Here is a 56,040-nt window from a genome sequence, read left to right as displayed (position 1 = left end):
CGCCGCTGATCATCACCCGCTCGCGGCGATCGAACACCGCCGTTTCGCCGGCCGTATCACCAAGCATGTCGCTGATTTCTTCGTCCACCTCGCCCTCTTCCAGCTTGCGCCCGCCCAGCAGGCGCATCACCGCATGCGCGGCACGCTCACGGCGCGGCAGGCTGCCATGCGCCGAGGCCTTGCGGCGTTTGCGCGCAATCTGGTTGAACAGCTCGATCAGGATCGAGAAGCCGATCGCCGCATACAGATAGCCCTTGGGAATATGGAAACCCAGGCCTTCGGCGGTCAGGCTGAAGCCGATCATCATCAAGAAGCCCAGGCACAGCATGATCACCGTCGGGTGGCTGTTGACGAACTTGGTCAACGGCTTGCTGGCGACAATCATCAGGCCGATGGAAATGATCACCGCGATCATCATCACCGACAGGTGCTCAACCATACCCACCGCAGTAATCACCGCGTCCAGCGAGAACACCGCATCGAGCACCACGATCTGCGCCACGATCGGCCAGAACTGCGCGTACACGCCGGTCGCAGCGCGCTGGCTGACCTGGCCTTCGAGACGCTCGTGCAGCTCCATGGTGGCCTTGAACAACAGGAACACACCACCGAACAGCATGATCAGGTCACGGCCCGAGAAGCTCTTGCCGAACACCTCGAACAACGGCTCGGTGAGGGTCACCATCCAGGAAATACTTGCCAGCAGGCCCAGGCGCATCAGCAATGCCAAGGTCAGGCCGATCACGCGGGCGCGGTCGCGCTGGTGCGGCGGCAGCTTGTCGGCAAGGATGGCGATAAACACCAGGTTGTCGATGCCCAGCACCAGTTCCAGCACGATAAGGGTCAGCAGGCCGAGCCATGCCGTGGGGTCAGCAATCCATTCCATGTGTCAGTTCTTCTTGTCGGTAAAAAGGGCGGCAGACGTCAGCGCACCGCCTGAAAAGGCGTGGCTTTGCTCAAGGCAAGAGACAGATGAGAGGCTGAGCGGATGGCATCGGGGCATGCCTGGATCGGAAGATTCGCTGGCGGTCGAGCGAAATACCGGCAAACGCAAAGGGGCGCGTTTGCAACGATTGGGGGGCTCCTGGAGGGTGTTCATAAGGTCCTGAAATCAATTACGGGATCAAATCCTACAATACGCGTTAACTTTTCTTAATCTGAAGAATTATTACAAGGATTGACGAAGATTCTCGGCAGCGCACGGCGACTCAGCCTGCAGCGTGGCGATTTGCCGCAGCCTGACAAGGGACCAGTTGTCCGACAACCATGGATTAGCACTGGCCTTTAGCGTTTTTTTTGTTCTAAAATGTTGCAACAGCGACAAGCGCAGGCGTCATGCCTTCAAGCGACTTGATCCACTTATAAAAAGAAAGCCCGTCCAAAAGACGGGCTTTTTTCGTTTTCGGCTTGTGCCTGACACCCTTTTTAACCACCTTGAGGCTATTCATCATGTTGCGGTACGTTGTAATCCACCTGTTCCAGTGGCTCAAACGCTTTTCCTCGGAACAGACCTCCCGCCGCCACGCCGAGCAAAAATATTCGCGCGATTTCACCCGCGAGCAAGAGCGTGCAAACAGCTGGAGCCTGACCACCATCATCCTGGTCAGCGCCCTGGTCTGCTACAGCCTTGGCGGGCTGGGCTACTACGCCAAGACCCAGATCTGGGACAGCATGACTGAAGTGCAGAAGGCACAAATGGCCCAGGCCATGATCGCCAGCTCGCAGAACCTCTGAGCGTCGATGTGTAACACCGGACGGGGAAGCCATTGGCTTCCCCGTTTTCGTTTGCGCCCGCCAACGCGGTATCGTCTGCCTTACCGAGACCTTGCCGAGAACCGTCGATGCCGTCCGAACCTGTAAATCCCATCCCGCGTTACCGTTTGCGGCAAAGAATCCGTGACCGCATCGGCCTGGCCCTGGTGGCTTGCCTGTCGATGCTGGCGGGCATGACCGATGCGATCGGCTTCATGGCCACCGGGGATTTCGTCTCGTTCATGAGCGGCAACACCACCCGCCTGGCGGTGGCGATCAGTGAAGGTGACATGAGCGCTATCGGACGACTGGCGCTGGCGATCGTCATCTTTATCATCGGCAATGCGCTGGGCATTCTGGTCGCCCGCCTGGGCGGCAGACGTGCCCTGCCGCTGCTGCTGAGCATTGGCGCCTTGCTGTGCGGCGCCGCGCTGATGCCTGCGCCAGCACATTTGACTGCGCTTATCTGCGCCATCGTGGCCATGGGCATGCTCAATGCCGCCGTCGAACAAGTCAGTGGCATGGCCGTGGGCCTGACCTATGTAACCGGCGCCCTGTCGCGCTTCGGCCGTGGCCTGGGTCGCTGGCTGCTGGGCGAGCGCCGCGCAGGCTGGGCCATGCAACTGGTGCCCTGGGCCGGCATGTTCGTCGGTGCGGTGTTCGGCGCCCTGCTCGAACATCGCCTGGGCATGGCGGCCTTGCTGGTCAGCGCGGCGCTGGCCGGTGTGCTGGGGCTGGTGACACTGGGTATTCCGGTGCGCTGGCAACGTTGCTATATGCCGCGCTGAAGGAAACATCCAATGCTTGCTGTTCTGAATGTGCTGCTCCCTGTCTTTGCCCTGATTCTCGCCGGCTTCCTGGCCCGGCGCAGCAATCGCCTCGGCCCGCAAGCGGCCAGTGAGATCAACCGCATGGTGGTGTGGATGTGCTTGCCAGCCTTGCTGTTCAGCGCCACAGCCAAGGCGACCTGGGAGCAAATCTGGCATCCGGGCTTTGTTCTCGCGTTTACCTTGAGCACGCTGGCGATCTTTGCCCTGACCCTGCTGCTGCGCTGGAAAAAGGCCGGCGGGCTGGCCGATGCCACCCTCGATGCGCTCAGTGCCTCTTATGCCAACACCGGCTATATCGGCATTCCGCTGTGCATTCTGGTGCTCGGTCAGGACAGCCTGGAGCCTGCGCTGATTGCCACGCTGCTGGTGGTCTGTGTGCTGTTTGCACTGGCGCTGGTGTGTGTCGAAGTGGCGCAGCAAAGCGAGCGCAATCTGCTGCGGGTGATCATCAAGGTGATCGGCGCCCTGGCGAAAAACCCCATGGTGATTTCACCGCTGCTGGGCGCCTTGTGGGCCTGGTATGGCGCACCGCTGCCGGTGGCGCTGGACAAGTTTCTCAGCCTGCTGGGCGCGGCGACCACGCCGTGCGCGCTGATTTCACTGGGCCTGTTTCTGGCGCACAAACAACCGGCGCCGCGTCAGGGCACACCGGTCTTGGTGCTGCTCAAGCTGGTCGGCCACCCGTTGCTGACCTGGTTTCTGGCCTTCCGGGTGTTTCATCTGCCGCCGTTGTGGGCCAACGCCGCGCTATTGCTCAGCGCCCTGCCCACCGGCACCGGGCCGTTCATGATGGCCGAGTACTACAAACGCGAGGCCTCGCTGGTGTCGAGCACCATTCTGGTCTCGACCCTGGGTTCGCTGGTGACGCTGTCCGTGCTGATCTATGTGATCAGCCATCCAGCCTGACGATGCAAATGCGTTTACCATACGCGCCCGATTATTTATGACCGCTGCCATGACCCCGCAATCGCTCGCCATTCTGCACCAGCACCTGCTCACCGCCCTGGACCCGGCGCCCGCCGAAACCCGTCGCCTGTTTCATGGCCGTGGCCGGGTGTGGCCGGGGCTTGAGCATATTACGGTGGACTGGATGCAAGGCGCGGTGCTGGTGGCGCTGTTTCGCCAGCCGACCGAAGCGGAACTGGCCGCCCTCAAGCACCTGTTGCTGCAACTGACAACCTCAGTGCAGTGGCAGAACAGCCAGGCGCAGGCCTTGCTGTTGCAGCACCGTTACCTACCGCAAAGCACCACTGAATGGCTGTTGGGCGAGCCCTTCGAACAGCGCGTCATCACCGAAAGCGGCCTGCGCTACAAGCTCGATTTTGGCCGCAACCAGAACACCGGGCTGTTTCTCGACATGCGCTATGGCCGCGACTGGGTGCGTGCCCAGGCTCGGGACAAGCGCGTGCTCAACCTGTTTGCCTACACCTGCGGCTTTTCCGTAGCCGCCGTGGCCGGTGGCGCCGAGCACGTGGTCAACCTCGACATGGCCAAGGCGGCATTGAATCGCGGCCGCGAGAACCACAAGCTCAACGAGCATGACCGCAACCGCGCCAGCTTTCTGGGCCATGACCTGTTCAATTCGTGGGGCAAGGTCACCCGCAGCGGCCCGTATGACCTGGTCATCATCGACCCGCCGTCGTTCCAGAAAGGCAGCTTCGTGCTGGACAAGGATTACCAGCGGGTACTGCGCCGCCTGCCGCAGCTGCTTGAGCCGGGCGGCAGTGTGCTGGCGTGCATGAACGACCCGGCGATCGGCCAGGATTTTCTGATCGAGCAGACCGCCCGTGAAGCGCCGCAGCTGCGGTTCGTCGAGCGCCTGCAGAACCCGCCGGAATTTCCCGATGCCAGCGCCGAAGGTGGCTTGAAGGCCCTGGTGTTTACCCTCGCCCCGTAAGCGCAGCGTTTGCCTCTCGACTGGCCAGATCAGAAAGCTGAAAACTGCTTCCAACTCTCACCGGCGCCCGCAGTCACACCTTCATGGCGAGGCTGACGAGGATCCAGGGATGAGTTTCATGCTGTGTATGGGTGTATTGGGCGTCTTGCTGATGTTGCTGGCGCTCACGTCGTCCTGGCTGCGCTGGCTGCCGGTCACGACGTCAGCGGTTTGCCTGCTGTTCGGTTTTGCCATTGGCCCGCTGGGTTTGCAGCTCTTGAGCCTGGACATCGAGCAGTCCAAGGAATGGCTGGAACGCCTGACCGAAGTCGCGGTGCTGTTTTCGTTGTTCAATACCGGCATCAAGCTGCGCCTGCCGCTGCGTGACAAAGCCTGGCATTCGGCCTATTGGCTGGCAGGACCGGTGATGCTGGCCAGTATTGTCGGCCTGGCGCTGGTCGCGCATTACCTGCTGACCTTGTCGTGGAGCCTGTCGATTCTGCTCGGTGCAGTGTTGTCGCCCACCGATCCGGTGCTGGCCAGCCTGGTGCAGGTCAATGATGCCCAGGATCAGGATCGCCTGCGTTTTGGCCTGTCCGGCGAGGCCGGGCTCAATGACGGCACCGCCTTTCCCTTTGTGCTGTTCGCGCTGATGCTGATCACGCAGGGCGGCCCGGTGCAGGACTGGTTCGGCGGCTGGGCGCTCAGGCATCTGCTGTGGGGCGTGCCGGCCGGCGTGCTGATCGGTTATTTCATGGGCCGCGGCGTCGGCCACCTGATGATTTACCTGCGGGTCCGGCATGCCGACAGCACCACCTCGCCCAATGATTTTCTGGCCCTGGCGCTGATTGCCCTGGCCTATGTCGTCGCCCAGAGCCTGGAAGCCTTTGGCTTTCTTGCGGTGTTTGCCGCCGGCGTCGGCCTGCGTCGGGCCGAGGCGCGTATTACCCATTCCGAGGTGCCCGCCGAACATGTCGCAAGACCGATACTGGCGCACAAGCACGTAGCGCCCGAGGAGGCGACGGTGGCCCGGCCCGAGGAGCTGAGCGACCCGCAACTGGCCGCCGGGGTGATGATGGGCGACATGCTGGTGTTCGGCAATCTGGTCGAGCGGGCCATGGAGGTGTTGTTGATTACCCTGCTCGGCGCCTCGCTGGCGCTGTATTGGGACTGGCGGGCAATTGCGCTGGGACTGGCGCTGTTTTTTGTCATTCGCCCGCTCAGCGTCTGGCTGCTGGTCAGCCGAAAACTGTTGGCGCCCAGGCAAAAGTTGCTGGTGGGCTGGTTCGGCATTCGTGGCATCGGCAGCCTTTATTACCTGTGTTATGCCCTGGCCCACGGGCTGGCGCCGCAGATGGCCCACAGCATCACCGGCTTGACGCTGTCAGTGGTGGGCATGAGCATCTTGCTGCACGGCATCAGTACCCAGCCGTTGCTCGACCGTTACGAGCGCAGCCTGCAATGAGCGCTGCCATTGGCCATCATCAATCCGCTCGATCATGCTATTGTCACAAGCGATTGGACTGTGACGGGGCCAGGACGCAAGCTGGCGACTGTCATGATTTGCGAGGGTTAAATGGCTGATTCTGTCCTGCTCGACCGCTTTGCGCGCAAGGTCGACTATGTGCGCCTGTCAGTGACTGATCGCTGTGATTTTCGCTGCGTGTACTGCATGGCCGAAGACATGACCTTCTTGCCGCGCCAGCAGATCCTGACCCTGGAAGAAATCCTTGCCGTGGCGCAAAGCTTCGTGGCGCTGGGCACGCGCAAGATCCGCCTGACCGGCGGCGAGCCTTTGGTGCGCTCCGGCATCGTCGGCCTGTGCGAGCGCATCGCCGCCCTGCCCGGCCTGCGCGAGCTGTGCATGACCACCAATGGCTCGCAACTGAACAAACTGGCCGTGCCGCTGTTCCAGGCCGGGGTCAAGCGCCTCAACATCAGCCTCGACAGCCTCGACCCGCAGCGTTTTCACGAGCTGACCCGTACCGGCGACCTGCAGCAGGTGATCGACGGTATCGATGCCGCCCGTGACGCAGGCTTTACCCACACCAAGCTCAATTGCGTGGTCATGCAAGGGCGCAACGACCATGAGATCAACGACCTGGTGGCCTTCGCCATCGAGCGTCAGCTGGACATCACCTTCATTGAAGAAATGCCGCTGGGGCTGATCAGCGAGCACAGTCGCAAAGAGTCGTTCTTTTCCAGTGACCAGGTGCGTGAGCGCATTGCCGAGCGCTATACCCTGTTGCCGTCTACCGATTCGACCCAGGGCCCGTCGCGTTACTGGCGCGTGGCTGAGGCGCCGCACAGCCGCATCGGCTTTATCTCGCCACACAGCCATAACTTCTGCGCCACCTGCAATCGGGTACGAATGACCGTCGAGGGCCGCCTGTTGCTGTGCCTGGGCAACGAGCATTCGGCCGACCTCAAAGCGGTGCTGCGCGCCAATTCGGGTCAACCTGAAGTGCTGGAAAACGCCATTATCAAGGCCATGCAGCTCAAGCCATGGAGCCATGACTTCCGCATCGATGATGAGGTGCAGGTGGTGCGGTTCATGAACATGACCGGCGGCTGACAGTACGCGCGCACCAGAAACGCTAAAAACACAAAGCCCGACGCCTAGGCACAGGCCTGGGCGTCGGGCTTTGTTGCGCTACTGGTCAGGCAACCCGTACGCCTGGGCGTGCGTTGTGCCATTCATGGCGCAGGGTGCGTAACTGGGTTTCCATGAACGCCCGGTCGGCCGCCGCCTTCTTGCCGACATAGCCCTGGCCACGACGAAACATCTTCAGCGCGACAAACAGCTGTGGCTGCGCGGCACGGAATTCGTCTTCCTGGGAGTACGGGGTGATGGGGTCCAGGCGAACTTCGCCAGCATGAGTGATCCAGAGGATGTGACTGTCCAGCGTGTCTTTGCGTGCGGCAAACAGACGAGCCAGTTCATCAATGGTCAGGTGGTTGATCGTCATGGTGATGCTCCTTCGCTCGTTCACTGTTCAATGGGCTTTATCGTCGACTTTTGCGGTGGATCACCGTCGAACGCAACGGTAAGTGGCGTTCATCAAGTGATATCCGGGTTCGAAGAAGATCAAGTAGCCTCAATGAGAAACCACTACACCCGCGTGTCGGTTCCAGAGAGGAAGGTAGCGAAGGCCAAAGACTCGGCTGGCGATCGGAAACAGATCAACCACAAGCGCGTCATGAGGTCGTTTCGCCAGCTGCCCGTCTGTAGTGACGTTGTGCCGGTTCATCTTCTTCAATCTGCCTTGTGGGCAGCCTACATCCTGGAACAACCCGACGGCTTGTCGGGTTGGTTATTACATCTTTTGCTGCGCTCCCGATCGGGGAGATGGCTGCATCATGCAAAATGAAAAGGCAGGCGTCAACCAATATGTAGTGATTATTTTTAATCACTACATAATTGACTGGCCTGCAAAAACGGCGGCGCCCAATGAGAGCGAAAGCGCCGCCGCAAGGACGCGGAGGTTATTTGGCGGTGAAGGTGGTGTAGCTGTTGATCAGGTTGCGGTAGTTCGGCAGGCGCTGCGACAGCAGGTTGGCCAGGCCTTCCATGTCGTTGCGCCAGTCGACCTGCAGCTCGCACGCCACGGAGAACCAGTTCAACAAATGCGCACCGGCGGCGCTCATGCGTGCCCAGGCGGCTTGCTGCACGGTGGTGTTGAAGGTGCCGGACGAGTCGGTGACCACAAACACTTCAAAGCCTTCAGCCAGCGCCGACAGGGTCGGGAACGCCACGCACACGTCAGTCACCACACCGGCAATGATCAACTGCTTGCGACCGGTGGCCTTGACTGCCTTGACGAAGTCTTCGTTGTCCCAGGCATTGATCTGGCCAGGACGGGCGATGTACGGCGCGTCCGGGAACTGCGCTTTCAGCTCCGGCACGATCGGACCGTTAGGGCCTTGTTCGAAGCTGGTGGTCAGGATGGTCGGCAGATTGAAGAACCTGGCGATGTCGCCCAGGGCCAGCACATTGTTCTTGAACTCGTTGGGCGAGAAATCCTGGACCAGCGAGATCAGGCCTGTCTGGTGATCGACCAGCAGCACGACGGCGTCATCTTTGTTCAGGCGTTTGTAGGGGGCAGCACTCATGATTGACTCCTGTGGATTTCAAGGGAGGCGCCGGCAACCCGGCGCCTTTATACGCGTGAAGCAAAATCAGAAGGCGAAGCACGAACACCCGAACGCGCCCCAGAAACCCTGGAAGTCGCTGACCGGCGCATTCGACAAGCGCGCTTTTTCATGGCTGTGCGAATGCACCTTGCACGGGCCGCTGCACTGGTGAACCTGGGCCAGTACCGGTGAAGCCGGGCGCCAGTGGCCCTGCACCTTGGCCACCGGCGACCAGTCCGGCAGCACCGGCACGCGCTTGGGTCCCAGCGGCTCGAAGTCGTCGGCGGCGTACACCACCTTGCCGTCGACGACGGTCAGCACCGACTCGATCCACTTGATGGCTTCGGGCTCGACACTGAAAAAGTCCGCCGACAGCGCGCTCAGGTCTGCCAGCTGGCCGACGCGAATCTGGCCTTTCTTGCCCTGCTCGGACGAGAACCAGGCGCTGCCGTGGGTGAACAGCTCCAGCGCGGTTTCACGCGGCAGGCCTTCGGGGTACAGCTCAAGGCCGCCCACGGTGCGGCCGCTGACCATCCAGTACAGCGAAGTCCAAGGGTTGTAGCTCGACACGCGGGTGGCGTCGGTGCCGGCGCCGACCGGCACGCCTTCGGCCAGCATGCGCTTGATCGGCGGCGTGGCCTGGGCGGCTTTGGCGCCGTAGCGCTCGACGAAATACTCGCCCTGAAAGGCCATGCGGTCCTGGATGGCGATACCGCCGCCCAGCGCCCGCACCCGTTCGATATTGCGCGGGGTGATGGTTTCGCAGTGGTCGAAGAACCACGGCAGACCGTTGAACGGGATATCGCGGTTAACCTTTTCGAACACATCGAGCATGCGGCTGATCGATTCGTCATAGGTGGCGTGCAGGCGGAACGGCCAGCGCTGCTCGACCAGGTGGCGCACCACCGGCTCCAGATCGTCCTCCATGCCCTGCACCAGGTCCGGGCGCGGCTCGCGGAAGTCCTCGAAGTCGGCGGCCGAGAAGGTCAGCATCTCCCCTGCCCCGTTGTGCCGCAGGAAATCGTCGCCCTGATGCAGCTTGACGCTGCTGGTCCAGTTCTTGAAGTCGCTCAGCTCTTCCTTGGGCTTTTGTGTAAACAGGTTGTAAGCGATGCGCACCGTCAGCTGCTTTTCGCGGTTCAGTTGCTCGATCACCGCGTAGTCGTCGGGGTAGTTCTGGAAACCACCACCGGCGTCGATGCAACTGGTGATGCCCAGACGGTTGAGCTCGCGCATGAACTGGCGGGTCGAGTTGACCTGGTACTCCAGCGGCAATTTCGGCCCCTTGGCCAGGGTCGCGTACAGAATCATCGCGTTGGGCTTGGCGACCAGCATGCCGGTCGGGTTGCCGTTGGCGTCACGCACAATCTCGCCACCCGGCGGATTCGGCGTGTCGCGGGTGTAACCGGCCACGCGCAGCGCTGCGCGGTTGAGCAAGGCGCGGTCGTACAGGTGCAGCAAAAATACCGGGGTATCGGGCGCGGCCTGGTTGATCTCTTCCAGGGTCGGCATGCGCTTTTCAGCGAACTGGAACTCGTTCCAGCCACCGACTACCCGCACCCACTGCGGGGTCGGCGTGCGGTCGGCCTGGTCCTTGAGCATGCGCAAGGCGTCGGCCAGCGACGGCACGCCTTCCCAGCGCAGTTCGAGGTTGTAGTTCAGGCCGCCACGAATCAGGTGCAAGTGTGAGTCATTGAGGCCCGGGATCACCGTGCGGCCTTTCAGGTCGATCACCTGGGTCGCACTACCACGCAAGGCCATCACTTCAGCTTCAGTACCCACGGCGACGAAGCGGCCGCCGCTGATGGCCACCGCACTGGCCTTGGGTTTTTCCCGGTCGACGGTGTGGAATTTTCCGTTGAACAGAATCAGCTCGACGTTATTCATCGCAGTTCCTTTGTCAGAAGATTGAGCCGCGCCCGCAGGGCTTGCGAACGTAAAGGCAGGCAGAAGCGCGGCGGCGGCACTCAGCAGAGAGCTGTTGGCGACAAAGCGCCGGCGCTGCAGGTCGGTCTTGTCATCACTCATCGATCAGTTACCCCGTTTGTCGTTTGCCGGCGCGTTCAGCCAGGTTGCAAACAAGCGTGTGGCGGCAGGCATCATCAGGTACACCACCAGCACGACGATGGTCAGGGTGATCAGCACGTTGCTCATCACATAGCCCGATAGCCATGGGTTCAGGTGCAGCAGCGGGCCCCACAACAAGGGCACCAGCAGGCTCAGCGGCAGGATCACCAGGTACGACACGACCGCCTGTTTCCAGCGCGGCGGCTGACGCGCCGGGTCAAGGTCGGGGCTGAACCAGAACTCGTTCTGGCTGGCCACCTGCGTCTGGTCACCATCGGCCAGCATAGGCGCGGCCTCGCGCAGCAGTTCGCGCCGTTGATCGGAGTCCAGCCACTGCTGCATGGCTCCCGTCGAGGAAAAACGCAGCACCGAGGTGAAGGCATGCAGGCCATCGGTGAGACCGCGCATCACATCGACGCCCAGATGCCCCGGTGTTTGGGCGGCAATCGCCACCACGCGCCGCAACCATTGCTCGTATTGCACTTCGAGCCCGGCCTTGGCGCGGTGGCGGATCACCAGCGTGACGACTTCATGGGCAGGCTCGCGCGCCGTGGCGGCAAGACTTGAGGGTTCGGACATGACCAACGGCTCCATCGCACAGAGAAAGGGTGCGTGGGCACCCGTGCTTCAAATCTGCACTGATGGTGCCGCTGATTGCCGCTTGAGAATTGGATGCATGTGCTGTGTTGGATAAACACCCGTTACGCGATGGGCAATGGTGCCGACATGTACTCGTGAATCATGCCGCGCAACCAGCGCTCGGCCGGGTCGTTGTCGTGGACGCCGCTCCAGACCATCGACAGTTCCGAGGGCACGATCGGGAACGGCGGGTCTTCGGCGCGCAACCGGCTGCCGTCCACCAGCGCACAGGCGGCGTAATCGGGGACTGTGGCGATCATTTCGCTGCCGGCCAGCAAGGCCCGCAAGCCATTGAACTGCGGCACCGCCAGCACCACCTTGCGGGTGCGCCCGACGCGGGCAAGATCCAGGTCGATATTGCCCGACAGGTCGCCGGAGAACGACACCATGGCATGCGGCCGCGCGCAGTATTCATCCAGGCTCAAAGGGCCTGCCCGGTCATCGCCACGAATCACCTTGCATGGAATGTCGCGCAGCTTCTTGCGCTTGGCATTGGCCGGCAACTCCACCGTCCAGCTGACCCCCACCGAGATTTCGCCGGAGGCCAACAGCGCTGGCAGCAAAAGATAATTGGCCCGGCGAATCACGATAATGATGCCCGGCGCCTCGGCTTGCAGGCGCGCCATCAACGGCGGCAGCAAGCCGAATTCGGCATCGTCCGACAAGCCGATGCGAAACACATCGGTACTGCACGCTGGATCGAAATCCTTGGCCCGGCTGACGGCGCCGGAAATGGTGTCCAGTGCCGGGCGAATCTCCTTGAGGATGTCCAGCGCCCGCGCCGTGGGCTCCATGACCCGGCCATTGCGCAGCAGCAGTTGATCGTCGAACAGATCGCGCAAACGCCCCAGCGCCGCACTGACGGCGGGCTGGCCGATAAACAGCTTCTCGGCCACCCGGGTCAGATTGCGCTCGAACATCAACGCTTCGAAAATCACCAACAGATTGAGGTCGACACGGCGCAGGTCATTACGGTTCATGGTTCGGGGGCTCTGAGGGTCAAAGACAGGACTTTGCCCTCAGTAGGCACGAAACCTCAGTGCAGCGCTTGTACCGATGTGCGCTGCAATTATGTGCTGACCCCTTCGCGAGCTAAGGGGGCGGCCATCCGCCTCACTGCTGCGATCGTTAGCGCAAGTTGGTCTTCGCCAGTTCCAGCACTTCGCTGCCGCGTCCGCTCATCACCGCCTTGAGCATGTACAGGCTGAAGCCCTTGGCCTGGGCCAGCTTGATCTTCGGCGGCATGGCCAGTTCCTGCTTGGCGACCACCACATCGAGCAGCACCGGCCCCGGATGATCGAAGGCCTTGCGCAACGCGCCCGGCAGGTCCTGGGCATTTTCAACGCGAATGCCCAGAATCCCCGCGCCCAGCGCAATACCGGCGTAGTGCGTGGGATTGAGATCCGTGCCGAATGGCACATACCCGCCCGCCTTCATTTCCATGTCGACAAAGCCCAGCGAGCTGTTGTTGAACACGATCATCTTGATCGGCATGTTCAACTGGCGGACGGTCAGCAAGTCGCCCAGCAGCATCGACAAACCACCATCGCCGCACAGCGCCACCACCTGGCGATCCGGGTGTTCGGCCTGGGCACCCAGCGACTGCGGCATGGCGTTGGCCATCGAGCCGTGGTTGAACGAGCCCAGCAGGCTGCGCTTGCCGTTCATGCTCAGGTAGCGCGCCGCCCACAGGGTCGGCGTACCGACGTCCACGGTAAACAGCGCATCGTCATCGGCCAGTTGATCGACCATGCGCGTCAGGTACTGCGGATGGATGGGTTCGCCGGCCGGGGTTGGCGTCGCCAGTTCATCCAGCTCGGCACGCGACTTGGCGTAATGCTTGAGCGCCTTGTCGAGAAAGCGCCGGTCGTTGTGCGGCTTGAGCCGCGGCAGCAAGGCATCGAGGGTTTCGCCTATGCCGCCGACCAGCCCCAGCTCTACCGGAACGCGGCGAGCGATCTGGGTCGGGTCCAGGTCGATCTGCACGATGCGCGCCTTGTCCGGGTAGAAATTGCGGTACGGAAAACTGCTGCCAAGGATCACCAGCGTGTCGCAGGCCATCATCGCGTGATAGCCGGAGCTGAAGCCGATCAGCCCGGTCATGCCGACATCGTAAGGATTGTCGTATTCGATGTACTGCTTGCCGCGCAACGCATGCACCACTGGCGCGTTAAGGCGCTCGGCCAGGGCGACAACCTGCTCATGCGCACCGGCACAACCGGCCCCGCACAGCAGGGTGACCGCTTTGCTGGAGTCGAGTAGTTCGCTCAACGCCTGCAGGTCGGACTCGGCCGGCAGCACGCTCGACTTCGATGGTTCGACCTTGTTTAACGGCGCATCGGGCGCCGGCTGCAACGCCACATCGCCGGGAATCACAATGACCGCCACGCCCTTCTTGTTGATGGCCGCGCGCATCGCACGCTCCAGCACGCGCGGGAACTGGTCGGGATGACTGACCAGCTCGACGAAGTGGCTGCACTCCTTGAACAACTCTTGCGGATGGGTTTCCTGAAAGTAATCCAGGCCAATCTCGGTCGACGGAATATGCGCGGCAATCGCCAGCACCGGCACGCGGCTGCGATGGCAATCGTACAAGCCATTGATCAAGTGCAGGTTGCCCGGCCCGCAACTGCCGGCGCACACCGCCAGCTTGCCGCTGGACGCTGCCTGGGCACCGGCGGCAAAGGCGGCGACTTCTTCATGGCGAGTGTGCATCCAGCGAATCTTGCCCATGCGTTGCAGGCTGTCGCTCAGGCCGTTGAGGCTGTCACCGGACACCCCCCAGATGTGGGAAACACCAGACGCTGCGAGGCTTTGCGCGAGATGGTCGGCAATGGTCTTGGACATGCAGGGTTCCTTCGAAGCTGTGAAATTCAGGGTCTACAGGCTGTGCCTGTTGTGGTCGACCCCTGAACGCCGCGATCAGTTCAGAAAAGCTGCCCTGTGCTGTGCAGTGGACACTGACAGCGTCTGTTTGAGGGCTTGGGTGAAAGATCGGTGGAATGATTTGCGCCAGCGCCGGTCCCAATAATCAGGCATGGCAGACAACCGCCATCTTGCAGACTGACAGGGAATCAATCATGAAAAAGACATCGATGTTCGCAGCCCTCCTCCTGGCCACCAGCCTGTGCGGCGCTACCTTGAGCGTGCAGGCCCAACAGGTCGAAACCGAACCCAAAGGCGGCTCGCTGCATCCTTCAGAAGTCAAGGTAGGCGAAAAGGCCCCTGACCAGTCCGACCGTAAAAGCGAAGCCATCGACTGGAAAAAGGCCGGCCTGCATGAGCCTGAAAAAGAAAGCCAATGGGTGAAACACGAGAACCAGTACCTGCGCGTGCAGATCACCAATGGCCGGATCATGGAAATCGTCCCGGTCAAAAAGTAAAACTCTCCCGTAGGAGCGCGCTTGCCCTGGGCGGCATTCCGACGACCGGCTGCGTTAGCAGTCGTAAATTTTCAGCGTTTCCACAATTTTGCGAGCGCTGGCGCACTCGGTCGCGGGCAAGCGCGCTCCTACGGGGCTAAGGTTTACAACAGTTTCCACGTATAGCTGAAGATCAGACGGTTCTCGTCGATATCGCTGCGGTAGTTCGAGCGGGCCGCCACGTTGCGGATTCGCACGCCCAGCCCTTGCAGCGTGCCGCTCTGCACCACATAGCCGATGTCCAGATCGCGCTCGCGGTCCTTGCCTTCGTAGCCGGCGCCGGTGGTGACGTTGTCGCCGGTGATATAGCGCACGGTGGTGGTCAGGCCCGGAATGCCCAGGGCGGTGAAGTCGTAGTCGTAGCGCGCCTGCCAGGAGCGTTCGTCGGTGTAGGCGAACTCGTAGGTCGGCACTTCGTTGCCCAGCGGCGTGACGTTGGCGAAGACCCGCGGGAACGGGCTGTCGCCGTACATGGCCTGGTAGCCGACATAAAAGGTGTGGCCGCCGTGCTTGGCCGACAGCAGTGAGAAGAATGCCTGGTTGTCGATCTTGCCCAGCAAGCGGTCGCCATCTTCTTGCGCGTTGTAGTAACCGAGGTTGGCGCCCAGCACCCAGCTGCCCACCGGCTGGCTGTGTTTCAGGCCGATGAAGCCCTGCTGGTAAATGTCTTCGAGCTGGCCGTAGAACACGCTGACCGAGGTGCGCTTGTCGTTGAAGCTGTAGTCGCCGCCCGCATAGTTGAACGCATCGCTCACCGCCTGGCGTTGCGGCACATGGCCGAGCATGGCGAGCATCTTGTCGTCGCCGGCCTCGTTGCGCAGGTGGGTGCTGTTCAGGTGCCCGGCTTGCAGGGTCAGCCCGGTGATTTCGCTGGAGCTGATGCCCACGCCCTGATAGCTGGGCGGCAGCAGGCGAATGTCACTGAATGTCAGCACCGGCAGGTTCGGCTGCAGCTCGCCGACTTTCAGCTCGGTTTTGGAAAAGCGTGCCTTGAAGGTGCCGGCCAGGCGGCTGTATTCATCGGCCGCGCGGCCATCGGCGTGGGTCGGCAGCAAGCCGCTGTTGACCCGGTCCGGGCTGCTGTCGAGCTTGATGCCGAGCACGCCGCTGACATCCAGGCCAAAGCCGACCACGCCCTGGGTGTAGCCGGATTTGACGTTGAGAATGAAGCCCTGCGCCCACTCTTCCTGTTTCGATTGGCGGTTGGCACCGACGATGTCGGAGAAGTCGCGGCTGAAGTAATAGTTACGCGCTTGCAGCGTGGCGCTGGCGCCTTCGATAAAGCCTTCCTTGGGCGGCTCCCCGGCGGCCAGGGCGGTCAACGGCAGGCTGAGGCCCACCGCACTGATGAAAGCGTGACGCTTGGCGATCTGATGCTGGCTCATGGTTGTTCTCTTGTTGTTATGTATTGTTATGGATGACGCTGAAAAACGCTTTAACGCGAAGGCTTGTCCCCCATCGCCGCTACCGCGTGCGGCGCACGCCGGGCCTTCATCGCGGCATGCACGATCAGCCCCGACAGCAATCCCCAGAAGGCTGCCGACAGGCCGAGAAACGACACCCCCGAAGCGGTGACCAGAAAGGTGAACAGCCCCGCATCACGTTCCTCGATGTGCAGCGTGCTGCGGCTCAGTGCTTCGCTGATGGCGCCGAACAGCGCAAGGCCCGCCAGGGCGGCGATCAGCTCTTTCGGAAAGGCGGCGAACAGCGACACCAGGGTTGCGCCGGCAATGCCGAAGATCAGGTACAGCAGGCTGCCGGACAACGCTGCGATATAGCGCCGCTTCGGGTTCTCATGCGCTTCGCGGCCGGTGCACAGGCTGGCGGTGACGGCCGCCAGGTTCAGGCCATGGCAACCGAACGGCGCCAGCAACGCGCCGCCCAGCGCACTGGCGCTGATTAGCGGGCTGGCCGGGGTCTGGTAACCGGCCCCGCGCAACACCGCCATGCCCGGCATGAACTGCCCGGTCAGCGCCACCAGCACCAGCGGCAAGGCCAGGTTCAGCGTGGCCTCCAGGCTGAACTGCGGCGCGATCAGGGCTGGCGTGGCCAGGCCGAACACCACCGCACTGGCGTTGAAGTCGCCGCCCAGCACGGTGATCAACGTGCCGACGATCAGCACCGCCATCACCGCATAACGCGGCAACAGGCGGCGCATCAGCACATAGGTGGCGAACATGGCGAGCACCAGCAACGGCCGGGCCGGCAGCGACTCGAACAACGCCACGCCAAAGCTGAACAGAATGCCCGCCTGCATGCCGGCCGCAATCGAGCCGGGCAAGCGCGCAATGATGCGGTCGAACGCTCCGCTGACGCCGATCAACAGCAGGATCAGGCTGGCCACCAGATAGGCGCCCACCGCCTGGTTGAGGCCGATCTGCGGCAGTTGCGACACCAGCAGCGCAGACCCCGGAATCGACCAGGCGATCACCACCGGCACCTTGTAACGCAGGCTCAGCAACGCGCCCAACAGCGCGCTGCCGATGGAGATGGCCCAGATCCAGGACGACAACTGCTCGTGCGACAAGCGAGCGGCATCGGCGGCCTGGAAGATGATCACCAGCGGGCCTGCGTAAGAAATCACGGTAGCGATGCACCCTGCCACCACCGCCGACAGAGAGACATCCTTGAACAGGTCTTTCATGGGACCTCGCATGCCAGAGGATTATTGGTGTAGAGACCTCAGGCCTTGCTGGCCACCAGCGGCGCAGCGGTCGTCTGGCTACGCTGCGCACTGATCGCAAACACGGTCATGGCCACGGCAGCAATCGCGCCGGGAATGGCGAAGGCCATGAAATTCAGTTGCAGCGGCAAGTTGATGCCCATCAGCGCACCGCCCAGCAGCGGGCCGACGATGGCGCCGTTGCGGCCGATACCCGAAGCCCAGCCGAGCCCGGTGGAACGCATCGACAGGCCATACAGCTGCGCGGCACCGGCGTACAGCAGGATCTGCGTGCCGATGGTGGTGGCGCCGGCCAGGAAGATCAGCAGGTACAGCACCGGCATCGGGCTCTTGAAGCCCAACAGGCTGATCGACACCGCGCCGACGATGAAGAACGCCACCGTGACCTTGGTCAGGTTCATGCGGTCGCCCAGCCAGCCGCCGAAGATCGCACCGAACATGCCGCCAAAGTTCAGCGCCAGCAAAAACGACAGGCTCGACCCCAGGCTGTAGCCGGCGTTGGCCATCAGCTTCGGCAGCCAGGAACTGAGGGCGTACACCATCAGCAGGCAGCAGAAGAACGCCACCCACAGTGCCAGAGTGCGTACCAGCCGGCCCTCGCTGAACAGGTCGAGCACCGGCACGCCCTTGCCCTTGGCTTCGCCGACGCTGAGCACGTCATCGGCGGTCAGGTTCTGGGTGCTGTCCATCTGGTTGAGCAGCTTGCGCGCTTCTTCGGAACGTCCCTGACGCACCAGAAAACCGATGGACTCTGGCAGGTAGTACAGAATCGCCGGCAGCAGCAACAACGGGATGGCGGCGGCAAAGAACATCGATTCCCAGCCAAAGCGCGGCAGCATGAAGATACCGACGCCGGCCGAGAGCATGCCGCCCACCGAGTAACCGCTGAACATCACCGCCACCAGGGTGCTGCGCATGCGCTTGGGTGCGTATTCGTTCATCAAGGCCACGGCATTGGGCATCAAGCCGCCGCAGCCTAAACCGGCGATAAAGCGGCAGATGCCGAACTCGGTCGGGCTGGAGGCAAAGCCGTTGATGATGGTCGCGCCGCTGAACAGCGCAAAGCAGATAGCGATGCCTTTCTTGCGCCCGATACGGTCGGCCAGGCTGCCGAACACCAGCGCGCCGAACATCATGCCAAACAGCGCATAACTGCCCAGGGCCCCGGCCTGCAGCGGTGTCAGGCCCCACTCTTTCATGATCACCGGCAGGACCACGCCGTAGATGAACAGGTCATAACCGTCGAAGATCAACAGCAGCGCACACCAGCTCATCACCATCCAGTGAAAGCGGCCGAAGCGCGCGTTATCGATAATTGCGTGTACGTCGATGTTTCGCATGGCATCAATCTCTTGTTTTTGTTGTAAGTGAAACTGCCGAATTGCTGTGTCCCCGATACCGCGCAGCTCATGGCCAATACGTTGTTGGTCAAGCAGCGCTGGCGGCGAATTTCTCGAAGTAGAAGTTGGCCGGCGTAATACCCTGTTCACGAATGAACTGGCTGACCGCCTCGACCATCGGCGGCGGGCCGCACAGGTAAACGTCGACATCGCCGTCATTGAGGTGCCGGGGTTCGATGTGATGGGTGACGAAGCCTTTGTGCGGGTAGCGGCTGTCCGGACTGGAAACGCAAGCGCTATAGGTGAAGTCGGGAATCCGCGCAGCAAAGGCTTCGAGTTTTTCCAGCTCCACCAGATCAGAATCGTGGGTCACGCCATAGATCAGGTGCACCGGATGTGCGCTGCCCTGCCCCTGCTCCACAAGGCCGGCGATTCTCTCCAGCATTGCCGTGAACGGCGCCAGGCCGGTGCCGCCGGCCAGCAGCAACAACGGCCGCTTGATGTCGCGCAGGTAAAAACTGCCCAACGGACCGGCCAAAGTCATGCTGTCGCCGGCCTTGGCCATGCCGAGCAGAAAGCTGCTCATCAGCCCGCCAGGCACGTTGCGAATCAGAAAGCTGACCTCGCCGTTCTTCTGCAACGAGCTGAAGGAATAGGCGCGGGTCTGCTCGCTGCCCGGCACCTGCAGGTTGACGTACTGGCCCGGCAAAAACGCCAGCTGGCTCAGCGACTCGCCCTTGATTTTCAGGGCGATGGTGCTGTCCGACAGTTGCTCGACCGCGCTGATCGCCGCCTGATAACTGGCCTGGCGGGTCTTGCACACCTCGGATGACGCCGGCACGCGCACCACGCAATCGCTGGCCGCACGCATCTGGCAGGTCAGCACATAGCCTTGTTCGGCCTCTTCCTCGGTCAGGGCATCTTCGATGTATTCATCACCCAGTTCGTACTGGCCGGCCTCGGCGAAACATTTGCAGGTACCGCAGGCGCCGTCGCGGCAGTCGAGCGGGATGTTGATGCCCTGGCGGTAGGCGGCGTCCGCGACGGTCTCGCTGGCAGCGGCATCAATGAAACGGGTGATCCCGTCTTCGAAATTCAAGGCGATCTTGTGCATGGGGACACCCTCAGATGTGATAGACGTCGATGACCTGGCGGACATAGTCGTTCTTGAGCACCACTTTCTTGGCCTTGATCAGCGGCTGTTCACCGCGAATATCCAGGGTGTAGAAACTGGTGCCGAAGTAGCTGTCGACGGTCTTGTAGCGAAAGCTCAGGGTGTGCCAGTTGAAGCGCACCTGCGCCACGCCATCGCCCTGCTCGACGATCTCGATGTTGCTGAGGTTGTGCGAGGTGCGGGTGTCGGGAATCGTCGCGCTGGAGCGCTCGGTCTTGATCCGGAACACGCGGTCTTCGAGGCCGCCACGGTTGCCGTACCAGATCAGCGAGATTTCGGTCTGCGGGTTTTCGGTGAGGGTGTCGTTGTCGTCCCAGGCCGGCATCCAGAAGCTCGCGTCGCTGGCGTACAGCTCCAGCCAGTTGTCCCAGTCGGCATCGTCGAGGTAGCGCGCTTCGCGGTAGAGAAAATCGCGCACGGTTTCGTAGGCAATGGTCATTGCACAGCCTCCACCGGAATCAGCTGCTGCTCGGCGGCAGCGGCCTTGAGCATGGTTTCCTGCCAGTACTTGTGTTGCAGCACGAACAGGCCTTCGTCCTCGGTGCGCACGCCGGACAGCAGCGGCTTGAGTTCGATTTCCTCGGCGGCCGCATCGGCGCCTTCGATCCAGTGCGCCGCGCCCCGCGACATGTCGTTCCAGCCGGTGCCGCCGCCATAGCCGGTCTGGCACGAGCGGAATTCTTCCAGGTCATCCGGTGTAGCCATGCCGCTGACGTTGAAGAAGTCTTCGTACTGACGAATGCGCTTGGCCCGTGCATCGCTGCTTTCGCCTTTGGGTGCGATGCAGTAGATGGTGATTTCGGTCTTGTTCACCGAGATCGGCCGCGCAATACGAATCTGCGAGCTGAACTGGTCCATCAGATAAACGTTCGGGTACAGGCACAGGTTGCGCGAGTTCTGGATCATCCAGTCGGCGCGGGCCTGGCCAAAATCACGGGCCAGTTCATCACGGCGCTCGTAGGCCGGACGATCTTCAGGGTTGGCCCAACGGGTCCACAGCAGCAAGTGACCCTTGTCAAAAGAGTAAAAACCGCCGCCGGTCTTGCCCCAACTGCCGGCGCTCATGGTCTTGATCTCTTCGCCGGCCTCGCGCAATTTGCGCTGGTTCTGGGTCGCGGCGTAGTTCCAGTGCACGGCACTGACGTGGTAGCCATCGGCGCCGTTTTCGGCGGTCAGCTTCCAGTTGCCTTCGTAGATATACGAGCTTGAGCCGCGCAGCACTTCCAGGCCTTCGGGCGACTGGTCGACGATCATGTCGATGATCTTTGCCGACTCGCCAAGGTGCTCGACCAGCGGCAATACGTCAGCGTTCAGGCTGCCAAACAGAAAACCGCGATAAGACTCGAACCGCGCGACCTTGGTCAGGTCATGCGAGCCTTCGCAGTTGAAGCTCGACGGGTAGCCAGCTTCGCTCGGGTCTTTGACCTTGAGCAGCTTGCCGCTGTTATTGAAGGTCCAGCCATGAAACGGGCAGGTATAGGAGGACTTGTTGCCGGTCTTGTGCCGGCACAGCATCGCGCCGCGGTGGCTGCAGGCGTTGAGAAAGGCGTTGAGAACCCCGTCTTTATTGCGCGCGATAAAGATCGGCTGACGACCGATCTGGGTAGTCAGGAAATCGTTCTTGTTGGGGATCTGGCTTTCATGCGCCAGATAGATCCAGTTGCCTTCGAAGATGTGTTTCATCTCCAGGTCGAACAGGCGTGGATCAGTGAACATCTCCCGCTTGCAGCGGTAGACGCCCTGCTCCTTGTCTTCCTGGAGCAGTGAATTCAGATAATCAGATCCAAGGGACATGACCTGGAGCCTCCATTGTTATTGTTCAGGCCAGGTCAGGTTATGGAGATGGGCGCGCGGGCAATATCCTCTTTGTGCAGATCACTATCCGTTTCTTGCAAACGGCAGCCTCGATCCCGAGGCCGCCGCCACTTACAGCTTCCAGCTGGTAGCCGCGTCTTAATAGCCGCGCTCGAAATCCACGACATCGCCCAGCGGTTCTTCCTTGTGGTGACGCAGCAAATTGGCCACGAAGTGCTCGACGATGTTGTGCCAGATCACGCTGCTGGCCGGTGAGACATGGGGCGACAGGCGCACCTTGGGGTGGGTATAGAACGGGTGATCGGCCGGCGTCGGTTCGACAGCGGTAACGTCCAGGGTTGCGCGGCTCAGGCGGCCTTCGTCCAGCGCCTGGACCAGCGCGGCTTCGTCGATCAGGCTGCCGCGCGCGATATTGACCAGGTGCAGGCCGGGCTTGGCGTGATCGAGCAGGGCCTTGTCGACCAGGTTGCGGGTGGTTTTGGTCGCCGGCGCCGCCAGCACCACATGGTCGGAAATGGCGAACAGGTTCTCCAGACTTTCGGCGCGTTCAACGCCCGGCACACCGAAGGGTTTGCCAGAGTGGTTGACCGCGATCACCTTGACGCCCAGCGCCTGGGCGCGCACGGCCAGGTCGCGGCCGATGGCGCCGAAGCCGACGATGCCCAGCGTGCTGCCGCTCAGTTGTTGCAGCGGGAAGCGCTTCCATTGCTCGGCGCTGTCGATCCACACGTCCGGGAACTGCTTGACCTGCGCCAGGATCGCCGCCAGGGCGAACTCGGCCACCGCCACCGAAGCGGTACCACGCGCCGACGACACCGGCAGGCTGTCGAACAGCCAGGCCGGGTAACCGTCGATGCCGGATGAGGTCAGTTGCACCCACTTGAGGTTGAACGGCCAGCCCGCTGGCTTCTCGGGCAGTTCCTGAGTCAGGAAATTGCCGAAGAACGGCCGGGTCAGCAGGATGGTCGCCTCAGGCGGCACATTCGGCGCGCCCTGGCCAATCGGCACGATGCTGTACTCGGGCAGGCGCTGGCGCAGCAAGGCATTGATTTCTTCATCGTGCTGGCTGGCAATCACGGTCTTGGACATGGATAAATTCCTGTTGGATCAAGTAATGGGCACCTCTAAAAACTACCTGCGTTGCCATCGCTGCGTTAAAAACAGGCTCACAATGCTCATTGACAACCAGTCAACTCCGCTTGCTCGCCTGTTTTTGCCTTGCGCTGCCTGCCTCGTCTACGTTTTTAGAGACGCCCGATGAAGGCATCCTAACAACCCGCATTAAATGCCGAAAATGAATTAAAAATCTAAGCTAATATGCATTTTTATAATTAAGCACCGGTTCATCCGCGACTGTTTGAGCCGACAAGTACAAACGCCCCGGTACATCGGCCAGCAACTGCGCGGTATACGCCGACGACGGTGAATCGAACACCTGGGCACAGGCGCCCTGCTCCACCACACGGCCATCGCGCATGACTACCACCTGATCGGAAATCTGCCGCACCACCGCCAGATCGTGGGAGATAAACAGGTAGCTCAGGCCCAGACGCTGTTGCAGCTCACTGAGCAGCTTGAGGATCTGCGCCTGCACCGAGGCGTCCAGCGCCGACAGCGCCTCATCGAGCACCAGCAACTCCGGCTCCAGCGCCAACGCGCGGGCAATGGCCACGCGCTGACGCTGGCCACCCGACAATTCCGTGGGTCGGCGCTGCAGCAGGTGCGCCGGCAGCTCCACGTGTTCCAGCAACTGCGCCGCGCGTTTGGCACGCGAGGCACGGTCGCCGATGGCAAAGGCATGCAAGGGCTCGCTGATGATCCGCTCCAGGGTCCAGCGCGGGTCCAGCGAGGCGTACGGGTTCTGGTAGACGATCTGGATGCGCTGGCGCAACGGCTGCCACTGCCGCGCCGACAGACCGGCGAGGTCCTGGCCGTCGAACAGCACCTGGCCGCTGTCGGCCTGCTCAAGCCCGAGAATCAAGCGCGCGGTGGTCGATTTGCCCGAGCCGGACTCGCCGACCAGGCTGGTGGTGCCATGGCGCACCACATTGAACGACACCGCCTCGACCGCCGGCTTGCCGGGGTTGCGCCAGTTGGAGAAGTCCTTGTGCAGTTGCCTGACCTGCAACAGTGGCGCCGCAGCCAAAGACCGCTCACGCGGCGGCGTACGTACCTGCTGCCGGGCCGCAGCCAGGCTGGGTGCGGCGCTGAGCAACTGGCGCGTGTACGCATGTGCCGGCTGCTCGAAAATGTCCTGTGCCTGGCCGGTTTCGACGATGCGACCGTGCTGCATCACCATCAAGCGGTCGGCACGGTCCAGCGCCACGCCCAGGTCATGGGTGATCAACAGCACCGCCGTGCCGCGTTCGCGTGCCAGCAACTGCAAGCGATCCAGCACCTGGCGCTGCACGCCGACATCCAGCGCGCTGGTCGGCTCGTCGGCGATGATCAGCGGTGGGTCGTTGGCCAGGGCAATGGCGATCAGGATGCGCTGGCGCATGCCGCCCGACAGTTGATGCGGGTAACTGCGCGCCACCCGCTCGATGTCGTTGAGGCCGACCTGCTTCAGCAGTTCAAGCGCACGACTGCGTGCGTCACGACGTGCCACGCCGTGTACGGTCATGGCCTCTTCAAGCTGGCGGTCGATGCGCTTCACCGGGTCCAGCGACAAGCCCGGGTCTTGTGGTACGAAGCCCACTTGCCGACCGCGCACATGCCGCCAATGGCGTTCGCCAAGGCCCAGCAATTCATCACCGGCCAGGCGCAGGCTGCCGGCTTCGATGACGGCATTGCCGGCCAGCAGTCCGACCAGAGCGCCTGCGGTGGTGGATTTGCCTGAGCCGGATTCACCGACCACTGCGACGATTTCGCCGGGGTAAATCGCAAAGCTGACCTGATCGATACCGTCGATACGGCCGCGCTCGGTCTGGTAGCCGATGCGCAAGCCGTCGACCTGCAAAATAGCGGGTTGCGCGCTCATCGTTGAACTCCCTGTAGGTCCTGAATCGCCCGCGCCAGCTGGTTGGCCGCCAGTACCACGGCGGCCAGCACCAGCCCCGGCAAGCTGGTGTACCACCAGGCGGCAACCATGTAGTTACGCCCTTCGGAAATCAGCAAACCCCATTCAGGCTGCGGCGGCGGTGCGCCAAAACCGAGAAAGCTCAGCGCCGACACCGACAGCACCGCCGCACCGAATTCCAGCGCCGCCAAGGCCAGCACGGGGCCGGCCGCATGCGCCAGGATATGGCCTGTGATGATGCCCCACGGGCCGACACCCGACACCCGCGCCGCCTCGACAAACAGGCTGGTGCGCCAGCGCAGCACTTCACCGCGCACCAGCCGGGCAAAGGTCGCCACCGACGACAGACCGACCGCCAGGGCGATGTTGAGGGTGCCGAAGCCGAGCACAGTGATGATCGCCATGGCCAGCAGCAACGAAGGAATCGCCATCAGCACTTCAACCACGCGCATCAACGCGGCATCGAGCCGGCCGCCGAAATAGCCGGCCACCACACCGATGGCGATGCCGATCAACAAGGCAATCAGCACCGCCAGCGCAGTGGCTTGCAGCGATAACGCCGAGCCATGCACCGCGCGGCTGTACAGGTCGCGGCCCAGGTGATCGGTGCCGAACCAGTGCGCGGCACTCGGCGGTTGCAGCGACTGGGCCGGCTGGCCGAGCAAGGGGTCGTAATGGCTGAACACGTCAGGCCAGAGTGCCCAGGCCAGCGCCAGTACCAATACGGCAACGCCCAATGGCAACAGCGGTCGTTTGCGCAGCAGGCGCACGCTGGTGTTTAACCAGGCCGCGCTGTGTGCGCGCGGATAAAGCGTGGGTGCAGACAGGCTCATCGCTGACCTCCACGGACGGATTGACGCATGCGCGGATCGAGCAACGGGTACAACAGATCCACCAGCAGATTGACGAGAATGAAGATCAGCGCGGCCAGCAGCACCACGCCCTGCACCATCGGAATGTCCTGACTGCCGACCGCCGCTTGCGCCAGCCGCCCGACGCCTTCACGCGAGAACACGGTTTCAGTGACCACCGCCCCGGCGAGCAAATTGCCGACCACCACACCCGACAAACTCAGCACCGGCACCGCCGCGTTGTGCAGCAAGTGTACGAACAGCAGGCGCCGGCCACTGAGGCCCTTGGCGCGTAGGGCTTCGGCAAACGGTTGCTGACGCACGCCGGCCAGCGAGCGCACCAGCACCTGGGCGATCACCGCCGCCGTGGGAATCGCCAAGGTGACCGCCGGCAATACCAGCGAGGCAAAGCCCTGATTACCCATCGCCGGAAACCAGTGCAGGTTGAACGAGAAGCCCTGCAACAGCAGCAGGCCGACCCAGAAGGTCGGCAGCGACACCGACAGCGCCGGCACCCCGAGCAACAGGTCGCGCAGCCACGGCCAGCGCGCCAGATTGGCCGCCAGCGCCAGGCCGATGCCGCCGAGCAAGGCCAGCCCCAGCGCCAGGAAGGTCAGTTGCGCGGTGGCCGGCAAGGCCTGCGCCAGGGCCGCCGCCACCGGCTCGCCGCTCTGGATCGAGTGGCCGAAATCCAGTTGCAGGGCTTTCCACAAGGCAATGCCGTATTGCACCGTCAGCGGCTTGTCGAGATGGTATTCGGCGCGCAGGGCCTGGATCTGTGCCTGATCCGCCGCCGAGGGCTCGCCGTTCTGGTTGAGCATGATGCTCACCGGATCGCTGGGCAGCGCATACAAAATCACGAATGACACCGTGAAGGCGGCCCACAACACCACCGCACTCTGCCAGAGCCGGTGCAATCCTGTGATCGAAGCTTGCCGCCAACGCACACCCTGAGGTGAGGTGGTGCGGGTGGCCGCTGTCACCGTTGAAAGATCTGTCATCAGGGAATTCTCGTGGGACGAACAACGTTGGGCCGGACATCAATTTCCGTAGGAGCGAGCGGAGCTCGCGAAAGGGCCGGTACAGACGCAAGATTTTTAGCGTCTGGCCAATCGCATTCGCGAGCGCCGCTCGCTCCTACGGGTTCATTGTCAGGCGGACATCAGGGGTTATGGCTTCTCCAGCCAGGTATCGAAAAACTGCAACCGTGACGAGGCCTCGTAATGCAGGCCGTGCACGCGCTTGCCGTGGGCGATCACGGTGGCCAGTTCGATCAGCGGGATGGCGTGGCCCTGTTCGATCAGCTCGCGGCTGACTTCATCGACCCGCTGCTGACGCACCGCCGGGTCCAGGGTCGCGGCTGACGCTTCCAGCTTTTTATCCAGCTCATCGGCCTGGCGCTTGCCGTAGTTGCGCCCCGTCACATGAAACAGCGTGCGCAGCACATCCGGGTCGGCGCGGGTCAGGTTGTAGAAGTACAGGCTGATGTCACCACTGGCCTGCAAGGCCGAAACCTGGCTGATGGTCGTGCGGTTGAGGTTCAGCTCGATGCCGACACCCTTGAGCTGCTGCTGGATCAATTCGAGGATCGGCGTGTTCTGCCAGTAATCGACACGCAGGCTCAAGCGCTGACCGTCCTTGACCCGAATGCCGTCGGCACCCGGCGCCCAGCCGGCTTCATCCAGCAGTTTTCTGGCGCCTTCCGGATCATGGGCCAGCAAGGCCGACAGGTCCTTGTAGTACGGCGTGCTGCTGGCCAGCACCGACGTGGCCGGGCGTTGGTAGCGCGAAATGATGCTGCGCAATTGTTCGCGGTCGATGGCCTTGATCAGTGCCTGGCGCACGCGCACATCGCGGTACACCGGACGCGTCAGGTCCGGGGTCAGGTTGAAGACCACGCCAGGGTTGGCGCGGGTCAGCAACGGCAGGCCCTGGGCCTCAAGGGTTTTCTCGTTTTGTGCCACCACGCCGGTGTCGACGTCGATCTGCCCGGACAACAGACTGCCCAGCCGCACGCCAGACTCGGGCACGATCAGAAATTCGATACCGTCCAGCCAGGCCTTGCCTTTATGGGCTGCCAGTGACGAGCCCCAGGTGTAGTCATCGCGGCGCGACAGGCTGACCTTCTGGTTATGCACGAAGCTGTCGAGCTTGAACGGCCCGCTGCCGATCAGCTGGCCCTGGCAACGGTCGGCCGGGCTGCTGGCCAGCGTCGCCTTGGCCAGCAAGCCGAGGCTCATGGTCGAGGTGGCTTGCAGGAACTGCGCGTTGGGCTGGTTGAACTCGATCACCACCGTCAGCGGTTCCGGGGTTTCAATGCTTTTGAGCCCGGCCAGATAGGTCGACCCCAGAATCGAGCGCGCACCCAACGCCAGAATCTGCTCGAAGTTGGCTTTCACCGCTTGCGCATCGAGCGGCGTGCCGTCGCTGAAACTCACGCCCTCGCGCAGGTGAAAAGTAAAGCGCCGCGATTCGCCATCGACCTCCCAACGGCTGGCCAGCCAGGGCACGATGTCGCCGCTTTGCGGGTCCTGATCGGTGAGCGAATCGACCAGTTGCCGACCGACATTGAGCGCGGTGTTATTGCCGGCCTGATGTGGGTCGACGCAGTTGGGATCGCCATCCAGCGCGACCTTGAGCACGCCGCCGGCAACCGGCGCACTGGCGGCAGCCGGCGCGGCAGGCCTGGACGATTCGCCGCAACCGGCCAGTAACAGCAGCGCCAGGCTCAGCGTCGCCGGTTTGAACAACAGATTCACAGGCAGGTTCATGCGGCATTTCCGGCGGCTTTGCGGTTGGCGATATACGGCAGGCCAAGGTTTTCCCGCAAGGTCGCGCCCTGGTATTCACGGCGGAACAGCCCACGGCGTTGCAGCTCCGGCACCACGCCGGTGGCGAAGGCTTCGATGCCCTCGTGCAAGCCTGAGAACATCACATTGAAGCCATCGGCGGCATCGGCTTCGAACCAGCTTTGCAGGTCATCGGCAATGCTTTCAGGCGTCCCGATCAGAATCCGGTGGCCGCCGGCGGTGAGCTTGTTGAACAGCTCGCGCACCGTAGGCCGCTCGCGGCGGATCAGGTCGAACACCAGCTTCTGCCGGCTCTTGTGGGTGTTGGTGTCGAACTGCTCGGGCGGCAGCGGCACCACGTCGTCGAACGCCAGCTCGGACAAATCGAAACCCAGGCTGGCGAAGCGCGAGATGCTGCGCAAGAAGGTCTTGGGTTCCAGCAACTCCTGCAACTGGTCGTAGCGCGACTGCGCTTCGGCCAGGGTCTTGCCGACCACAGGCGAAACACCCGGCAGGATCTTCAGGTGCTCGGGATTACGGCCGAACTTCGCCGCCTGCTCCTTGATCTGCCGATAGAACGCCTGGCCCTGCTCGATGGTGTGCTGGGCAGTGAAAATCAGCTCGCCGGCGCGCGCCGCCAGGGCACGGCCGGAATCCGACGAGCCGGCCTGGGCGATCACCGGATACCCTTGAATCGGGCGCGGTGCATTCAGCGGGCCGCGCACCTGGAAGTGTTTGCCGTGGTGGTTGAGTACGTGCAGCTTGGCGGTATCGAGAAAGCGCCCGCTGGCCTTGTCCTGAACAAAGGCACCGTTCTCGTAGCTGTCCCAGAGTCCGGTGACCACGTCATAGAACTCTTCGGCGCGTTCGTAGCGGTCGGCGTGCAGCACATGCGCATCAAGGTTGAAATTCTCGCCACCGCCCAGCGATGTCACCAGGTTCCAGCCCACTCGCCCACCGCTCAGGTGGTCGATATTGGCCAGCTTGCGGGCGATGTTGTACGGGTCGTTATAGGTGGTGCTGGCAGTACCGATCAGGCCGATATGGCGGGTGACCACCGCCAGCGCCGGCAGCAGCACCAGCGGGTCCCAGCGCACACTGTTGGGGCCGCGCTCGAGCACATCGAGGTCGGCGTCGACATTGACCGTGTCGTTGAAAAACACCGCATGAAACTGAGCGGCTTCAAGGGTCTGGGCAATCCACTGAAAATGCCCGAAATCGCTGAACGAGTCCGGCGCGGCCGTTGCGTGCCGCCAGCTGGAGCCCATGATCCCGGCGCTGGGAATGAAGGCGCCGAGCAGGATTTGTCTTTCTGTAATGCTCATGAAGGCTCCTGATCAGAAGTCGTAGCTCAGGCGGGTGTACCAGAAGCCGCCATAGGGGTTGAACGGCGAGACGCTGCCGAATTTCGGGAAGCCGTTGACATCGCCGGCCGGGTAGCCGTTGTTGTCGGCGCGCACGTCGAACAGGTTGTTGGCGCCCACGGCCACACCGAGTTTGTCGGTGACCGCGTAGGCCACTTCCAGGTCGGTAATCCACTTGGCACCGAAGGTCGCGTCGTAGTTGGGGTTCACGTCGCGCGCCACGACCTTGTCGTAACGGGTGACGCCGAGGTTGATGTCGAAACGGTCGATCTTCCACTGGCCGCTGAGGATGAGCTTGGTCTTGGGGTTGGAAACGGTCAGGTAACCCTGGGCAACCCGGTCGAACAGCTCAAGACCGCTGCCGGCCAGCGCGCCCGGTGTGGACTTGATGCTGTCCAGGTCGGTCTTGTTGTAGTTGAACGCCACGCCGTACTTGACCGAACCGAAGCGGCCGTAGTCGACCCGGTAGTCGGTGACCAGGTCCACGCCGCGGGTGGTGGTGTCGGCGGCGTTGGTGAAGTATTTGACCCGGTAGCCCGGCTTGTAGCCTTGCTGCTGAAGGATCTGGTTGACGCCGTTGCCAAACAGAAAACCCGTCAGGGCGATGCGGTCCTTGATCTCGATCTGGTAGGCATCCAGCGTCACGTTGGCTTGGGGCAACGGCTTCCAGGTCAGGCCGAGGCTGATGTTGCGCGACTTTTCCGGGTCCAGGTCTTCGGCACCCAGCGCACGGGCCAGCGCCGAGTCGACGCGGGCGGTCTTGGCTTCGACGAACTGCGCCACGCCATTGACCGTGGTGTACTGGTTCGAGGTTTGCGCGTAGGCCGACTGCGACAGCGAAGGCGCACGGAAGCCGTTGCTCAGGGTGCCGCGAATCGCGAACTCGGGGGTGAAGTCGTAGCGCGCCGAGAACTTGCCGCTGGCAGTATTGCCGGCGCTGTCGTCGTATTTCTCGAAGCGCCCGGCCAGGCCCAGATAGAGCTTCTCGGTCGGGTTGACGCCCAGGTCCAGGTAGGTCGCGTAGCTGTTGCGGCTGGCCTGGGCTTCGTCTTCCGGCGTCAGGGTGATTGCGCCTTGCGCGCCCACCGCCGCCGGTTGTCCGGCCAGCGGCCCGCTCGGGTAGATATAGCCGCCGTTGATCCAGGCCTCGACGTCTTCGGACTCGGTCTTGTAGCGTTCGTGACGATGCTCGGCGCCCCACGACACTTGCAGCGGCTTGGCCAGGCCGACATCGAACGCGCGGGTCAGGTCGAGGTTATTGGTCCACTGGTCGAAGGTGTTGGTGTAGCTGTCAAAACGGGTCGGGCTGGCCGGGCCCAGCGAGGCGTTAAGGCTTTCGTCGGAGCCAGCCAGAGATTTAGCCCGGCCGAAGGTCGAACTCAGGTCCCAGTTCCAGTCGGCGATCAGGCCCTTGGCGCCGGCCGCGGCCTGAAAGTCGGTTTCGTCGAGGGTGTAGAACGGCGCGGTGCCGTCCGGGTAAATCTCGGGAATGATGTTGGTCGAGTTCGGCCGGCGGTAGTTCTGCCCGCCCTTGGCGTCGCGCTGGCTGTAGGTGCTGAACGAGTACAGGGTCAGGTCGTCATGAATCGGTAATTCGGCGTTATACGACAGGTTGTAGCCCTTGATCTTCGGCAGGCCGTTGCGCTGCACCTGGCGGTCGGCGCCGGCTTCGCGCGCGTCACCGGGGAAATACAGGTTGCCGGTGGAGTCGCGCGAGCGCACCGCGGTCTGCTGCGACTTGGCGTCGACCGAGATGTTCAGGAAGCCGTCGTTGGGCAGCGCAAAGCCCGAGTTGACCGCCGAGCGAATGGTGCCGCCGTCGCCGCCTTCGTAATATTCGCCGTACTGAGTGCTGGCCGAACCGCCGTGGTCGGTCTGCTTGAGGATGATGTTGATGACGCCAGCGATGGCGTCCGAGCCGTACTGGGCCGAGGCGCCGTCACGCAGCACCTCGACGTGGTCGATGGCGCTGACTGGAATCAGGTCCAGGTCGACCGGGTTGGTGCCGTAGGCGGACGACGAGTCGAGGTTGATCACCGAGCTGTTGTGGCGGCGCTTGCCGTTGACCAGCACCAGCACGTTGGAACCGTTCAGGCCGCGCAGGCTGTAAGGCCGGGCAATGCTGTCGTTGGAGCTGCCCGAAGGCCGCTGGCTGAACGACGGCAGGGCTTTTTCCAGCGCACCGCGCAGGCTGGCCTGGCCGGTCTTTTCCAGTTGCGCGCCACTGACCACGTCGATCGGCGCCGGGCTGCTGGTCACGGTGCGCGCCTCGCTGCCGCGCGAGCCGGTGACCACCACGGTTTCCAGGCTTTCGGTGCTGCTCTCGGCGGCCTGCACCGGTAACAAGGCAAAGCCTGCGAGCAGCAACGGCGCCAAGGCCAGGGGTGAATTGAAGGATGAGCGTTTCATGACAGTCAGGCTTCCAGAAAGGGTTTGAAATCGTCACGCCACAGCGGTCGCACATCGACGCGCTGGCGGATCAGACGGTTTTCGAAAAAGGTGTCGGCAACGCCTTGTGCCGAGACAATGGCCGGCTCGCTGATCGGCCCCAGGCTTACCGGCTGGGCGCGCTCGCGGAACTGGCGCAGGTACAGCGCGGCCTCGATGCCGGTCAGTTCGGCGATGTGTGCAGCCCAGGCTTCAGGGTGGGCGGCTACCCAGGCCCAGGTCGCCCGCTCGCGGCGCAGAAAATCGCCGATCTGCGCGCGCTTGGTCGGGTCATCCAGTGCGCCACGGCGCGCCGCGATCAGGGTGTTGCCCAGAAACGGGCTGTCGTTTTCCAGGCGCACACCGTGATCCTGAGTGGCCTGCAAGGCACTGATGCCGCCGGCGACCAGCGCATCGATATGGCCGCTGCGAAATGCGATCAGCGCTTCCTGCATCGGCATCGGCACCGGCTTGATGTCCGTCAGGGTCAGGCCATGGCGGTTCAGCAAATCGATCAGGTAATACTGGTTATTGGTGCCGCGCACATAACTGACGGTACGGCCCTTGAGGTCGGCGGGCTTGCCGATACCGCCGTCGCGGCCGACGATCAGGCCGATGTCCTGACGCGCGCCGGGCAACACGGCCACCACCGACAGCGGCACCTGGGCAATCGAGGCAAAGATCGGCGGCACCTCGCTCATCTGGGTGTAGTCGAGGCTGCCGCTGCTCAGGGCTTCAAGGACGATATTGCCGCCGGCGATGTCGACCCACTGCACCGGATACGGCGTGTCGGCCTGGCCGGCCAGCGCCATGAACGAGGCGGCAGAACCCTTGTAGCGCCAGACCCGCAAGGGCTCGGCGGCACCGGCCAGCGCAGGCGCCAGCAGGCAGCCGGCCGCCAGCGTGGCACTGGCGCCGAGCAGGCGACGTCGCGTCAGGACGGTCATGCGCCTCAGTCCAGCAGATCAGGTTGCTGGGCGATGATCTCGTCCCATAACGGCTGAAAGTTGAGCCACGCAAACAGCTCGCCACGCGCGCGGCCTTGCGCGGTCACCGGATCGCTTTGCGGAACCACCGGCACGCCGGCGGCGCGGGCCAGCAAGTGCGAGCGCGCCACGTCTTCGGCGAGGATAAAACGCCAGGCGGCACTCTCGACGCTCTCGCCGACCGTCCACACGCCGTGGTTTTGCCAGAACAGCAGGTTATTGCCGGCAAAGCTGTCAACGAAGGCGGCGGTCACCCGCTCACGGTCGTTGTCCAGGCGGCCATCGGCCGCGCGCAGGTCATGGCGACGGAAGATCGCCTGGTCCTCGATAAACGCCCCGGACTCTGCGGTGATCGGCTCGAACAGTTGCCCCAGCGACGACCAGGTGCGGCCATAAAAGCCATGCAGGTGAGCGATGCCGACCACTTCGGGCCGCGCTTGCTGAATGCCGTCGTGCAATTCCAGGGCGCTGACGTTGAGCAGGCCATCGCCCTCCACCACCTGGCCTTCACGGTTGACGCGCAGCAGTTGCGACACGCTGATTTTCGAGAACGGCACGCCCAGCGGGTTGATCCAGTAATGCTCGGGTTCGATCGGGTCACGGGCGGTGAAATGCCCGGCCAGCCCGACCTCGAAACCGTAACGGGCAAACAGCCGATACGAGGCGGCCAGACGCTGCTTGCGGTGCAGACGCTCCTGCAACGGGTCGGCGTGACGCGGCACGGCCTCAAGCTGCAGGCGGTTGTTGTCGTGGGGCAGGCTCAGCAGGCTATTGGAATACGGTTGTGTGTGGCTCATGCCGGTGCTCTCTTCTTGGCTAAGGCGGGTGCAGGCGGTTGCTCGTGGTTGGCGAGCGATAGTCAGAGCGAACGCGAGCGCTGCGCGTCGTGACTGGATCACAGCGCTCAGGGTCGGATTCACATCGGGCAAATGGCGGTCAGCGCACGGTGCAGTGCCGGGCGCCTGGGAGAAATGTAATCAGCTGTTCATCGGTTGGATCCCTCGCATGGCGTGTGGCAACTGCTCTCCTCCACCGTGCGAGGGGTCGGGTTGAGCGCGCGCTGACATGGATTCAGAACGCATCGTTTTGGTGCCTTGGCTAGAACATAAACGCAGGGATAACCGCTGTGAAATTCTTTAATGGAATAACCTAATATTAATAACGGTCATTTATCTGCAAAACATTCATCACGTATTGGCATAAAAATGCTGCAGGCGAGCCTGTCGTTCGAACCTATGGATATTCCTTTAAAGTATTTAAAGTAATTTTTTAATACCTATATGATCCATACCACGAATGCCACCATCGCCAAACACCGGAGCATGCATGTCCAGACCCACCCGTTTTTTCCCGCGTCTCAGCCGCCTGGCAACTACCCTGGGCCTTTGCACCAGCCTACTGGCCGGTGCAGTCATGGCGCCTGCAACGGCTCAGGCCGAGGGTGAGATCCGCATTGCCGAACAGTTCGGCATTGTTTACCTGCTGCTCAATGTAGTGCGTGACCAGAACCTGATCGAGAAACACGGCAAGGCCGATGGCCTGGACATCAAGGTCGACTGGACACAACTGTCGGGCGGTTCGGCCGTCAACGATGCGCTGCTGTCAGGCTCGATCGACATCGCCGGTGCCGGTGTCGGCCCGCTGCTGACCATCTGGGACCGCACCAAGGACCGCCAGAACGTCAAGGCTGTCGCCTCGCTGGGTAACTTTCCTTACTACCTGGTGAGCAATAACCCCAACGTCAAGACCATCGCCGACTTCACCGAAAAAGACCGTATCGCCGTGCCGGCCGTGGGTGTGTCGGTGCAATCGCGCTATCTGCAATACGCCGCCGCGCAACTGTGGGGCGACAAGGAATTCAACCGCCTCGACAAGTACACCGTCAGCCTGCCGCACCCGGATGCAACCGCCAGCCTGATCGCCGGCGGCACCGAACTGAACGGCCACTTCTCCAACCCGCCGTTCCAGGAGCAGGCGCTGCTGAAGAACCCGAACGTGCACGTGGTGCTCGACACCTACAAACTGCTCGGCCCGAACTCGCCGACCGTCTTGTTCGCCACCGAGAAATTCCGCGCCGAGAACCCCAAGACCTATAAGGCCTTCATCGAGGCCCTGAGCGAAGCTGAAGCGTTCGTCAAAAAAGACATTGGTGCCGCAGCAGATACTTATATCCGCGTGACCAAGGCCAAGATCGACCGCGCCGAACTGCTGAAGATCATCGACAAGCCCGAGTTCCAGTTCACCATCACGCCAAAGAACACCTACCCGCTGGCCGAATTCCTGAACCGCGTGGGCGCGATCAAGAATAAACCGGCGTCGTGGCAGGATTACTTCTTCCAGGACTCGTTTAATCCGTTGAAAGGCAGCTGAGTTGCCCGGATTAAAAAGACCCACATGCGTGTAATGCCGATCAATCAAGACAAAACACGGCCTCGTAGGAGTGAGCGCTAGCTCGCGAATGCTGCAGTACAAACACAGCAGATGTGCCGGTTTTACCGGCCCTTTCGCGAGCTTTACGCTCACTCCTACGTATTCGGTGCCAGACGAAATATCGGCGAAACCAGCTTACTGATCGGCATTACCCACGTGCGTGGGTCTTTTTCATTTAAACCTGGCAAGCGCCTGTCAGACTCAATCGACAGGGATCAAGTGCTGGCGCTGCTCCGGGCTCAGGCTATCGATCAAGGCAATATTGAGGTTGCCTGTAGAGGCACTCGCCAATGGCGCGCCCATATCGGCGGATGCATGTTCCGGGAGTTTATACATGGCACCTGTAAGAGGATCGACAACCAGGAAGCCAATCAATCCGCCAATCAGAAAGTTACCCCAATACCAACCACTCAAACTGGAATCCAATTGAATGGATTTGTCAGGATAACCTTCCTTTTTGAATCGCAAAGTATAAGTTTGCCCTGAAAAATAGCCATTACCGGACTTGAGGGTCACCGTCGACGGTGTATTGCCCGAATGGATCACCTTGCCTTTCTTGTCAGTGATTTCAAACGAAGCACCAACGGGAGCACTGGAAACAGCAACCGGATAACGCGACTCGCCCACAATGCTCGCACACCCTTGAATACTTATAACTGCCGCTATTGCAGCCGCGCCTGCCCATGTGCGAAACATCATCAAACAACTCCATAGTGCCGTCATTGGCATGACCGAGAACCGGCCGGCGGCGATTGTAGCTGAATGATGGCAAATGGGTATCTACTATTATTAACAAAGAGATAGCGCGTTTGATTTGCATGTTCAAATTCAAGACGCCAATCTTTTGGCAACTATAAAAAATAAAGGCGAAGCGCATTTTTCATACGCCTCGCCTTGGTGCATCGTGTTGTTGTAAAAGAAACTTAGAACGCCAGGCCGACCTTCACGCCAAACTCGTCGCGCTTGAGTTTGGTGTTGTCTGCCACTTCCGAATCGCCGTCCAGCTTGTATTCGGTGCGGGTGTAGTAAACACCGGCCTGAATAGGCAGGTCGCCTTTCTGGTTCATCAGCAGGCTGACTTCGGCGTACGGGTTGGTGCGGTCCTTGAGGTCGACGCTGTCGTTGCCGAAATCTTCGACATCCAGTTTGGCACGGCCATCGATGGTGCGACGGGCGCCGAGTTCGACACGCAGGGTCGAGGCGTCGAACTGGTGGTTGTAGCCCAGTGCGGCCTTGGCGAACGGCGACTTGTTGGTCAGCTCGACATCGACGCCATTGATCGCCGGCTCGAAGCGCGACCAGCTGTAGCCGCCACCCACAATCACATCGACGAAGTTACGGGCGTCAATCGCCGCGCGCCAGCCAAGGTCCAGGTCTGCCTGGGCTTCCTTGAGCTTGTTATCGTCTTTCTCGCCGTACTTGGCCTGGCCACCGATCTGGTAAACGAAGCCGGATTCAGCGGTCATCTTGTTGCCGAAGTTGGCGAATACACCGCCTTGGCCGAGGTGGTCGGAGTCGGACTCGTCGCCACCTTCGAACTTGAATTTGTCGTAGCTGCCCAGCACACCGAAGGTGAACAGCGGATCAGTGCTGGGCGCAGCTACGGCAGCCAGAGGTGTACCCAGCAGGGCCAGGATGCAGGTGTGACGTAGCAGTGTGCGCGTGGACATGTATGAAAAGTCTCCGTGACTGAGTGGTGAATAAACGCACCACTATGAGGCGCAGACTTTGTGAAAAGTTCGAAATAAATTGACGCATAGGTCAAAAAATCGTGAATGGACCAGCGTTATCAAGCACTGGAAACGTGCCAGCGAACGGTGCAATTGCTGATAGTCTTTGCCTGAACCCGATAACAAGGTGAATCCCATGTCGCTGGTTGACGTAGTGATGACCGATGTCGCAAGGAATGAAGCGATCACGATCCTGACCGAGATTGAAAAGGCTGAAGGACTGCTGGAAATGTCCCAACTGGCCGGGGTGGCCGAGGGCTTTATACGAGGGTTGGCGTGTGGCCTGGCGATTACGCCGGGTGATCTTGAGGTGCTTGAAAGTGTGTTTGATGAGGCGGTGAGTCGGCGGATGGCGGCGATCAGGCGCGGGGAATAAAGGCGGGCCTTGAGAGGCCCGCCCGTTCAGATCAATGCATGAACAGTGCAATCAGAATGATCACTGGAATAGGCACGCCGAGAAACCACAAGAGTAAGGAACGCATTGTTAATCTCCTGACCCGGACACCGCCGGGAAAAATAAGGTGCAATCAAGTTTCAGCCCAGGGTGGCGCGGTCACGCACCGGGGTGTCGTACGGGTCTTCGATCCACTGTGCACGATCACGCTGACGACCGCCGAACAGTGCAGCAAAGCTGGCAAAGAAGGCGCCGCACAGCAGGGCCACAAAGGTCCAGAGTGCAGTGTGTGCAGCAACGCTTGCGGCGGCATCGGCCGCTTTTTGAGCCGCAACTTTGGCGTCTTCGGCGGCTTTGCGAGCCTCGGCATAGACCTGATCCACGCGCTGTTCAGCTTCCTGCTGAGTCAGGCTGGTGCGCTGGGCAACGAATTGCGCCAGGTAGGTCCGGTCTTCGGCATTCAGCGTGGCATCGCCGGCCAGGGCCTTGTTGAAAATGCGGCTGGTGACGCCTTGGGCGTCGGTCTGGCTGGCCTGAGCGGGGTCGGTGCTGCGCAGCAGCTTGTCGATGAAATAGCCACCCTCGTCCTTGCCATTGGCGGCCGCACCGGCTGCCGCTGCGCCACCGGCGCTGACTACCGCGCCAGCCGCCTGGCCGCCCGCTTGCACAACGCTGCTGGCGGTTGCGCCAATAGTGCTGGCCAAGAGAACGGCGGTGACCAGCGAGGCAACGGCCCAGGCCAGGAAACCATGGCTGGTGTCGCGGAAATACACCTCGTCACCGTGCAGGTTGGCCCACTTGACGCGCAGACGGCCTGCCAGATAACCGCCCAGGCCCGAGGCCAGGATTTGCGTGACCAACAGCCACACGATCGTTGATACACCCAGCGCTTTGGCACTGACGCCTTCATTGGCCCATGGCGACGAGGCTGCAAAGCCAAGTCCGGCGCCCAATACCAGTAAAATCATCGACAAGGCGGCCGCCGCAGCAGCACCGGCGAAGATCGCCGCCCAGGAGACGCCCGATTGGTTGGCCCTGTCGGGCGAGTAGTTGGGGTAATGCACAGGTGTGATCATGATTGCAGGCCTTTGGCAGTAAAAGGATTGGTCCATCACTGGTTGTGACCCGCGGTTGAGCAGATGTTTCAAAATATTATCGGCAATCGACCTGCGGGCTAAAAACCCCCGGCGCATAAAGCAAAAAAGCACCCGAAGGTGCTTTTTTGGCTACGTAATGCTTAACGCGATGAAGCCACGCTATTGGCTCGTGCCGTGTGCAGCTTTTTGTAGCTGTCGATCAGGCGCAGATGCCGGTCGAGGCCTTCGAGCTTCATGCTGGTCGGGGTCAGGCCGAAGAAGCGCACGCTGCCGTCCACCGAGCCCATCACCGCGTCCATGCGCGCGTTACCGAACATACGGCGGAAGTTGACGATGTAATCGTCCAGTTCCAGCTCGTCGTCCAGCAGCACTTCCAGCACCACGTTCAAGGCTTGATAAAACAGGCCGCGCTCGACGGTGTTGTCGTTGTACTGCAGGAAGGTTTCTACCAGTTCCTTGGTTTCTTCAAACTTCTTCAAGGCCAGATAGATCAGCAGTTTCAATTCCAGAATCGTTAACTGACCCCACACCGTGTTGTCATCAAACTCGATGCCGATCAGTGTGGTGATGTCGGTGTAATCGTCCTGATCGCTCTTTTCCAGACGCTTGACCAGCGCTTTAAGGCTGGCATCGCTCAGGCTGTGCAGATTAAGGATGTCGGCGCGGTACAGCAGCGCCTTGTTGGTGTTGTCCCACACCAGATCTTCGACCGGATAAATTTCCGAGTAATCCGGCACCAGAATGCGGCAGGCCGTGGCGCCTATATGCTCATAGACCGCCATGTACACTTCTTTGCCCATGTCTTCGAGAATGCCGAACAAGGTGGCGGCTTCGTCGGCATTGGAGTTTTCACCCTGCCCCGAGAAATCCCACTCGACAAATTCGACTTCCGACCTGGCACTGAAGAAGCGCCACGACACCACACCGCTGGAATCGATGAAGTGCTCGACGAAGTTGTTCGGCTCCGTTACCGCGTGGCTTTCAAAGGTCGGCTGGGGCAGATCGTTCAGGCCTTCGAAACTGCGACCCTGCAGCAATTCGGTCAGGCTGCGCTCCAGCGCCACTTCAAAACTTGGGTGCGCACCGAACGAGGCAAACACGCCACCGGTGCGCGGGTTCATCAGGGTGACGCACATCACCGGGAATTGCCCGCCCAGCGACGCATCTTTCACCAGTACCGGGAAACCCTGTTCTTCAAGCCCCTGAATACCGGCCAGAATGCCAGGGTATTTAGCCAGCACTTCTTGCGGCACATCCGGCAAGGCGATTTCGCTTTCGAGAATTTCGCGCTTGACTGCACGTTCGAAAATTTCCGACAGGCACTGCACTTGCGCTTCGGCCAGGGTATTGCCGGCGCTCATGCCATTGCTCAGGTACAGGTTTTCAATCAGGTTGGACGGGAAATACACCACTTCGCCGTCCGACTGACGTACGAACGGCAGCGAACAGATACCGCGCTGCACATTGCCGGAGTTGGTGTCGTACAGGTGCGTGCCACGCAGTTCGCCGTCAGGGTTGTAAATCTCCAGGCAATACTCGTCGAGAATCTCGACCGGCAACGCGCCTTTAGGGCCGGGCTTGAACCAGCGCTCGTCCGGGTAATGCACAAACGCCGCGTTGGCAATGTCCTCACCCCAGAACTGGTCGTTGTAGAAGAAGTTGCAATTGAGCCGCTCGATGAACTCGCCCAGCGCCGACGCCAGGGCGCCTTCCTTGGTCGCGCCCTTGCCGTTGGTAAAACACATCGGCGAATGGGCATCGCGGATGTGCAGCGACCATACGTTGGGAACGATATTGCGCCACGAAGCGATTTCAATCTTCATGCCCAGGCCGGCCAGAATGCCGGACATATTGGCAATGGTCTTTTCCAGCGGCAGGTCCTTGCCGGCAATGAAGGTGCTGGCATCGGAGGCTGGATCGAGCATCAACAGGGCATCGGCATTGGCGTCCAGATCGTCCACTTCTTCAATGACGAACTCGGGACCGGCCTGCACCACCTTCTTGACCGTGCAGCGGTCGATGGAGCGCAAGATGCCCTGACGGTCTTTGTCGGAGATATCCGCCGGCAACTCGACCTGAATCTTGAAGATCTGGTTGTAGCGATTTTCCGGGTCGACAATGTTGTTCTGCGACAGGCGGATGTTCTCGGTGGGAATATCGCGCGTGGCGCAGTACAACTTGACGAAGTAAGCCGCACACAGAGCCGAAGAAGCCAGGAAGTAATCGAACGGCCCCGGTGCCGAACCATCGCCCTTGTAGCGAATGGGCTGGTCGGCAATGACGGTGAAGTCGTCGAACTTGGCTTCAAGTCGAAGGTTGTCGAGAAAGTTAACCTTGATTTCCATGCGGGATTACCATGACCACGTAACACAAATTGGCGGCCATTATCCCGATTTAGCAGAGGTAAGTCTTGTGCTTCTCGGGCACCGGCACCTCAGCTTGCCGGTGTGCGGCGCAGGATCCTCAGCAACAGGAAACCGGCATTAGGCACCATCATGATCGCAAACATGCCCCAGAAACCGACCACGCCCGCGCCATTCAGCGACGCACCCAGCACAATAAAGCACAGGGTAAGCACCATCTGATTCAATCCTGCACCCGTCGACTTGCCTTTCATTGAAGCTCCTTGAGTCAATCCATACACCGCTGGCCATTCTACTGACTGCGGCTCTATCCGACTATTCGCAGCGCATTGTCCGAGTGTTCAACTACTTTGAAAAATGATCAGCCCATGACGGGCTGGCTTTTCAAAAAAGGAGTATCAACATGCGCAAGATCATCTTTGCACTGGCGGCATCCGCCATGCTGGCCAGCACAGTCGCTTCCCAGGCCCTGGCAGAGAGCGAACTTGAGAAAGGCATCAGGCATGACAATCGTGAACTCGATAAAGGGGTTGAGCACGATGCCAAGGAAGTTGGCAAAGGCGTCGATCACGATGCCAGGGAAATCGACAAGGGCGCCAAACATGATGATGCCGAGCGCCACAAGGCAGACAAGCACATAGACAAGGAGGTCAAGAAAGACCTGTAAGGGCCAGGCCCTGTACAAACCGGCGCTGCATTGGCTGCAGCGCCGATCGCCTGAAACGCGGCGCAGGTCACCTTCTGGCCGCGAACACTAGTCGTCGTCATGCTCATCGTCGAAGAAAGAGTCGGCGCTTTCATACTCTTCGTCATCAAGGTCATCGCCTGCGAACTCATGATCCAGCAAGTGTTCGTGCTCGGGTTCGAAGGCGTCGTTATCAGTGCTCATGTCACTACCTGTCGTTACAAAGGGGTAAGGCGCCCTGTATAGAGCGCGGATATCGGCAGGTCAACCAGGTAGATCAAATCACGAAGCGGGCGACCATGCCGTTCAGGTCCACCGCCAGTCTCGACAGTTCATGGCTGGCGGCACTGGTCTGGTTGGCGCCGGCGGCCGACTGGGTGGCCAGGTCGCGAATGTTCACCAGATTACGGTCCACCTCGCGCGACACCTGAGCCTGCTCTTCGGAGGCGCTGGCAATCACCATGTTGCGCTCGTTGATGGTTGAAATGGCCTCGGTGATCTGCTCCAGCGCCTCGCCTGCCGCACGGGCCAGCTCCAGGGTGGTTTGCGTGCGGGTGGTGTTCATCGCCATGGACTGCACGGCGCTGCCGGTCCCGGTTTGAATGCCGGCGACCATCTGCTCGATTTCGCGCGTCGATTGCGCGGTGCGATGCGCCAGCGCTCGTACCTCATCGGCCACCACCGCAAAGCCCCTGCCCGCCTCGCCGGCCCTGGCCGCCTCGATGGCCGCGTTCAACGCCAGCAGGTTGGTCTGCTCGGCAATCGAGCGGATGACGTCCAGCACCTTGCCAATATCGCGACCTTGCTCGGCCAGGCCCTCGATCAGGGTCGAGGTGGTCTGTACATCCTGCGTCATGGCCTGAATCGCCTGAACGGTCTGCACCACCTTGTCGCGGCCCTGGCGTGCGGTGTCAGTGGACTGTTGCGAAGCCTGGGAGGTAGAGACGGCATTGCGCGCCACTTCTTCCACGGCGGCGGTCATTTCATTGACTGCCGTGGCGGCTTGTTCGACCTCATCATTCTGTTGCTGCAGGCCCCGCGACGACTCTTCGGTCACAGCGCTCAACTCTTCTGCCGCCGAGGCCAGTTGCGTGGCAGAGCCTGAAATCATTTCGATGGTCTTGCGCAGGTTCTGCTGCATGATCGACAGCGCTTCGAGCAAGCGGGCCGGTTCATCCTTGCCGTCCACCTCGATAGGTTTGGTCAGGTCACCTGCGGCAATCTGCTGCGCGGCACTGACGGCTTTCGACAAGGGCGCGACAATGCTGCGGGTCAATAACCAGGCCAGCAATACCGTCATTAACGAGGCGACTATCGCGACACCGATAATGGCGACAGTTGCTCCGTCATATTGCTCACCGGCGACCCTGGACGATTCGACAGCACTGGCTTTATTAACGTTGATCAACTGCTTGAGCTGGCTGCTCAATGACTCTGCAACCTCGCGCATTTTAGCGTTGACCAGTACGCGGGCTTCCTCGACTTTATCCTGGCGTGACAATTGTGTTTGTTGACTTAGAAGATTCAGGTATTGAGCGAGCGTCGCGTCGAACTGCTGATAAATGGCTTTCTCGTCAGCGTCCGCTGGCAATGCGCTGTAGGACGACTTGGCAACCTGCAATTGACTGATGGTTTCCGTGAGTCGCTGCTCGCCTTCCTGCAGCATGTCAGGCTCACGGTTGACCAACAGCCGAAGGGACAAGAGCCTCAGGCGCAGTACATCTTCGTTGACCTCCCCAAGAAACCCTACGCTTGGCAAGGAGTTGCTTTCTATGTCGACGGTCGCCTGACGAATCAGGGACATGCGGTTCAGCGCAAAAACGCCCAGAAGGATGACCAGCAGTGCAATGAATGCGAACCCAAGAAACGCCCGTGGCGCAATATTGATAGTTCGAAGGGTCATGGAATTATTCTCATCGAAGTCGTCAGCGTGAGCGTTCCATGCGGTGACCGTTATGAAACAACTGACCGTGTTTCATAACGCGGGGGCGACAACTGCAGCTTTGACACACCTTGTTACGTCTATCGGCACTGAAGCTGTATAGGTTGAGCGCAACTTGAAAGTTATTTTCTGACGTCAAGGGGCCGTCTATCGCGCTGTTACAGACATGAATGGTAATGGTTATCACTTTGTGTATCTTTTAGAATATGATTGCGCCGCTAAAGTCTTGTATTGATGTGACAAAACCTAAAAATTTTTAGCGGGTAACTTTTAAATCAAGGGGATTCTCGAGCATGACCGATACCAAAACCAGACTGATTGCTGCCCGTGCGCCATGGAGTCTGGCCACCAGGGCCGTTCTGGTGTGTGCACCTCTGGTGGCCGCTCCTATGGGTGTAAATGCTCAAGAGACGAGTGAAATTGCTGAGGACGGTACTTATCGTCTCGCACCGATCATCGTCAACTCCCAGGCGGCAGCCAGTGACGACTCGCTCTCGGTCGTTGCGCAGGAGCTTTGGGTCGGAGGCAAGGTTGCCACCAGCATTCTCAACACCCCCGCTTCGGTTTCCGTGGTCACGCAAAAGGAAATCGAACAGCGCAGCGCCAGCACCACAGAAGAAGTATTGCAATACACCCCAGGCGTTCTTACCGACTACTACGGCACCGATGACCGCAACGACTACTTCAAGATTCGCGGCTTCCAGGCGACCACCTATCGCGACGGCATGACCCTGGGCTCAATGCGCGGCGTTCGTGAAGAGCCTTTTGCCTATGAGCGCGTCGAAGTGCTGCGTGGGGCCAACTCAACACTGTTCGGCCCTGCCGATCCTGGCGGCTCGGTGAACTTCGTGAGCAAGAAACCGCGTTTCGAGAAGTTCGGTCAAGGCTATGTGACCTATGGTTCCTTCGACCATATGGAGACCGGCATCGATGTCGGCGACACGTTGAACGAAGACAAAACACTGGCCTACCGACTCACCGGCAAGTTCCAGGACAGCGAACGTGAATACGACCATTCACAGGACGATAACAAGTTCCTGATGGGCGGCCTGACCTGGGCACCGACGGCCTATACCTCCGGCACGGTGATTTTTGACTACCTCAAGACCAAAAGCTCACCCAACAGCGGCGGTTATCCGCTGGACAAGGAATACAGCCGCAAAAAATTCTTTGGCGAGCCTGACTACAACTTCCATGATGTCGAGCGCAGCAGCCTCAGCGGCAACTTCACCCATGATTTCGATAATGGTTTCGTGCTGCGCAGCAACCTGCGTTACAGCGAACTGACCGATAATTTCGGTTACGTGTATCTGAGCGATTCCGCCGCACGCACCGGCACCATGGTTGATCGCTTTGCCTTTGGTACCGACACCAAGGCCGATCAGCTTAACGGCAACCTGATGCTGCAATACGATGCGCGCTTCGAGAATATCGACAGCAGCACGATGGTCGGGGTCGAGTATCGCGATGCATCGACCAAGGACACTTCGGTCTACGCCCTGACAACACCGATCGATATCGCCAACCCGGTATACCGCGGTGCGCCAGCCGGCCTGGAGCCCTACAGCCGCAACAAACAGGACTACACCACCAAGTCGGTATTCCTGCAGCAGAACCTGTCGTTCTATGAACGCTTCATCGTCACCGGCGGTGTGCGCAACGACTCGCTGGACCTGTCCAGCACCGACATTACCGGGATCAGGGCTTCGGATAACTTCTCGGAAACCTCTGTTCGCGGTGCGCTGACCTATATCGTCACCGACGAAGTTTCGACGTACGTGAGCATGGTGGAGTCGGTTGCACCGCCAACCATCGGCGTCACGCCTGAGCGCGGCAAACAGTACGAGCTTGGCGTGAAGTACTCGCCGATGGGCATGAATGCACTGTTCTCGGCAGCCATTTATGACCTGACGCAAGAAGATGTTTCTATCGCCGTTGTGCTGCCCAGCGGCATCATTCAACAGCAAACCATCGGTGAGTCCCGAGTGCGGGGCCTGGACCTGGAAGCCAAGGCTGAAATCACCAACGACATCAGCCTGATCGGCGGCTACTCCTACATGAAATCGGACGTCCTGCGCGGCACGCTGTACAACGGCGAATCGCTCAAGGGCAATGAATTCTCGGCGGCGCCCCGGCATTCGGCTTCGCTGTGGAGCTACTACACCTTCCCTGGCACCAAGATCAGCGTTGGCCTGGGCGCTCGTTATGTGGGCACCTATTACTTCAACGAGACCAACACCGGTAAAAGCGACGCCACGACACTGTTCGACGCCGCCTTCAACTACCCGATCGCCAAAGGCACCGACCTGGCAATCAACGTCTCCAACCTGGCAAACGAGCAGCACGTGGTCGGCACCGGCACGGCCGACTTCTATAACCCTGGCCGCGAAGTAACGGCCAAGCTGAGCTACAACTGGTAAATCGCTCCACCGTCAGGTGTACGGCTCAAGACCGTACACCTGATGTCATCAACGTCGCCCCGACCGGTTGCGGGCGATACAACAGCCAGCGGTAACACCCCAGACAGATCAGCCAGTCGAACAACAAAGTCCAGATGTTGTGCGACAGAAAGTGTGCGCCTTGCAGCATACGGCCCAGCGAAAACACCGTCCCCAATGCCAGGGCAAAACCCAACGCCAGCCGCGCGGCGCGTGGGTAGCGGTCACGCAGGGCAAAGAACAGGGCCAGCAACGAAAACCCGGTAGAAGCATGCCCGCCCGGCCAGCACATCCCTGGCTTGAGGGTCGGGGCACGCTCGCTGAGCAACGGCGTGTGGGTCTCGATGCCGCCGAATTCGGTCAGGCTCCAGGGGCATTGAACATGGGTCAAGGCCTTGAGCGGCGTGATAATCGCGGTCGACAATGCCATCGCCAGCACCACATAGCCCAGCGGTCGACGCCAGATGCGCAGCGCCGCAACCTTCCAGCTCAATACAAAGCCCAGCGCCACCAACAACACCAGTGCGATTACCGCCTGTTTGGCCCGGTCATGCAGGATGTTTTCCAGCCAGTAACTGTGCGCGCCGATAAAGCCCTCGCCCGGCACATAGAACTGCCGGCTGATGGCGTAATCCAGTGCGGTCGGATCGAAGATCAACAGGAGCAGCATGAAGGCGAGCGGGATACCCACGCCCAGGCGAAAATCGAAGGGACGTGAAGCTGCAACCGGTAATGCCTCGACCATGAACGATGCTCCGCAGCACAAAAATTGATGTGGATACTAGGGTCGGCAGGCTGAAGCAAAGATGAACGAAACGTGAGAAAAATGTCCTGTCGCCAGCGACTGAACCCTGCTGCGCGGCTGCGATGACACTTTTCTCACATTTCATTGACGTTGTGCAGACGCCTGGTCAACTAGAGTTCAGCATGCCCGGTGCTTTATGCCGGCAGTACCGATCGCAGTCTGGCCAGCACAAGACCAACAATGAACATATTAGTGATTGAAGATAACCGTGACATTCATGACAACCTCGTGGAGTTCTTTCAACTTAAAGGCCATGACGTGACCGGCGCACTGGACGGGTTGAGTGGCCTGCACCTGGCCGCCACCCAACCGTTCGACGCCATTGTGCTGGACATCATGTTGCCCGGCATCGACGGCAACAAGATCTGTCATGGCCTGCGCCAGCATTCGCGCTCTGAAGTTGCGATTCTGATGCTCAGCGCCCGCGACACACTGGAAGATCGCCTGGTGGGGTTTTCGGCCGGTGCCGATGACTATGTCACCAAGCCGTTTGCAATGACCGAAGTGCTCGCCCGGCTTGAAGCCATCGTGGCGCGTCGTCTGGGCAACCGTAATAACCGGGTGTTGATGGTCGCCGACCTGAAGCTGGACCTGGACACCCTTGAAGTGTCCCGCGCAGGCCTGCCGATCAGACTCAACCCTTCGCATCTGAAACTGCTGGAGTTGCTGATGCGCCGCAGCCCGCACCTGGTCAAACGCAAGGAACTCGAAGAAGCGCTGTGGGGCAATGACATGCCCAAGAGTGCCAGCCTGCGCAGCAACATCCACATTCTAAGACGCGCCCTCGACGGCGCGGCCGAGTGCGAGTTGCTGCACACTGTGCATGGGCTGGGGTACAAGTTGGGCGCCGCTTAGGCTCTGTACGTAAAGTGGCTGCGCTCGGCCATGCTGCGTTAAAAACCGGCTCGGAATGCTCATTTACAACACGTAAAGTCGAACGCGACTCCGACCGTTCCTCGCCGTTTTTTGCCTTGCCTGGCCTTCGCTCGCCGACTTTCCGTACAGAGCTTAGGCAACACCTGAACCAATGCTTTCAACTTTTCAAAAACCACTGCGCGATCGGCGCAGTGGCCTATCTTTCATTGGTACAGGCCTGACAAGAGCCTGATACTTTGCGCGCCTACCCATCCTCTCATGCAGTGTTCCGACATGCTGACTATCAAGCCCGTTCGTCCCGAGGTTGTGACGCTGCTCGCCAGCCTTTTCCTGTTACTGGGTTTCAACTCGACACTTTGGCAGCATGTGTTCACGATTACTGCACCCGATGCCAAAGGCCTGTTATTAAGCACCGCCTTTGCGGCACTGATTGCCATCGCCTTCAATCTGCTGCTGACCCTGGTGGCGTTCCGGCGGGTATTGAAACCGGTGCTGGTGACGCTGTTCATGCTGTCATCGGGCATTGTTTATTTCATGAACCAGTACGGGGTCATTTTCGACGCGGCCATGTTTCGCAATATGGCCGAGACCAACACCACCGAAGTGCTGGACTTGTTGTCGTTCAAGCTCTTTGTTTATCTCGGGCTGTTGGGTGTACTGCCCTCGTGGCTGCTGTATAAAATTCCGGTCCACTACCGCCGCTGGCCGGCCGAGCTGCTCAGTAAAACCCTGATCGGCCTGGGCTGTTCGGCACTGATTGCAGGCGTGGCACTGCTCAACTACCAAGGCCTGGCCTCGCTGTTTCGCAATCACCACGAACTGCACCTGATGGTGGTGCCCAGCAACTTTGTGGGTGCCGCGTTCAGCTATGCGCATGAACAGGTGCTTGCCGCCGAATCGACCTTCAACCCCATCGCCACCGATGCACAGCGCAGCCCGGCATGGGCGCAACACACACGCAAATCGCTGACGGTGCTGGTGATCGGCGAAAGCGCACGCGCCGAGAACATCGGCCTGCTCGGTTACTCGCGCAACACCACGCCACAACTGGCACGTGAAGGCGATGTGATCGCGTTCGGCAATGTGTATTCCTGCGGCACCGAAACCGCGGTGTCGGTGCCGTGCATGTTTTCCAACATGGGCCGCAAACATTACGACGCCGCCACCGCGCGCAGCCAGGAAGGCTTGCTGGACGTGCTCAAGCGCGCCGGTTTCGATGTGATCTGGCGCGATAATCAGTCCGGGTGCAAAGGCACCTGCGACCGGGTGACGGTGCAGGATGTCAGCGATGATAAAGACCCCGCCTTGTGCGCCGACCACGAATGCCGCGATGCAATCCTGCTGCGAGACGTGCAGGCCGATATCGACCACCTGCAACGCGACACCGTGCTGGTGTTGCACCAGATGGGCAGCCACGGCCCCGACTACTTCAAGCGCTACCCCAAGGATTTCGAGACATTCACCCCGGTCTGCCAGAGCAATGCGCTGAACAACTGCACCCGCGAGAGCATCGTCAACGCCTACGACAACACGTTGCTGTACACCGACCACGTACTGGCCAGCCTGATCGACATCCTGCGCAACAACCAGGACAAGGTCGACACCGCCATGCTCTACCTGTCGGACCACGGTGAATCGCTGGGCGAATACAACCTGTTCCTGCATGGCACGCCGTACTTGCTGGCCCCTGAACAACAGCGCCATGTGCCGATGCTGGCGTGGTTTTCCGAGCGTTATAAACAGTCGTTCGGCATCGACACCGATTGCCTGCGCCAGAGCCGCGACGCGGCCTTGAGCCAGGACAACCTGTTTCACTCGATGCTCGGGCTGCTTAATGTCACAACCCTTGCTTATAGCCAGTCGCTGGATATGTTTGCGCAGTGCCGACGTGGCTAGAACCTTCAAAGCGCAATGCTGATTGCGCCGGCACTTGCAACGCCGAACGCCCATAAAAGAACAGTGCCACCCATAACGTGCTGAGCCAGACGAAAATGCCTGCCCACAAGGTGTGCGACATGTAGTGCCAGCCTTGCAACACTCGGGTGGTGCCATACACGCAGCCCAGCACTATCACGATGGCCAATACCGTATTGGCGCGCTGCCAGCGATGTCGGCGCGCCACGAAGTACAGCGCAAACAGGCTGAACGCGCTGGAGGCATGCCCGCCCGGCCAGCAACGGCCGGCGCCGGCCTCTGCAAACCAGGTGAAGTTCTCGAACCAGGCCTTGTGCAGTTCAAGACCGCCATAAAGCGTGGTTTCCACCGGGCAATACACGCTGGTGTGGCTTTTAAGGTAATGAATGACACTGGTGCTCAGGGCGAAGGCCACGACAATGAAAAAGAAGTCGCGCCGGTACTCAAAGAACCACTGCAACGTGCCTGACACGCGGGCGGGCAATTTATCGCTGCGCGATTTCAGCAGCGGCCAGACAAACGATAACAGCGCGCTGATAACTGCAAACTCACCGGTCCAGTCAGGCAGGATTCTTGCCCAGCGGTGGGTAATGTTCTCGAACAATCGATCATGCCCGAACACAAACGCCCCAATGGCAGGGTCATACAACATGTCGCTGATCTGGCGGTCGAGTGTGGTCAGGTCAAATGCGACAAAGACCAGCAGCGCCAACAGCAATGGCAGCCCTAGATAGCTGCGATAAAACGTTAAACGTTGTGCAGAGGCTTTCATCAGTTAATGCTCGCGCCGGTCATATGGGCCCACTGCGAGGCATCAAGTTCGCCAATGATGCGCGGTGCATGCACACCGTCCACTTGCACGAACAAGGCCTGCGCGTAATCACTGGAACGCTGCCCGGCGCGCACGCCCATCTTGCGTTCGAACTGATCGATGCAGCCGCTATGGGTCAGTAACACCAGGTTTTCACTGGCGCTTTTATGACTGAGCACCGCCTCCTTGAAACCGTGATCGCACTCACCGACCCACGCTTGAGCCGCCACTTGCTGGCCGCGAATCAGATCAGCCGTTTGCTGGGTGCGGGTCATGGGGCTGGCGAGCATGCGGGTGCGATCAAGGCCCAGCGCCTGCAAGCCTGCGCCAACGCCCTGGGCTGCGTGCTGGCCCTGAACCGTGATGCCATCCAGCGGGCCAAGGCAAGGATTGGCGGAGCGGTCGCAGCGTTCGGCGTGGCGGATCATCACCACCACACGGCCTTGCTGCCATTGGGTTTGCAACCCCGACCAGGCCGAGCCGCTGCGGCCAAGGTCGATCACGGTAGTCGAGCTCAGCCACCAGCCGAGTGTGGCCGCCAGTGTGACCACCACCACGGCCAGCGCCAGGGTAAGACGACCGGGACGCCATGCGCGTCGTCGTGAAGTATCGAACAAAGGACTGTAGGCAATAGGAATGGGCACGGCGTAACTCCTGATCAACAACGCAATGGCCGGCACGTTAAGTTGCGCGCTGTTTCAGACGGGTCAACAGGATGTGAAAAAAAGGTCCACCGCAACGATTAAGTTCTTTCCTACCTAGAGGGCAAGAAAGACATAAACAAGGTGATATTTAGTTGGCGGACTTTTCACCAAAATTTGATAAATTCCTCCCTACAGTGCGCGGCATCGCAAACTGAGTCATTCCCTATGCTTACTATCAAACCGGTGCGCCCCGAGCGTGTGACCGCGCTCGCCAGTGTTTTCTTGCTGATCGCCTTTAACCTGCCCCTTTGGCAACATCTGTTCACGATCACGTCAGCCAATACAACCGGCCTGCTCTTGCGGGCCTCGTTCGCCATTATGGTGGCGTGCGTGTTTACTATCGTGCTGACACTCGTGGCGTTTAAACCTGTTTTAAAGCCAGTGTTGATCAGCCTGTTCATGATCAGTTCGGCCATTACTTACTTCATGAACCAGTACGGCATCGTTATCGACATCGGCATGTTGCGTAATACGGTTGAAACCAACACCACTGAAGTACTCGGGCTTATTTCCCCCTGGCTGTTTTTATACATTGTCCTGCTGGGCGTATTGCCTTCGTGGCTGCTCTGGAAAACCCCGGTCAATTATCGCCCGTGGGCCCGCGACCTGATGTTCAAAGCCTTGATCGCCCTGGGCTGCGCACTGCTGCTGGGCGCGGTTGCACTGCTCAACTATCAAGGGTTGTCTTCACTGTTTCGCAATCACCATGAATTGCGCCTGCTGGTCACACCCAGCAACTACCTGGGCGCCGCATTCAGTTACGTGCGCGAACAGGTCAGCAGTGCCCAAAAGCCCTTTAGCCGCATCGGCGAAGACGCCCGGCGCAGTGCGCAGTGGGATAAACACTCGCGCAAATCCCTGACCGTTCTGGTGATTGGCGAAAGTGCCCGCGCCGAGAACTTCGGCCTGCTCGGTTACTCGCGGGACACGACGCCGCAACTGGCGCGCGAAAACGATGTGATCGCGTTTGGCGATGTGCATTCGTGCGGCACCGAAACCGCCGTCTCCGTGCCGTGCATGTTTTCCGGCATGGGCCGTCAGCATTACAACGCCGCCACGGCCAAAAACAGCGAAGGCCTGCTCGATGTACTGCAACGTGCAGGTTTCGATGTGATCTGGCGCGATAACCAGTCCGGCTGCAAAGGCACCTGCGACCGGGTTCAGTTCCAGGATGTCAGCAATATGAAAGACGAGACGTTGTGCGCCGACAACGAATGCCGCGACGAGATCCTGTTGCGTGACCTGCAAGTGGATATCGATCACCTGCAACGCGACACCGTGCTGGTGTTGCACCAGATGGGCAGTCACGGCCCGGAATACTACAAACGCTACCCGAGCGAGTTCGAGCAATTCACCCCGGTGTGCAAGAGCAATGCGTTGAACAACTGTTCGCGTGAAAGCATCGTCAACGCCTACGACAACACGTTGCTGTACACCGACCACGTACTGGCCAGCCTGATCAATGTGTTACGGCGCAATCAGGACAAGGTCGACACCGCCATGCTGTATGTGTCCGACCATGGCGAGTCATTGGGCGAGTACAACCTGTTCCTGCACGGCACGCCTTATATGCTGGCACCGGAGCAACAACGGCATGTACCGATGCTGGCGTGGTTCTCGGAAAATTATCAGGCAGCGTTCGGGATTGATACCCGTTGCCTGATCAAGGAACGCAACACGCCGCTGAGCCACGACAACCTGTTCCATTCGATGCTGGGCTTGCTGGGCGTCCAGTCCCGGGTCTATGACCCGGAACTGGACCTTTTCGCAACATGCCGTGGCCGTTAGGCTTCCAGCGCGCGAACCCGTTCGCGGCGGCTTTCTTCTTCGGTCTGTTCGGTCGGTTGCAGCTCGAAATCGAACTCGATTTCGGCGAACTGGCCTTGCACACCGCGGGCGGCACTGCGCTCGGCGTCGTCGATGAAGTCGATGCGGGCGATCAGTTCATCGCGGGTGGCGTAGGCGAAGTCGTCGTGCAGGTACGGGTCGCCGTCCAGGTTGATCTGGGTGGTCAGGTGGCGATGGCCCGGGGCCGAGATGAAGAAGTGAATGTGCGCCGGGCGCTGGCCGTGACGGCCCAGTTGATCGAGCAGGGCCTGGGTCGGACCGTCTGGCGGGCAGCCGTAGCCGGACGGCACGATGCTCTGGAAGCGGTAGCGGCCTTGCTCGTCGGTCTGGATGCGGCGGCGCAGGTTGAATTCCGACTGCGACGGGTCGAAGTACGAGTAAGTGCCGCCGGTGTTGGCGTGCCACACATCAACAATCGCATTGGCCAGTGGCTGACCATTGACGTCGCGGACCTGGCCCTGCATGAACAGCAAGGTGCCAGCGTCGGTTCCGTCGTCCAGGCGCGCTTCGTGCAGGCTCAGCGGGGCGCCGGCCACGTACAGTGGGCCTTCGATGGTGCGCGGGGTGCCGCCGACATGGCCGGCCTGTTCATCTTCGGCGTCCAGCAGCAGGTCCAGGTAATGCTCGAGCCCCAGGCCTGCGACCAGCAGACCGGCTTCCTGGCGAGCGCCCAGTTCGTTGAAATAGTTGACCCCTTTCCAGAACTCTTCCGGGGTGATCTGCAGGTCTTCGATGATTTTGATCGAGTCGGTCAGAATGCGGTGCACCACAGTTTTCATCCGCTGGCTGCCGGCTTCCTGGTCGAAACCCGAGGCGTTTTCGAAGAACTTCTGCACTTCAGCGGTGTGGGAAATACGTACGGTCATGATGGCTTTTCCTCGTCATTATTCTTGTTCAGGCGTGAAGCATTAAGCGTTTATCAATCAACGGTCGTCGTCATGAATCGAGGACGGGTGCCGGCACAGCGGCGTGACTTCGATGTCCATGTACGGGTACAGCGGCAATTGCATCAACAGGTCGTGCAGCGCCTGGTTGTCTGCCACGTCGAAAACACTGAAGTTGGCATACAGACCCGCGATGCGCCACAGGTGACGCCAGGTGCCTTCGCGTTGCAGGCGCTGGGCCAGTTCCTTCTCATCGGCCTTGAGGCGGGCGGCCTGGTCGGCGGGCATGTCGACCGGCAGCTTGACGGTCATGCGCACGTGAAAAAGCATGGTTCGGTTCCTTATCGGTCAGGTATTCAGCGACGCGCAAAGCGCGCCAGGCGTTGTTCGTCGATTTCCAGGCCCAGGCCCGGCGTGGTCGGGATCAGCAACTGGAAGTCGCGGTACACCGGCGGCTCGACGAGGATGTCTTCGGTCAGCAGCAGCGGCCCGAACAGTTCGGTGTGCCATTCCAGCTTGTCGAGGGTGGCAAAGGCATGCGCCGAGGCCAGGGTGCCGATGCTGCCTTCGAGCATGGTGCCGCCGTACAGGCCGATGCCCGCCGCTTCGGCAATCGCGGCGGTGCGCAATACCGCACGCGGGCCGCCGGTCTTGGCGATTTTCAGGGCGAAGATCGGTGCCACACCCAGTTGCGCCAGGGTGAAGCTGTCTTGCACCGACTCGATGGCTTCATCGGCCATCAGCGGGATCGGGCTGTGGGCATTGAGGCGCACCATGCCGGCACGGTCGAAGCGCGAGAGCGGTTGCTCGATCAGCTCGACGCCGGCATCGGCCAGACGGCGGCTGGCTGAAATCGCCACCGCTTCGCTCCAGGCCTGGTTGATGTCGACCCGCACACTGGCGCGGTCGCCAAGGGCTTTTTTGATCGCGGCCACGTGAGCGATGTCGCGGCTGACATCGCCGGCACCGATCTTGAGTTTGAAGTGCCGATGACGACGGCGGTCGAGCATTTGCTCGGCTTCGTCGATGTCACGGCCGGTGTCGCCGCTGGCCAGGGTCCAGGCCACTTCGACGCCGTCACGCACACGGCCGCCGAGCACTTCGGCCACCGGCAGGCCCAGGCGTTTGCCCAGCGCGTCAAGCAAAGCGGTTTCGACCGCGCTGCGGGCGAAGGTATTGCCGCGAATGCCACGGTCGACACGCTGCATGGCTGCATTGAGGTTGCTGGCGTCCTGGCCGATCAGCAAAGGTGCAAACCAGGTGTCGAGGTTGACCTTGATGCTTTCCGGGCTTTCGCCGGCGTACGCCAGGCCGCCGATGGTGGTGGCCTCACCGACGCCAACGATGCCGTCGCTGCAACGGATGCGCAGAATCACCAAGGTCTGGCCGTGCATGGTGTGCATGGCCAGTTTGTGCGGGCGAATGGTCGGCAGGTCGACGATCAGGGTTTCAAAGCTTTCTATTGTTATTGCGGCGGTCATGGGGCTGTCCGGCTCGTCAGGGTGATCATGGCTGCATGATTGACGCTGCCCGCACGCACGGTCCAATATTGATTAAGTCTCGCTTCATACCCAGGAGGTATCGTGGAGCTGCGTCATTTGCGTTATTTCAGAGTCGTCGCCCAGACCCTGAACTTCACCCGCGCTGCCGAGCAGTTGAACATCGCCCAGCCGCCGCTGAGCCGGCAGATCCAGCAACTGGAAGAAGAATTGGGCGTCGAACTGCTGGAGCGCTCAAGACCGCTGCGCCTGACCGAGGCCGGGCGGTTTTTTCATGAGCATTCAGCGCAACTGCTGGAGCAGCTAAAACGCATCAGCGACGATACCCGCCGGGTTGCCAGCGGCAGCAAGCGCTGGCTGGGCATCGGCTTTGCGCCCTCCACGCTGTACGGCCAGCTGCCGGAACTGATCCGCCGCCTGCGCGGCTTTGGCGATGTCGAACTGGGCCTGTC

At 60.8% G+C, this 56,040-nt stretch carries 51 protein-coding genes (2 of these 51 cut by a window edge); 15 read left to right on the top strand and 36 right to left on the bottom strand.

All coding sequences use genetic code 11. The features are described from left to right. Together ACYAS9_RS30860 and ACYAS9_RS30855 are read right to left on the bottom strand one after the other, a co-directional pair. Positions 1-886, bottom strand: the 5' portion of a protein-coding gene (locus ACYAS9_RS30860) for a TerC family protein (RefSeq protein ID WP_463572301.1). Its footprint begins 677 nt before the window's first position; the window shows 886 of its 1,563 coding nt (coding positions 1-886); the start codon lies at positions 884-886; its stop codon lies off the left edge, out of view. Between the two features lie 415 nt (positions 887-1,301). Then, positions 1,302-1,451, bottom strand: a complete 150-nt coding sequence (locus ACYAS9_RS30855; protein ID WP_463572300.1) for a hypothetical protein — start codon at positions 1,449-1,451, stop codon at positions 1,302-1,304. Between ACYAS9_RS30855 and ACYAS9_RS30850 the strand changes: the two genes are divergently transcribed. From ACYAS9_RS30850 to moaA, 6 genes are all read left to right on the top strand, one after another. After that, positions 1,450-1,734 carry a hypothetical protein gene (locus tag ACYAS9_RS30850; RefSeq protein WP_463572299.1) on the top strand — a complete coding sequence of 95 codons (285 nt, stop codon included), beginning with the start codon at positions 1,450-1,452 and terminating at the stop codon, positions 1,732-1,734. The genes ACYAS9_RS30855 and ACYAS9_RS30850 overlap by 2 nt on opposite strands. Before the next feature lie 107 nt (positions 1,735-1,841). Continuing rightward, a complete protein-coding gene (locus ACYAS9_RS30845; protein ID WP_463572298.1) occupies positions 1,842-2,540 on the top strand; it encodes a YoaK family protein in 699 nt (232 codons plus the stop codon). Between the two features lie 12 nt (positions 2,541-2,552). Continuing rightward, positions 2,553-3,488 (top strand): AEC family transporter, encoded by a 936-nt coding sequence (locus ACYAS9_RS30840; protein ID WP_463572297.1) that lies wholly within the window; start codon positions 2,553-2,555, stop codon positions 3,486-3,488. Positions 3,489-3,537: 49 nt separating this feature from the next. After that, positions 3,538-4,479, top strand: a complete 942-nt coding sequence (locus tag ACYAS9_RS30835) for a class I SAM-dependent methyltransferase (protein WP_463572458.1) — start codon at positions 3,538-3,540, stop codon at positions 4,477-4,479. Between the two features lie 109 nt (positions 4,480-4,588). Further along, the gene (locus tag ACYAS9_RS30830; protein WP_463572296.1) at positions 4,589-5,923 is read left to right on the top strand and encodes a cation:proton antiporter; all 1,335 of its coding nucleotides are present in this window, start codon (positions 4,589-4,591) and stop codon (positions 5,921-5,923) included. Between the two features lie 111 nt (positions 5,924-6,034). Then, positions 6,035-7,033: a GTP 3',8-cyclase MoaA gene (moaA, locus tag ACYAS9_RS30825; protein WP_463572295.1), complete on the top strand. Its 999-nt coding sequence runs from the start codon at positions 6,035-6,037 to the stop codon at positions 7,031-7,033. 85 nt (positions 7,034-7,118) lie between these two features. Here the strand turns inward: moaA and ACYAS9_RS30820 are convergent, their stop codons facing one another. The 6 genes from ACYAS9_RS30820 to poxB form a co-directional block, all read right to left on the bottom strand. After that, positions 7,119-7,427 (bottom strand): hypothetical protein, encoded by a 309-nt coding sequence (locus tag ACYAS9_RS30820; RefSeq protein WP_463572294.1) that lies wholly within the window; start codon positions 7,425-7,427, stop codon positions 7,119-7,121. Between the two features lie 517 nt (positions 7,428-7,944). Next, complete coding sequence (gene ycaC / locus ACYAS9_RS30815; RefSeq protein ID WP_463572293.1) at positions 7,945-8,571, bottom strand: isochorismate family cysteine hydrolase YcaC; 627 nt, start codon at positions 8,569-8,571, stop codon at positions 7,945-7,947. 66 nt (positions 8,572-8,637) lie between these two features. Next, positions 8,638-10,479, bottom strand: a complete 1,842-nt coding sequence (locus tag ACYAS9_RS30810; RefSeq protein ID WP_463572292.1) for an amidohydrolase — start codon at positions 10,477-10,479, stop codon at positions 8,638-8,640. A gap of 144 nt (positions 10,480-10,623) precedes the next feature. Further along, positions 10,624-11,238, bottom strand: coding sequence for an antibiotic biosynthesis monooxygenase (locus ACYAS9_RS30805; protein WP_463572291.1), 615 nt, complete (start codon positions 11,236-11,238; stop codon positions 10,624-10,626). 122 nt (positions 11,239-11,360) lie between these two features. Next, positions 11,361-12,278 (bottom strand): LysR substrate-binding domain-containing protein, encoded by a 918-nt coding sequence (locus ACYAS9_RS30800; protein ID WP_463572290.1) that lies wholly within the window; start codon positions 12,276-12,278, stop codon positions 11,361-11,363. Positions 12,279-12,426: 148 nt separating this feature from the next. Beyond that, a complete protein-coding gene (gene poxB, locus ACYAS9_RS30795; protein ID WP_463572289.1) occupies positions 12,427-14,145 on the bottom strand; it encodes a ubiquinone-dependent pyruvate dehydrogenase in 1,719 nt (572 codons plus the stop codon). Positions 14,146-14,378: 233 nt separating this feature from the next. Between poxB and ACYAS9_RS30790 the strand changes: the two genes are divergently transcribed. Then, positions 14,379-14,681 carry an RcnB family protein gene (locus tag ACYAS9_RS30790; protein ID WP_463572288.1) on the top strand — a complete coding sequence of 101 codons (303 nt, stop codon included), beginning with the start codon at positions 14,379-14,381 and terminating at the stop codon, positions 14,679-14,681. Between the two features lie 143 nt (positions 14,682-14,824). On the opposite strand, the gene ACYAS9_RS30785 is transcribed toward ACYAS9_RS30790, so the two are convergent. From ACYAS9_RS30785 to ACYAS9_RS30715, 15 genes are all read right to left on the bottom strand, one after another. Beyond that, entirely contained in the window at positions 14,825-16,105 is a 1,281-nt protein-coding gene (locus ACYAS9_RS30785) for an OprD family porin (protein WP_463572287.1), read from the bottom strand. Positions 16,106-16,155: 50 nt separating this feature from the next. Further along, positions 16,156-17,364 (bottom strand): benzoate/H(+) symporter BenE family transporter, encoded by a 1,209-nt coding sequence (locus ACYAS9_RS30780; protein ID WP_463572286.1) that lies wholly within the window; start codon positions 17,362-17,364, stop codon positions 16,156-16,158. Between the two features lie 38 nt (positions 17,365-17,402). Further along, positions 17,403-18,743, bottom strand: a complete 1,341-nt coding sequence (locus ACYAS9_RS30775) for an MFS transporter (RefSeq protein WP_463572285.1) — start codon at positions 18,741-18,743, stop codon at positions 17,403-17,405. 88 nt (positions 18,744-18,831) lie between these two features. Further along, positions 18,832-19,857, bottom strand: coding sequence for a benzoate 1,2-dioxygenase electron transfer component BenC (gene benC, locus ACYAS9_RS30770; RefSeq protein WP_463572284.1), 1,026 nt, complete (start codon positions 19,855-19,857; stop codon positions 18,832-18,834). A gap of 10 nt (positions 19,858-19,867) precedes the next feature. Then, complete coding sequence (gene benB, locus ACYAS9_RS30765; RefSeq protein ID WP_463572283.1) at positions 19,868-20,356, bottom strand: benzoate 1,2-dioxygenase small subunit; 489 nt, start codon at positions 20,354-20,356, stop codon at positions 19,868-19,870. Continuing rightward, positions 20,353-21,711 carry a benzoate 1,2-dioxygenase large subunit gene (benA, locus tag ACYAS9_RS30760; RefSeq protein WP_463572282.1) on the bottom strand — a complete coding sequence of 453 codons (1,359 nt, stop codon included), beginning with the start codon at positions 21,709-21,711 and terminating at the stop codon, positions 20,353-20,355. The genes benB and benA overlap by 4 nt, the downstream gene beginning before the upstream one ends. 159 nt (positions 21,712-21,870) lie before the next feature. Then, entirely contained in the window at positions 21,871-22,821 is a 951-nt protein-coding gene (locus ACYAS9_RS30755) for an NAD(P)-dependent oxidoreductase (protein WP_463572281.1), read from the bottom strand. Positions 22,822-23,044: 223 nt separating this feature from the next. Beyond that, on the bottom strand, positions 23,045-24,712 hold the full coding sequence (locus ACYAS9_RS30750) for a dipeptide ABC transporter ATP-binding protein (RefSeq protein WP_463572280.1): 1,668 nt from the start codon (positions 24,710-24,712) through the stop codon (positions 23,045-23,047). After that, positions 24,709-25,584 carry an ABC transporter permease gene (locus ACYAS9_RS30745; protein ID WP_463572279.1) on the bottom strand — a complete coding sequence of 292 codons (876 nt, stop codon included), beginning with the start codon at positions 25,582-25,584 and terminating at the stop codon, positions 24,709-24,711. Before ACYAS9_RS30745 ends, ACYAS9_RS30750 begins: the two co-directional genes overlap by 4 nt. Next, positions 25,581-26,603: an ABC transporter permease gene (locus tag ACYAS9_RS30740; protein ID WP_463572278.1), complete on the bottom strand. Its 1,023-nt coding sequence runs from the start codon at positions 26,601-26,603 to the stop codon at positions 25,581-25,583. Before ACYAS9_RS30740 ends, ACYAS9_RS30745 begins: the two co-directional genes overlap by 4 nt. A 168-nt stretch (positions 26,604-26,771) precedes the next feature. Then, positions 26,772-28,373: an ABC transporter substrate-binding protein gene (locus ACYAS9_RS30735; protein ID WP_463572277.1), complete on the bottom strand. Its 1,602-nt coding sequence runs from the start codon at positions 28,371-28,373 to the stop codon at positions 26,772-26,774. Further along, a complete protein-coding gene (locus ACYAS9_RS30730) occupies positions 28,370-29,716 on the bottom strand; it encodes an LLM class flavin-dependent oxidoreductase (RefSeq protein ID WP_463572276.1) in 1,347 nt (448 codons plus the stop codon). Before ACYAS9_RS30730 ends, ACYAS9_RS30735 begins: the two co-directional genes overlap by 4 nt. A 12-nt stretch (positions 29,717-29,728) precedes the next feature. After that, positions 29,729-32,164: a TonB-dependent receptor plug domain-containing protein gene (locus tag ACYAS9_RS30725; protein ID WP_463572275.1), complete on the bottom strand. Its 2,436-nt coding sequence runs from the start codon at positions 32,162-32,164 to the stop codon at positions 29,729-29,731. Positions 32,165-32,169: 5 nt separating this feature from the next. Then, positions 32,170-33,129: an ABC transporter substrate-binding protein gene (locus tag ACYAS9_RS30720; RefSeq protein WP_463572274.1), complete on the bottom strand. Its 960-nt coding sequence runs from the start codon at positions 33,127-33,129 to the stop codon at positions 32,170-32,172. A gap of 5 nt (positions 33,130-33,134) precedes the next feature. Beyond that, positions 33,135-33,965 carry a class II aldolase/adducin family protein gene (locus ACYAS9_RS30715; protein ID WP_463572273.1) on the bottom strand — a complete coding sequence of 277 codons (831 nt, stop codon included), beginning with the start codon at positions 33,963-33,965 and terminating at the stop codon, positions 33,135-33,137. 529 nt (positions 33,966-34,494) lie between these two features. Here ACYAS9_RS30715 and ACYAS9_RS30710 point away from each other — a divergent pair. Continuing rightward, the gene (locus tag ACYAS9_RS30710; RefSeq protein WP_463572272.1) at positions 34,495-35,538 is read left to right on the top strand and encodes an ABC transporter substrate-binding protein; all 1,044 of its coding nucleotides are present in this window, start codon (positions 34,495-34,497) and stop codon (positions 35,536-35,538) included. Between the two features lie 261 nt (positions 35,539-35,799). On the opposite strand, the gene ACYAS9_RS30705 is transcribed toward ACYAS9_RS30710, so the two are convergent. Together ACYAS9_RS30705 and ACYAS9_RS30700 are read right to left on the bottom strand one after the other, a co-directional pair. Then, a complete protein-coding gene (locus ACYAS9_RS30705; protein ID WP_463572271.1) occupies positions 35,800-36,297 on the bottom strand; it encodes a hypothetical protein in 498 nt (165 codons plus the stop codon). Between the two features lie 224 nt (positions 36,298-36,521). Next, complete coding sequence (locus ACYAS9_RS30700) at positions 36,522-37,268, bottom strand: outer membrane beta-barrel protein (protein ID WP_463572270.1); 747 nt, start codon at positions 37,266-37,268, stop codon at positions 36,522-36,524. Positions 37,269-37,464: 196 nt separating this feature from the next. On the opposite strand from ACYAS9_RS30700, the gene ACYAS9_RS30695 reads away from it, so the two are divergent. Then, a complete protein-coding gene (locus ACYAS9_RS30695) occupies positions 37,465-37,704 on the top strand; it encodes a hypothetical protein (RefSeq protein ID WP_463572269.1) in 240 nt (79 codons plus the stop codon). Positions 37,705-37,862: 158 nt separating this feature from the next. Here ACYAS9_RS30695 and ACYAS9_RS30690 read toward each other — a convergent pair whose 3' ends face one another. The 3 genes from ACYAS9_RS30690 to ACYAS9_RS30680 form a co-directional block, all read right to left on the bottom strand. Further along, positions 37,863-38,798, bottom strand: a complete 936-nt coding sequence (locus ACYAS9_RS30690; protein WP_463572268.1) for a hypothetical protein — start codon at positions 38,796-38,798, stop codon at positions 37,863-37,865. 161 nt (positions 38,799-38,959) lie between these two features. After that, a complete protein-coding gene (locus ACYAS9_RS30685) occupies positions 38,960-41,164 on the bottom strand; it encodes an OsmC domain/YcaO domain-containing protein (protein ID WP_463572267.1) in 2,205 nt (734 codons plus the stop codon). Positions 41,165-41,253: 89 nt separating this feature from the next. After that, complete coding sequence (locus ACYAS9_RS30680) at positions 41,254-41,436, bottom strand: hypothetical protein (protein ID WP_463572266.1); 183 nt, start codon at positions 41,434-41,436, stop codon at positions 41,254-41,256. 149 nt (positions 41,437-41,585) lie between these two features. Here ACYAS9_RS30680 and ACYAS9_RS30675 point away from each other — a divergent pair, with 149 nt between their 5' ends. Beyond that, positions 41,586-41,849 (top strand): hypothetical protein, encoded by a 264-nt coding sequence (locus tag ACYAS9_RS30675; RefSeq protein ID WP_463572265.1) that lies wholly within the window; start codon positions 41,586-41,588, stop codon positions 41,847-41,849. Positions 41,850-41,936: 87 nt separating this feature from the next. Here ACYAS9_RS30675 and ACYAS9_RS30670 read toward each other — a convergent pair whose 3' ends face one another. Beyond that, positions 41,937-42,071 carry a hypothetical protein gene (locus tag ACYAS9_RS30670; protein WP_463572264.1) on the bottom strand — a complete coding sequence of 45 codons (135 nt, stop codon included), beginning with the start codon at positions 42,069-42,071 and terminating at the stop codon, positions 41,937-41,939. 73 nt (positions 42,072-42,144) lie between these two features. Further along, positions 42,145-43,770 carry a methyl-accepting chemotaxis protein gene (locus ACYAS9_RS30665; protein WP_463572263.1) on the bottom strand — a complete coding sequence of 542 codons (1,626 nt, stop codon included), beginning with the start codon at positions 43,768-43,770 and terminating at the stop codon, positions 42,145-42,147. A 428-nt stretch (positions 43,771-44,198) separates the two neighbouring features. Here ACYAS9_RS30665 and ACYAS9_RS30660 point away from each other — a divergent pair, with 428 nt between their 5' ends. Then, positions 44,199-46,229 carry a TonB-dependent siderophore receptor gene (locus ACYAS9_RS30660; RefSeq protein ID WP_463572457.1) on the top strand — a complete coding sequence of 677 codons (2,031 nt, stop codon included), beginning with the start codon at positions 44,199-44,201 and terminating at the stop codon, positions 46,227-46,229. 25 nt (positions 46,230-46,254) lie between these two features. Here the strand turns inward: ACYAS9_RS30660 and ACYAS9_RS30655 are convergent, their stop codons facing one another. Then, positions 46,255-46,992, bottom strand: coding sequence for a phosphatase PAP2 family protein (locus ACYAS9_RS30655; protein ID WP_463572262.1), 738 nt, complete (start codon positions 46,990-46,992; stop codon positions 46,255-46,257). 240 nt (positions 46,993-47,232) lie between these two features. Here ACYAS9_RS30655 and ACYAS9_RS30650 point away from each other — a divergent pair, with 240 nt between their 5' ends. Together ACYAS9_RS30650 and ACYAS9_RS30645 are read left to right on the top strand one after the other, a co-directional pair. Further along, on the top strand, positions 47,233-47,907 hold the full coding sequence (locus ACYAS9_RS30650) for a response regulator transcription factor (RefSeq protein ID WP_463572261.1): 675 nt from the start codon (positions 47,233-47,235) through the stop codon (positions 47,905-47,907). Between the two features lie 294 nt (positions 47,908-48,201). Next, positions 48,202-49,824: a phosphoethanolamine transferase gene (locus ACYAS9_RS30645; RefSeq protein WP_463572260.1), complete on the top strand. Its 1,623-nt coding sequence runs from the start codon at positions 48,202-48,204 to the stop codon at positions 49,822-49,824. Here the strand turns inward: ACYAS9_RS30645 and ACYAS9_RS30640 are convergent. Beyond that, entirely contained in the window at positions 49,766-50,614 is an 849-nt protein-coding gene (locus tag ACYAS9_RS30640; RefSeq protein ID WP_463572259.1) for a phosphatase PAP2 family protein, read from the bottom strand. The genes ACYAS9_RS30645 and ACYAS9_RS30640 overlap by 59 nt on opposite strands. Then, on the bottom strand, positions 50,614-51,297 hold the full coding sequence (gene pmrG, locus ACYAS9_RS30635; RefSeq protein WP_463572258.1) for a lipopolysaccharide core heptose(II)-phosphate phosphatase PmrG: 684 nt from the start codon (positions 51,295-51,297) through the stop codon (positions 50,614-50,616). The genes ACYAS9_RS30640 and pmrG overlap by 1 nt, the downstream gene beginning before the upstream one ends. A 225-nt stretch (positions 51,298-51,522) precedes the next feature. On the opposite strand from pmrG, the gene ACYAS9_RS30630 reads away from it, so the two are divergent. Beyond that, a complete protein-coding gene (locus ACYAS9_RS30630; RefSeq protein ID WP_463572257.1) occupies positions 51,523-53,145 on the top strand; it encodes a phosphoethanolamine transferase in 1,623 nt (540 codons plus the stop codon). Here ACYAS9_RS30630 and catA read toward each other — a convergent pair. The 3 genes from catA to ACYAS9_RS30615 are packed head-to-tail and all read right to left on the bottom strand — an operon-like array spanning position 53,142 to position 55,570. After that, positions 53,142-54,071, bottom strand: a complete 930-nt coding sequence (catA, locus tag ACYAS9_RS30625; protein ID WP_463572256.1) for a catechol 1,2-dioxygenase — start codon at positions 54,069-54,071, stop codon at positions 53,142-53,144. The genes ACYAS9_RS30630 and catA overlap by 4 nt on opposite strands. A 57-nt stretch (positions 54,072-54,128) precedes the next feature. Further along, a complete protein-coding gene (catC, locus tag ACYAS9_RS30620) occupies positions 54,129-54,419 on the bottom strand; it encodes a muconolactone Delta-isomerase (RefSeq protein ID WP_463572255.1) in 291 nt (96 codons plus the stop codon). Positions 54,420-54,445: 26 nt separating this feature from the next. Continuing rightward, complete coding sequence (locus tag ACYAS9_RS30615; RefSeq protein WP_463572254.1) at positions 54,446-55,570, bottom strand: muconate cycloisomerase family protein; 1,125 nt, start codon at positions 55,568-55,570, stop codon at positions 54,446-54,448. Between the two features lie 102 nt (positions 55,571-55,672). Between ACYAS9_RS30615 and ACYAS9_RS30610 the strand changes: the two genes are divergently transcribed. After that, positions 55,673-56,040, top strand: partial view of a LysR family transcriptional regulator gene (locus ACYAS9_RS30610; protein ID WP_463572253.1) — the beginning only. It continues 499 nt past the right edge of the window; only the first 368 of its 867 coding nucleotides appear in the window; its start codon is at positions 55,673-55,675; its stop codon lies off the right edge, out of view.

This window comes from Pseudomonas sp. HP_08 (genome assembly GCF_055284095.1).
Note: the sequence above shows the minus strand (reverse complement) of the source record. Positions and strands in the feature narration are given on the sequence as shown.

Excerpts from the sequence above, each read along its gene's own strand:
- ACYAS9_RS30660 (WP_463572457.1), top strand. The coding sequence starts at position 44,199 with ATGGGTGTAAATGCTCAAGAGACGAGTGAAATTGCTGAGGACGGTACT.
- ycaC (WP_463572293.1), bottom strand. The coding sequence starts at position 8,571 with ATGAGTGCTGCCCCCTACAAACGCCTGAACAAAGATGACGCCGTCGTG.
- ACYAS9_RS30725 (WP_463572275.1), bottom strand. The coding sequence starts at position 32,164 with ATGAAACGCTCATCCTTCAATTCACCCCTGGCCTTGGCGCCGTTGCTG.
- ACYAS9_RS30785 (WP_463572287.1), bottom strand. The coding sequence starts at position 16,105 with ATGAGCCAGCATCAGATCGCCAAGCGTCACGCTTTCATCAGTGCGGTG.
- ACYAS9_RS30835 (WP_463572458.1), top strand. The coding sequence starts at position 3,538 with ATGACCCCGCAATCGCTCGCCATTCTGCACCAGCACCTGCTCACCGCC.
- ACYAS9_RS30690 (WP_463572268.1), bottom strand. The coding sequence starts at position 38,798 with ATGATCACACCTGTGCATTACCCCAACTACTCGCCCGACAGGGCCAAC.
- catC (WP_463572255.1), bottom strand. The coding sequence starts at position 54,419 with ATGCTTTTTCACGTGCGCATGACCGTCAAGCTGCCGGTCGACATGCCC.
- ACYAS9_RS30745 (WP_463572279.1), bottom strand. The coding sequence starts at position 25,584 with ATGAGCCTGTCTGCACCCACGCTTTATCCGCGCGCACACAGCGCGGCC.
- ACYAS9_RS30755 (WP_463572281.1), bottom strand. The coding sequence starts at position 22,821 with ATGTCCAAGACCGTGATTGCCAGCCAGCACGATGAAGAAATCAATGCC.
- ACYAS9_RS30845 (WP_463572298.1), top strand. The coding sequence starts at position 1,842 with ATGCCGTCCGAACCTGTAAATCCCATCCCGCGTTACCGTTTGCGGCAA.
- ACYAS9_RS30780 (WP_463572286.1), bottom strand. The coding sequence starts at position 17,364 with ATGAAAGACCTGTTCAAGGATGTCTCTCTGTCGGCGGTGGTGGCAGGG.
- poxB (WP_463572289.1), bottom strand. The coding sequence starts at position 14,145 with ATGTCCAAGACCATTGCCGACCATCTCGCGCAAAGCCTCGCAGCGTCT.
- ACYAS9_RS30695 (WP_463572269.1), top strand. The coding sequence starts at position 37,465 with ATGTCGCTGGTTGACGTAGTGATGACCGATGTCGCAAGGAATGAAGCG.
- ACYAS9_RS30680 (WP_463572266.1), bottom strand. The coding sequence starts at position 41,436 with ATGAAAGGCAAGTCGACGGGTGCAGGATTGAATCAGATGGTGCTTACC.
- ACYAS9_RS30650 (WP_463572261.1), top strand. The coding sequence starts at position 47,233 with ATGAACATATTAGTGATTGAAGATAACCGTGACATTCATGACAACCTC.
- ACYAS9_RS30715 (WP_463572273.1), bottom strand. The coding sequence starts at position 33,965 with ATGAGCCACACACAACCGTATTCCAATAGCCTGCTGAGCCTGCCCCAC.
- catA (WP_463572256.1), bottom strand. The coding sequence starts at position 54,071 with ATGACCGTACGTATTTCCCACACCGCTGAAGTGCAGAAGTTCTTCGAA.
- ACYAS9_RS30735 (WP_463572277.1), bottom strand. The coding sequence starts at position 28,373 with ATGAACCTGCCTGTGAATCTGTTGTTCAAACCGGCGACGCTGAGCCTG.
- ACYAS9_RS30790 (WP_463572288.1), top strand. The coding sequence starts at position 14,379 with ATGAAAAAGACATCGATGTTCGCAGCCCTCCTCCTGGCCACCAGCCTG.
- ACYAS9_RS30710 (WP_463572272.1), top strand. The coding sequence starts at position 34,495 with ATGTCCAGACCCACCCGTTTTTTCCCGCGTCTCAGCCGCCTGGCAACT.
- benB (WP_463572283.1), bottom strand. The coding sequence starts at position 20,356 with ATGACCATTGCCTACGAAACCGTGCGCGATTTTCTCTACCGCGAAGCG.
- ACYAS9_RS30665 (WP_463572263.1), bottom strand. The coding sequence starts at position 43,770 with ATGACCCTTCGAACTATCAATATTGCGCCACGGGCGTTTCTTGGGTTC.
- ACYAS9_RS30750 (WP_463572280.1), bottom strand. The coding sequence starts at position 24,712 with ATGAGCGCGCAACCCGCTATTTTGCAGGTCGACGGCTTGCGCATCGGC.
- ACYAS9_RS30675 (WP_463572265.1), top strand. The coding sequence starts at position 41,586 with ATGCGCAAGATCATCTTTGCACTGGCGGCATCCGCCATGCTGGCCAGC.
- ACYAS9_RS30740 (WP_463572278.1), bottom strand. The coding sequence starts at position 26,603 with ATGACAGATCTTTCAACGGTGACAGCGGCCACCCGCACCACCTCACCT.
- benC (WP_463572284.1), bottom strand. The coding sequence starts at position 19,857 with ATGCACAAGATCGCCTTGAATTTCGAAGACGGGATCACCCGTTTCATT.
- ACYAS9_RS30700 (WP_463572270.1), bottom strand. The coding sequence starts at position 37,268 with ATGTCCACGCGCACACTGCTACGTCACACCTGCATCCTGGCCCTGCTG.
- ACYAS9_RS30830 (WP_463572296.1), top strand. The coding sequence starts at position 4,589 with ATGAGTTTCATGCTGTGTATGGGTGTATTGGGCGTCTTGCTGATGTTG.
- ACYAS9_RS30855 (WP_463572300.1), bottom strand. The coding sequence starts at position 1,451 with ATGATGAATAGCCTCAAGGTGGTTAAAAAGGGTGTCAGGCACAAGCCG.
- moaA (WP_463572295.1), top strand. The coding sequence starts at position 6,035 with ATGGCTGATTCTGTCCTGCTCGACCGCTTTGCGCGCAAGGTCGACTAT.
- benA (WP_463572282.1), bottom strand. The coding sequence starts at position 21,711 with ATGTCCCTTGGATCTGATTATCTGAATTCACTGCTCCAGGAAGACAAG.
- ACYAS9_RS30640 (WP_463572259.1), bottom strand. The coding sequence starts at position 50,614 with ATGAAAGCCTCTGCACAACGTTTAACGTTTTATCGCAGCTATCTAGGG.
- ACYAS9_RS30800 (WP_463572290.1), bottom strand. The coding sequence starts at position 12,278 with ATGAACCGTAATGACCTGCGCCGTGTCGACCTCAATCTGTTGGTGATT.
- ACYAS9_RS30810 (WP_463572292.1), bottom strand. The coding sequence starts at position 10,479 with ATGAATAACGTCGAGCTGATTCTGTTCAACGGAAAATTCCACACCGTC.
- ACYAS9_RS30850 (WP_463572299.1), top strand. The coding sequence starts at position 1,450 with ATGTTGCGGTACGTTGTAATCCACCTGTTCCAGTGGCTCAAACGCTTT.
- ACYAS9_RS30630 (WP_463572257.1), top strand. The coding sequence starts at position 51,523 with ATGCTTACTATCAAACCGGTGCGCCCCGAGCGTGTGACCGCGCTCGCC.
- ACYAS9_RS30705 (WP_463572271.1), bottom strand. The coding sequence starts at position 36,297 with ATGATGTTTCGCACATGGGCAGGCGCGGCTGCAATAGCGGCAGTTATA.
- ACYAS9_RS30840 (WP_463572297.1), top strand. The coding sequence starts at position 2,553 with ATGCTTGCTGTTCTGAATGTGCTGCTCCCTGTCTTTGCCCTGATTCTC.
- ACYAS9_RS30645 (WP_463572260.1), top strand. The coding sequence starts at position 48,202 with ATGCTGACTATCAAGCCCGTTCGTCCCGAGGTTGTGACGCTGCTCGCC.
- ACYAS9_RS30670 (WP_463572264.1), bottom strand. The coding sequence starts at position 42,071 with ATGAGCACTGATAACGACGCCTTCGAACCCGAGCACGAACACTTGCTG.
- ACYAS9_RS30730 (WP_463572276.1), bottom strand. The coding sequence starts at position 29,716 with ATGAGCATTACAGAAAGACAAATCCTGCTCGGCGCCTTCATTCCCAGC.
- ACYAS9_RS30820 (WP_463572294.1), bottom strand. The coding sequence starts at position 7,427 with ATGACGATCAACCACCTGACCATTGATGAACTGGCTCGTCTGTTTGCC.
- ACYAS9_RS30615 (WP_463572254.1), bottom strand. The coding sequence starts at position 55,570 with ATGACCGCCGCAATAACAATAGAAAGCTTTGAAACCCTGATCGTCGAC.
- ACYAS9_RS30805 (WP_463572291.1), bottom strand. The coding sequence starts at position 11,238 with ATGTCCGAACCCTCAAGTCTTGCCGCCACGGCGCGCGAGCCTGCCCAT.
- ACYAS9_RS30685 (WP_463572267.1), bottom strand. The coding sequence starts at position 41,164 with ATGGAAATCAAGGTTAACTTTCTCGACAACCTTCGACTTGAAGCCAAG.
- ACYAS9_RS30720 (WP_463572274.1), bottom strand. The coding sequence starts at position 33,129 with ATGACCGTCCTGACGCGACGTCGCCTGCTCGGCGCCAGTGCCACGCTG.
- ACYAS9_RS30655 (WP_463572262.1), bottom strand. The coding sequence starts at position 46,992 with ATGGTCGAGGCATTACCGGTTGCAGCTTCACGTCCCTTCGATTTTCGC.
- ACYAS9_RS30775 (WP_463572285.1), bottom strand. The coding sequence starts at position 18,743 with ATGCGAAACATCGACGTACACGCAATTATCGATAACGCGCGCTTCGGC.